The 56,045-nt window shown below is 73.2% G+C and carries 51 protein-coding genes, 2 tRNA genes and 1 riboswitch (2 of these 54 cut by a window edge); of the genes, 27 read left to right on the plus strand and 26 right to left on the minus strand.

Translation table 11 applies throughout. The features are described 5' to 3' along the window. Positions 1 to 1,368, plus strand: partial view of a DoxX family protein gene (locus CP977_RS19145; RefSeq protein ID WP_152370540.1) — the 3' portion only. It extends 258 nt beyond the left edge of the window; only the last 1,368 of its 1,626 coding nucleotides appear in the window; its start codon lies beyond the left edge, outside the window; it ends in the stop codon at positions 1,366 to 1,368. Between the two features lie 74 nt (positions 1,369 to 1,442). On the opposite strand, the gene CP977_RS19150 is transcribed toward CP977_RS19145, so the two are convergent. From CP977_RS19150 to CP977_RS19160, 3 genes are all read right to left on the minus strand, one after another. Continuing rightward, complete coding sequence (locus tag CP977_RS19150) at positions 1,443 to 2,159, minus strand: nucleotidyltransferase family protein (RefSeq protein ID WP_062753316.1); 717 nt, start codon at positions 2,157 to 2,159, stop codon at positions 1,443 to 1,445. Positions 2,160 to 2,328: 169 nt separating this feature from the next. Then, positions 2,329 to 2,739, minus strand: a complete 411-nt coding sequence (locus tag CP977_RS19155; protein WP_062753313.1) for a hypothetical protein — start codon at positions 2,737 to 2,739, stop codon at positions 2,329 to 2,331. A gap of 226 nt (positions 2,740 to 2,965) precedes the next feature. After that, positions 2,966 to 4,063 (minus strand): ABC transporter ATP-binding protein, encoded by a 1,098-nt coding sequence (locus tag CP977_RS19160; RefSeq protein WP_062753310.1) that lies wholly within the window; start codon positions 4,061 to 4,063, stop codon positions 2,966 to 2,968. 182 nt (positions 4,064 to 4,245) lie between these two features. Here CP977_RS19160 and CP977_RS19165 point away from each other — a divergent pair. Further along, positions 4,246 to 4,319 (plus strand) — tRNA-Thr (locus CP977_RS19165). 161 nt (positions 4,320 to 4,480) lie between these two features. On the opposite strand, the gene CP977_RS19170 is transcribed toward CP977_RS19165, so the two are convergent. Beyond that, positions 4,481 to 4,999 (minus strand): SMI1/KNR4 family protein, encoded by a 519-nt coding sequence (locus CP977_RS19170; protein WP_229991420.1) that lies wholly within the window; start codon positions 4,997 to 4,999, stop codon positions 4,481 to 4,483. A gap of 141 nt (positions 5,000 to 5,140) precedes the next feature. On the opposite strand from CP977_RS19170, the gene CP977_RS34145 reads away from it, so the two are divergent. From CP977_RS34145 to CP977_RS19180, 3 genes are all read left to right on the plus strand, one after another. Next, positions 5,141 to 5,311: a hypothetical protein gene (locus CP977_RS34145; RefSeq protein WP_167308905.1), complete on the plus strand. Its 171-nt coding sequence runs from the start codon at positions 5,141 to 5,143 to the stop codon at positions 5,309 to 5,311. A gap of 84 nt (positions 5,312 to 5,395) precedes the next feature. Next, entirely contained in the window at positions 5,396 to 5,815 is a 420-nt protein-coding gene (locus CP977_RS19175) for a DUF6578 domain-containing protein (RefSeq protein ID WP_062753257.1), read from the plus strand. A gap of 510 nt (positions 5,816 to 6,325) precedes the next feature. Then, positions 6,326 to 8,362, plus strand: coding sequence for a restriction endonuclease (locus CP977_RS19180; protein WP_183953213.1), 2,037 nt, complete (start codon positions 6,326 to 6,328; stop codon positions 8,360 to 8,362). Positions 8,363 to 8,448: 86 nt separating this feature from the next. Here CP977_RS19180 and CP977_RS19185 read toward each other — a convergent pair whose 3' ends face one another. Continuing rightward, complete coding sequence (locus tag CP977_RS19185; protein ID WP_062756947.1) at positions 8,449 to 9,837, minus strand: NAD(P)/FAD-dependent oxidoreductase; 1,389 nt, start codon at positions 9,835 to 9,837, stop codon at positions 8,449 to 8,451. A gap of 138 nt (positions 9,838 to 9,975) precedes the next feature. On the opposite strand from CP977_RS19185, the gene CP977_RS19190 reads away from it, so the two are divergent. From CP977_RS19190 to CP977_RS19200, 3 genes are all read left to right on the plus strand, one after another. Continuing rightward, a complete protein-coding gene (locus tag CP977_RS19190; RefSeq protein WP_152370542.1) occupies positions 9,976 to 10,869 on the plus strand; it encodes an aminoglycoside phosphotransferase family protein in 894 nt (297 codons plus the stop codon). 124 nt (positions 10,870 to 10,993) lie between these two features. Next, positions 10,994 to 11,473 carry a GNAT family N-acetyltransferase gene (locus CP977_RS19195; RefSeq protein ID WP_062753251.1) on the plus strand — a complete coding sequence of 160 codons (480 nt, stop codon included), beginning with the start codon at positions 10,994 to 10,996 and terminating at the stop codon, positions 11,471 to 11,473. Between the two features lie 9 nt (positions 11,474 to 11,482). Further along, a complete protein-coding gene (locus CP977_RS19200; RefSeq protein ID WP_062753248.1) occupies positions 11,483 to 11,827 on the plus strand; it encodes a hypothetical protein in 345 nt (114 codons plus the stop codon). A gap of 19 nt (positions 11,828 to 11,846) precedes the next feature. Here CP977_RS19200 and CP977_RS19205 read toward each other — a convergent pair whose 3' ends face one another. Both CP977_RS19205 and CP977_RS19210 read right to left on the minus strand, forming a co-directional pair. Next, a complete protein-coding gene (locus CP977_RS19205) occupies positions 11,847 to 12,857 on the minus strand; it encodes a zinc-binding dehydrogenase (RefSeq protein ID WP_109185045.1) in 1,011 nt (336 codons plus the stop codon). A 103-nt stretch (positions 12,858 to 12,960) separates the two neighbouring features. Continuing rightward, positions 12,961 to 14,124 (minus strand): NAD(P)-binding protein, encoded by a 1,164-nt coding sequence (locus CP977_RS19210; protein ID WP_152370543.1) that lies wholly within the window; start codon positions 14,122 to 14,124, stop codon positions 12,961 to 12,963. Between the two features lie 102 nt (positions 14,125 to 14,226). Between CP977_RS19210 and CP977_RS19215 the strand changes: the two genes are divergently transcribed. Next, entirely contained in the window at positions 14,227 to 14,916 is a 690-nt protein-coding gene (locus CP977_RS19215) for a pentapeptide repeat-containing protein (protein ID WP_152370544.1), read from the plus strand. Here CP977_RS19215 and CP977_RS19220 read toward each other — a convergent pair. The 4 genes from CP977_RS19220 to CP977_RS19235 form a co-directional block, all read right to left on the minus strand. Then, positions 14,913 to 15,413, minus strand: a complete 501-nt coding sequence (locus CP977_RS19220; RefSeq protein WP_152370545.1) for a hypothetical protein — start codon at positions 15,411 to 15,413, stop codon at positions 14,913 to 14,915. The genes CP977_RS19215 and CP977_RS19220 overlap by 4 nt on opposite strands. A gap of 111 nt (positions 15,414 to 15,524) precedes the next feature. Next, positions 15,525 to 16,736 (minus strand): FAD-dependent monooxygenase, encoded by a 1,212-nt coding sequence (locus CP977_RS19225; protein WP_152370546.1) that lies wholly within the window; start codon positions 16,734 to 16,736, stop codon positions 15,525 to 15,527. A 116-nt stretch (positions 16,737 to 16,852) separates the two neighbouring features. Further along, positions 16,853 to 17,476 carry a response regulator gene (locus tag CP977_RS19230; RefSeq protein WP_152371596.1) on the minus strand — a complete coding sequence of 208 codons (624 nt, stop codon included), beginning with the start codon at positions 17,474 to 17,476 and terminating at the stop codon, positions 16,853 to 16,855. A 44-nt stretch (positions 17,477 to 17,520) separates the two neighbouring features. Further along, a complete protein-coding gene (locus CP977_RS19235; RefSeq protein WP_229991419.1) occupies positions 17,521 to 18,672 on the minus strand; it encodes a sensor histidine kinase in 1,152 nt (383 codons plus the stop codon). A 285-nt stretch (positions 18,673 to 18,957) separates the two neighbouring features. On the opposite strand from CP977_RS19235, the gene CP977_RS19240 reads away from it, so the two are divergent. Further along, positions 18,958 to 19,494 (plus strand): GlcG/HbpS family heme-binding protein, encoded by a 537-nt coding sequence (locus CP977_RS19240; RefSeq protein ID WP_062753230.1) that lies wholly within the window; start codon positions 18,958 to 18,960, stop codon positions 19,492 to 19,494. Positions 19,495 to 19,596: 102 nt separating this feature from the next. Further along, positions 19,597 to 21,009, plus strand: coding sequence for a M1 family metallopeptidase (locus tag CP977_RS19245; protein ID WP_152370548.1), 1,413 nt, complete (start codon positions 19,597 to 19,599; stop codon positions 21,007 to 21,009). A gap of 92 nt (positions 21,010 to 21,101) precedes the next feature. Here the strand turns inward: CP977_RS19245 and CP977_RS19250 are convergent, their stop codons facing one another. Together CP977_RS19250 and CP977_RS19255 are read right to left on the minus strand one after the other, a co-directional pair. After that, positions 21,102 to 21,668 (minus strand): hypothetical protein, encoded by a 567-nt coding sequence (locus tag CP977_RS19250; protein WP_152370549.1) that lies wholly within the window; start codon positions 21,666 to 21,668, stop codon positions 21,102 to 21,104. A 239-nt stretch (positions 21,669 to 21,907) separates the two neighbouring features. Beyond that, positions 21,908 to 22,483, minus strand: coding sequence for a TerD family protein (locus CP977_RS19255; RefSeq protein ID WP_062753223.1), 576 nt, complete (start codon positions 22,481 to 22,483; stop codon positions 21,908 to 21,910). 126 nt (positions 22,484 to 22,609) lie between these two features. On the opposite strand from CP977_RS19255, the gene arfB reads away from it, so the two are divergent. After that, the gene (gene arfB, locus CP977_RS19260; protein WP_109185051.1) at positions 22,610 to 23,047 is read left to right on the plus strand and encodes an alternative ribosome rescue aminoacyl-tRNA hydrolase ArfB; all 438 of its coding nucleotides are present in this window, start codon (positions 22,610 to 22,612) and stop codon (positions 23,045 to 23,047) included. Positions 23,048 to 23,093: 46 nt separating this feature from the next. On the opposite strand, the gene CP977_RS19265 is transcribed toward arfB, so the two are convergent. Then, entirely contained in the window at positions 23,094 to 23,660 is a 567-nt protein-coding gene (locus CP977_RS19265; protein WP_062753218.1) for a flavin reductase family protein, read from the minus strand. Between the two features lie 323 nt (positions 23,661 to 23,983). On the opposite strand from CP977_RS19265, the gene cdgB reads away from it, so the two are divergent. Together cdgB and CP977_RS19275 are read left to right on the plus strand one after the other, a co-directional pair. Then, entirely contained in the window at positions 23,984 to 25,651 is a 1,668-nt protein-coding gene (gene cdgB / locus CP977_RS19270; RefSeq protein ID WP_062753216.1) for a diguanylate cyclase CdgB, read from the plus strand. 108 nt (positions 25,652 to 25,759) lie between these two features. Further along, positions 25,760 to 26,743: a carbohydrate-binding protein gene (locus tag CP977_RS19275; protein WP_062756946.1), complete on the plus strand. Its 984-nt coding sequence runs from the start codon at positions 25,760 to 25,762 to the stop codon at positions 26,741 to 26,743. Between the two features lie 34 nt (positions 26,744 to 26,777). On the opposite strand, the gene CP977_RS19280 is transcribed toward CP977_RS19275, so the two are convergent. The 3 genes from CP977_RS19280 to CP977_RS19290 all read right to left on the minus strand — a co-directional run bounded on the left by CP977_RS19280 (position 26,778) and on the right by CP977_RS19290 (position 29,926). Then, positions 26,778 to 27,698, minus strand: a complete 921-nt coding sequence (locus tag CP977_RS19280; protein ID WP_062753213.1) for a 1-phosphofructokinase family hexose kinase — start codon at positions 27,696 to 27,698, stop codon at positions 26,778 to 26,780. A gap of 123 nt (positions 27,699 to 27,821) precedes the next feature. After that, on the minus strand, positions 27,822 to 28,976 hold the full coding sequence (nagA, locus tag CP977_RS19285; protein WP_062753211.1) for an N-acetylglucosamine-6-phosphate deacetylase: 1,155 nt from the start codon (positions 28,974 to 28,976) through the stop codon (positions 27,822 to 27,824). Beyond that, positions 28,976 to 29,926 carry an ROK family protein gene (locus tag CP977_RS19290; RefSeq protein WP_062753208.1) on the minus strand — a complete coding sequence of 317 codons (951 nt, stop codon included), beginning with the start codon at positions 29,924 to 29,926 and terminating at the stop codon, positions 28,976 to 28,978. The genes nagA and CP977_RS19290 overlap by 1 nt, the downstream gene beginning before the upstream one ends. Positions 29,927 to 30,180: 254 nt before the next feature. On the opposite strand from CP977_RS19290, the gene CP977_RS19295 reads away from it, so the two are divergent. The 5 genes from CP977_RS19295 (at position 30,181) to CP977_RS34150 (ending at position 33,067) form a co-directional block, all read left to right on the plus strand. Then, entirely contained in the window at positions 30,181 to 31,464 is a 1,284-nt protein-coding gene (locus CP977_RS19295) for an ABC transporter substrate-binding protein (protein WP_062753206.1), read from the plus strand. Positions 31,465 to 31,476: 12 nt separating this feature from the next. Further along, positions 31,477 to 31,764 (plus strand): DUF3263 domain-containing protein, encoded by a 288-nt coding sequence (locus CP977_RS19300; protein WP_152370550.1) that lies wholly within the window; start codon positions 31,477 to 31,479, stop codon positions 31,762 to 31,764. Between the two features lie 63 nt (positions 31,765 to 31,827). After that, entirely contained in the window at positions 31,828 to 32,679 is an 852-nt protein-coding gene (otsB, locus tag CP977_RS19305) for a trehalose-phosphatase (protein ID WP_062753202.1), read from the plus strand. A 60-nt stretch (positions 32,680 to 32,739) separates the two neighbouring features. Next, positions 32,740 to 32,813: transfer RNA gene (locus CP977_RS19310), tRNA-Met, on the plus strand. Positions 32,814 to 32,896: 83 nt separating this feature from the next. After that, on the plus strand, positions 32,897 to 33,067 hold the full coding sequence (locus tag CP977_RS34150; protein ID WP_159057767.1) for a hypothetical protein: 171 nt from the start codon (positions 32,897 to 32,899) through the stop codon (positions 33,065 to 33,067). A 329-nt stretch (positions 33,068 to 33,396) separates the two neighbouring features. Here the strand turns inward: CP977_RS34150 and CP977_RS19315 are convergent, their stop codons facing one another. From CP977_RS19315 to CP977_RS19325, 3 genes are all read right to left on the minus strand, one after another. Further along, positions 33,397 to 34,845: an alpha,alpha-trehalose-phosphate synthase (UDP-forming) gene (locus CP977_RS19315; RefSeq protein WP_152370551.1), complete on the minus strand. Its 1,449-nt coding sequence runs from the start codon at positions 34,843 to 34,845 to the stop codon at positions 33,397 to 33,399. A gap of 113 nt (positions 34,846 to 34,958) precedes the next feature. After that, positions 34,959 to 35,285, minus strand: coding sequence for a hypothetical protein (locus CP977_RS19320; protein WP_152370552.1), 327 nt, complete (start codon positions 35,283 to 35,285; stop codon positions 34,959 to 34,961). A 38-nt stretch (positions 35,286 to 35,323) separates the two neighbouring features. After that, on the minus strand, positions 35,324 to 36,265 hold the full coding sequence (locus CP977_RS19325; RefSeq protein ID WP_062753197.1) for a glucosyl-3-phosphoglycerate synthase: 942 nt from the start codon (positions 36,263 to 36,265) through the stop codon (positions 35,324 to 35,326). A 150-nt stretch (positions 36,266 to 36,415) separates the two neighbouring features. Beyond that, positions 36,416 to 36,561, plus strand: a riboswitch (SAM riboswitch). A gap of 17 nt (positions 36,562 to 36,578) precedes the next feature. Here CP977_RS19325 and thrC point away from each other — a divergent pair. The 4 genes from thrC to groL all read left to right on the plus strand — a co-directional run bounded on the left by thrC (position 36,579) and on the right by groL (position 40,784). Then, positions 36,579 to 37,865 (plus strand): threonine synthase, encoded by a 1,287-nt coding sequence (gene thrC / locus CP977_RS19330; RefSeq protein ID WP_062753195.1) that lies wholly within the window; start codon positions 36,579 to 36,581, stop codon positions 37,863 to 37,865. 32 nt (positions 37,866 to 37,897) lie between these two features. Then, positions 37,898 to 38,176: a MoaD/ThiS family protein gene (locus tag CP977_RS19335; RefSeq protein ID WP_030221840.1), complete on the plus strand. Its 279-nt coding sequence runs from the start codon at positions 37,898 to 37,900 to the stop codon at positions 38,174 to 38,176. A 422-nt stretch (positions 38,177 to 38,598) separates the two neighbouring features. Then, positions 38,599 to 38,802, plus strand: coding sequence for a cold-shock protein (locus CP977_RS19340; RefSeq protein WP_015035246.1), 204 nt, complete (start codon positions 38,599 to 38,601; stop codon positions 38,800 to 38,802). A gap of 353 nt (positions 38,803 to 39,155) precedes the next feature. Next, positions 39,156 to 40,784, plus strand: coding sequence for a chaperonin GroEL (groL, locus tag CP977_RS19345; protein ID WP_062753193.1), 1,629 nt, complete (start codon positions 39,156 to 39,158; stop codon positions 40,782 to 40,784). A gap of 106 nt (positions 40,785 to 40,890) precedes the next feature. On the opposite strand, the gene CP977_RS19350 is transcribed toward groL, so the two are convergent. Beyond that, complete coding sequence (locus CP977_RS19350) at positions 40,891 to 41,637, minus strand: class I SAM-dependent methyltransferase (RefSeq protein WP_152370553.1); 747 nt, start codon at positions 41,635 to 41,637, stop codon at positions 40,891 to 40,893. Positions 41,638 to 42,003: 366 nt separating this feature from the next. Between CP977_RS19350 and CP977_RS19355 the strand changes: the two genes are divergently transcribed. After that, positions 42,004 to 45,207: an FG-GAP-like repeat-containing protein gene (locus CP977_RS19355; RefSeq protein ID WP_229991418.1), complete on the plus strand. Its 3,204-nt coding sequence runs from the start codon at positions 42,004 to 42,006 to the stop codon at positions 45,205 to 45,207. 64 nt (positions 45,208 to 45,271) lie between these two features. Here the strand turns inward: CP977_RS19355 and CP977_RS19360 are convergent, their stop codons facing one another. The 4 genes from CP977_RS19360 to CP977_RS19375 all read right to left on the minus strand — a co-directional run bounded on the left by CP977_RS19360 (position 45,272) and on the right by CP977_RS19375 (position 49,556). Next, positions 45,272 to 45,985, minus strand: coding sequence for a transporter substrate-binding domain-containing protein (locus CP977_RS19360; RefSeq protein ID WP_109185067.1), 714 nt, complete (start codon positions 45,983 to 45,985; stop codon positions 45,272 to 45,274). An 83-nt stretch (positions 45,986 to 46,068) separates the two neighbouring features. Beyond that, a complete protein-coding gene (locus tag CP977_RS19365; RefSeq protein WP_062753189.1) occupies positions 46,069 to 47,592 on the minus strand; it encodes a PTS transporter subunit EIIC in 1,524 nt (507 codons plus the stop codon). Positions 47,593 to 47,634: 42 nt separating this feature from the next. Continuing rightward, positions 47,635 to 48,573, minus strand: coding sequence for an N-acetylmuramic acid 6-phosphate etherase (gene murQ / locus CP977_RS19370; RefSeq protein WP_062753187.1), 939 nt, complete (start codon positions 48,571 to 48,573; stop codon positions 47,635 to 47,637). 65 nt (positions 48,574 to 48,638) lie between these two features. Next, positions 48,639 to 49,556 carry a MurR/RpiR family transcriptional regulator gene (locus CP977_RS19375; protein WP_062753185.1) on the minus strand — a complete coding sequence of 306 codons (918 nt, stop codon included), beginning with the start codon at positions 49,554 to 49,556 and terminating at the stop codon, positions 48,639 to 48,641. Between the two features lie 110 nt (positions 49,557 to 49,666). Here CP977_RS19375 and CP977_RS19380 point away from each other — a divergent pair, with 110 nt between their 5' ends. Then, positions 49,667 to 50,023, plus strand: coding sequence for a hypothetical protein (locus CP977_RS19380; RefSeq protein ID WP_062753183.1), 357 nt, complete (start codon positions 49,667 to 49,669; stop codon positions 50,021 to 50,023). Positions 50,024 to 50,111: 88 nt separating this feature from the next. Further along, the gene (locus tag CP977_RS19385) at positions 50,112 to 50,411 is read left to right on the plus strand and encodes a DUF4031 domain-containing protein (RefSeq protein WP_062753181.1); all 300 of its coding nucleotides are present in this window, start codon (positions 50,112 to 50,114) and stop codon (positions 50,409 to 50,411) included. A gap of 79 nt (positions 50,412 to 50,490) precedes the next feature. Here the strand turns inward: CP977_RS19385 and CP977_RS19390 are convergent, their stop codons facing one another. Continuing rightward, complete coding sequence (locus CP977_RS19390) at positions 50,491 to 51,717, minus strand: Cmx/CmrA family chloramphenicol efflux MFS transporter (RefSeq protein ID WP_109185582.1); 1,227 nt, start codon at positions 51,715 to 51,717, stop codon at positions 50,491 to 50,493. A 456-nt stretch (positions 51,718 to 52,173) separates the two neighbouring features. Between CP977_RS19390 and CP977_RS19395 the strand changes: the two genes are divergently transcribed. Next, on the plus strand, positions 52,174 to 56,045 hold the 5' portion of the coding sequence (locus CP977_RS19395; RefSeq protein ID WP_152370554.1) for a hypothetical protein. Its footprint extends 3,181 nt past the window's final position; 3,872 of the gene's 7,053 nt are visible here — the first part of the coding sequence; the start codon lies at positions 52,174 to 52,176; its stop codon lies beyond the right edge, outside the window.

The following is a 56,045-nucleotide window of genomic DNA, read 5'->3' on the forward strand; positions in this document are numbered from 1 at the left end:
TCGCCGGGCGCGACCGGCCTCCTCCAGGCCGTGCGCGAGTCCTCCGTCGCCACGCTCGAACCGGTCGGCGGCCACGGGGGCCAGGACACCGGCGCCACACAGGCGATTCCGCGCGTCGGCGACACCATGCCCACCCCCGTGGTGCCCGCCGGACCGCTGCTGCCCCCGATGCGGCGCGCCGAGGGCGCCTACGACGACCTGTACGAGATGCGGCCCGAGCCGGAGGCGTACGGCGACGGGGGCACGTACGGAGGCGAGGACGGCGGCGAGGGGGCGCGGCCCGGCCGGGCCGACCGGCGGCACGGGCAGGACTCCGTCCGGCACGCCTACTACCCCGGCCGCCGGATGAACCTCGGCGTCGTCCTCCTCCCGCTCCGCGTCTTCCTCGGCCTCATCTCGGTCTACGCGGGCATGGGCAAGCTCTGCGACCCCGTCTACTTCGACGGCGGCGAGCGCGGCTCCATGGTGAAGTGGCTCAACTCCCTCCACCCGTGGGCCCTCGCCGAACCGCTCCGCGACTTCGCCCTCCAGCACCCCGTCGGCGCCGGACTCACCGTCGCGTTCCTCCAGGTCGTCGTCGGCGTCCTCACGATCCTCGGCCTCTGGCAGCGGGTCGCCGCCGTCGTCGGCGCCCTGCTCTCCGCCGCGCTGTTGCTCACCGTCAGCTGGAAGAGCGTCCCGGTCTACGACTCCGCCGACATCATCTACCTGGCCGCCTGGACGCCGCTGATCATGGCGGGCGCCCCCGTCTACTCGGTCGACGGGCGCCTCGCCGGGGAGGCCTGGCGGACCCTCGGTCCCCGCGCCGACCTGCTCGACCTGCGGCGCCGCGTGACGCGCCGCGGCTCCCTCCTCGCCGCCGTCGTCGTCGGCCTCACCCTGCTCATCGGCTCCGTCCTCGGCGGCGCGGTCCGCTCCACCGAGATGGTCACCGTCCCGGGCCCCAACGACGACCCGGTCAACCACCTCCCCGGCCGTCCGCTCCAGGAGCCGCGCGGCGAGACCTCCTCCAAGCCGGCGACGACCACGCCCCGGCCCGCCGCGACCGCCGAGAAGACGACCGAGGCCCCGGCGAAGAGCGAGCGGACCCGGGAGGCGGAGCGCACGTCCGAGCCGACCCGCGAGTCCACCCGCACCCAGGAGCAGCGCCCGACCGCCACGCAGGGCGTCGGCACCGGGGCCGGCGACCGTACGCCCACGCGCTCGAACCCCGAGCCCCCGCCGTCCACCAGCGACACCCCGAGCAGCACGGGCGGCACGTCGGGAGACGGCTCCACGGGCTCGACCGGCACCCCGTCCGAGAGCGGCCCGACGTCGGGCGGCGGGGACGGGGGCGCGCGGAACCCGATCGGCGGCCTGCTGGGCTGAGGCCGCGTCCGTACGCACAGGAGAAGGGCGGCACCGCTTCCGGCGGCGCCGCCCTTCTCGTGCGTACCGAGGGGTCAGGCCCTCTGCGCGGCCAGCTCCTTGGCGGCCTCGGTGAGGTCCTTGGCGGTGTCGATGGCCCGCCAGTACGCCCCCTGGGGCAGCGGGAAGCCGGCCAGGCGCCGCTCGCGGGCGAGGTGGGGGAAGGTGGTCCGTTCGTGGTCGCCGAGGTCGGGCAGGAACGCGGTGAAGTCGGCGGAGAAGACGTACACGCCGGCGTTGATGAGGAACGGCGACGGCGGCGCCTCGATGAAGTCGGTGACGTGCCCGAAGGTGTCGGTCTCGACGGCGCCCCACGGGATGCGGGGGCGGGCCAGGGCGAGGGTGGCGAGGGCGTCGCGCTCGGCGTGGAAGGCGGCCATCTCGCGCAGCGAGAAGCGGGTCCAGATGTCGCCGTTGGTGGCGTACCAGGGCTCGTCGGGCGAGGGGAGGCGCCGGGCGGCGTACTTGAGGCCGCCGCCGCGGCCCAGGGGCTCGGTCTCGACGACCGTGGTCACCTCCAGGGGGAGGTCGGCGGTCCTGAGCCACTCCTGGAGGACCTCGGCGAGGTGACCGCAGGAGACGACGGCGTGGGTGACGCCCTCGGCGGCCAGCCAGGAAAGCTGATGGCCGATGATCGGGGTCCCGGTGCCCGGGATCTCGACCATCGGCTTGGGGCGGTCGTCGGTGTAGGGGCGCAGCCGCGAGCCCTGGCCGCCCGCCAGGACCACGGCCTGCGTCGGAGTGGAGTGCATACGGGCACGATAGGCGCCCGGCGCGCGATCTCGACGGTACGGGCTCCGTTCGCGCGGTGCTGGGGCCGGCGCGGTCCGCCTGGTGACGGGCGCGGTTCGGCTCGTACGCCAGCGGGCCCGCCTTGGCTCGTACGGCGACGGGCCCGGCTCGGCTCGTGCGGCGACGGGCTCAGCTGGCGCGCATGACGCCGGTCGCGTACGAGGTGTCGCAGACCGGGCGGGAGAAGGACTGGGCGCGGGTGGGGCCGTAGCGCTGGACGGCGGCGCGGCCGAGGTCGCGGGCGATCGACATGCAGTGCTGGGCGAGGGAGGGGCGGTTCTCGACCTCGCGCTGGAGGCGCGTGAGGGCGACGCCGGGGTCCTTCGCCTGGAGCTCGGCGAGGAGCTGGTCGCGCAGGACGTCCTGCGGGGCGCGGGACTTGGCCGGGACGGAGACGTCCTTGGCGGACGCGGTCAGCTGGGTCGCGGAGTCCTGGCCGGCCCACGGAACGGCGGACACCGCGAGCGTTCCCGAGAGCACCAGGACGACGGGCAGGACGAGGGCGAGGGAGCGGCCGATTCGGCGGGCAGAGTGGGTCACGCAGGCGAGCGTAGCGGGAGGTAGTGATATGGCGACATTTAGTCACCCTCGCGAGGGATGGTTCGAGGTGGCTTTTCGAATTCCGTGTTGACGCGGGGAGTGGCTTCCGGGGCGGCGGGGGCCCGGAATGCCGGGGTTTCCCGCCGTAAACCCCTCTATGGAGTCCGAATGGCCGAACGGCCCCGCGTCCGGGGGGACGCGGGGCCGCCGGGTGGTTCTTCCCGGGTCAGTCGCTGAGGCGGGCGCCCGTGGAGGTGGAGAAGACGTGCAGCTCGCCGGCGCGGGGCACGACGTGGAGGGTGGAGCCCTTGGCGGGGACGTCGCGGCCGCCGACGCGGACGACCAGGTCCTTGTCCTCGCCGCCGACGCGGGTGGAGCCGTACACGAAGCCGTCGGAGCCGAGCTCCTCGACGACGTTGACGGTGACGGCGAGGCCGTCCTTGCTCGTCGGGCCCGAGACGTCGAAGTGCTCGGGGCGGACGCCGACGGTGACGGTGGTGTCGCCGTTGGCGGAGGCGGCGGCGATGGCGTCGCGGGAGACCGGGACGACGCTGTTGCCGAACTTCACGCCGCCGTCGGTGATCGGGACCTCGACGAGGTTCATGGCGGGGGAGCCGATGAAGCCGGCGACGAAGAGGTTCGCGGGCCTGTCGTACATGTTGCGCGGGGAGTCGACCTGCTGGAGCAGACCGTCCTTGAGGACGGCGACGCGGTCGCCCATGGTGAGAGCCTCGGTCTGGTCGTGGGTGACGTAGACCGTGGTGATGCCCAGGCGGCGCTGGAGGCTCGCGATCTGGGTGCGGGTCGAGACGCGGAGCTTGGCGTCGAGGTTCGACAGCGGCTCGTCCATGAGGAAGACCTGCGGCTCGCGGACGATGGCGCGGCCCATGGCGACGCGCTGGCGCTGACCGCCGGAGAGCGCCTTCGGCTTGCGGTCGAGGTACTCGGTGAGGTCGAGGATCTTCGCGGCCTCCTCGACCTTGGCGCGGATGTCGGCCTTGTTGACGCCGGCGATCTTGAGCGCGAAGCCCATGTTGTCGGCGACGGTCATGTGCGGGTAGAGCGCGTAGTTCTGGAACACCATGGCGATGTCCCGGTCCTTGGGCGGCAGGTGCGTGACGTCGCGGTCACCGATGCGGATGGAGCCGGCGTTGACGTCCTCGAGACCCGCGAGCATGCGCAGGGAGGTCGACTTGCCGCAGCCGGAGGGCCCGACGAGGACGAGGAACTCGCCGTCGGCGATCTCGATGTCGAGCTGGTCGACGGAGGGCTTGGTGGCACCGGGGTACACCCGGGTCGCCTTGTCGAACGTGACGGAAGCCATGGTGATGTGTCCCTTCACCGGCAGGAACGTGCCGGACGATCCGAGTAAAGGAAGGATTGAGGTCTAGTCCACCTGGGTGAACCAGAGGTGACGCTACCTGGCGCGGCCCGTTCTGTCAGCACTCCCCGCCCCGTGAGATTCCCGACCACCGCGGGACCGTCGTTGGATACACTGCACGGGCTGCCTCCTTAGCTCAGCTGGCCAGAGCACCGCTCTTGTAAAGCGGGGGTCGTCGGTTCGAACCCGACAGGGGGCTCTGTGGATGGGAAACGCGAAGACCCCCGACCGATCGTGGTCGGGGGTCTTCGACATCTGCGGGTGGCATCAACGGCTGCGGTCGGGGACGGTCGGTCCTTGGACGCGGTCCTGTGAGTAGCCGCGGCGTCGAGCGGGCTCAGTGGTCGTCCCGTGGTTCGTTCACTCCGCGATCCGGGCGGCGGCCGTTTCCCACGGGGTCGGCTCTGCCACGTCTTCGTGCTCGTCGGCGTCCTCCCGGTACCACCCCGTTCCGGCGAGCCAGGTTTCGAGCCATTCGGTCAGGCTTTCGGCGTCGAGGAACCAGGCCTCGGCTCCGTCGTCCGTCATGGGGTTCGGGTCGAAGAGGAGGACCGTGGCGGTTTCGCTGCGGCAGTCCACCGCGGCGTACATGCCGCAGCCCCAGTCGAGGATCGGCAGCACGTCCGCCGGCCAGTACGGTGTCTCTTCCTCGGCCGAGGCGGATCGTTCGGACCGGTACTCGCTCAGTATCGTGTGTCCCTCACCGATCAGCGGGAGAAGTTGGTAATCGGGGCCGTAGCCGCCGTTGGCCACCTCCCGGTACAGGCTCGCCAGCAGGGGCGGGAGGGTGAAGCCGAGGATCGCCTCCGCCTCGGCGACCTCCTCGGCGGTGGCGGCGGGAGGCAAGGTCGTGGAAGTGGCCTTGGCCTTCGCCGCCACACGGCGAACGAGTTCTTCGATGTCTGTCACGGTCGTGATCGTGCCAGTCGGGTGTGCCAGGCAGCGCCGTCGTGGGGTGTTGTGGGGGTGCCCGGAGGTGCTCCACGGCTTCTTGTACGGGGCCGGCCAAAGGGGGTTGTCATGCGTGATCAGGAATGGGACGACGACAGCGCGTACCGGGCGGCCGTGAGGCGTACGCAGATCATGATGGCGATCGCGGTGGTCGTGTCCCTGCTGGTCGTCGGGCTCATCGCCCTCGCCGTCTTCGGCACCGTGCTGTTCGCCGGCCTTGTCGAGTCCTTCGCTCGGTAGATCTGTTCCTCTCGTGTCCCGAAGAGCGGGGGGCGTCGGGCAGGGGGGCGGACGTCGTCGGGGTCCTCGGCTGACAATGGCGGTATGACATGGACGATCTGGGTCGATGGTTGGCAGATCCAGTGCTGTGGGCAGGACTTCGCGCCGGGTGACGTCGTCTCGTGGACGCTGTTGGAGGCCGATCCGGCGGACTACGACGACATCGTCGGCAGCGAGCGTGCGGAGGGGATCGACTTTCGCGAGGAGCACCACGGTCAGGAGGAGGGGTGCGCGTCCACCTTGGTGGAGGTGGTGTCGATCGTTGAAGTGCACTGCCGTTACGGGGCGCTCCCGGGCTCCACGGGCAACGTGAACCATCCCGTTCCGGGCACGGCCGTACTGGTCCCGGTCGAGAAGGCGGACGGGTGGGCGAAGGCCGTGCCGGGTGTCGGCTTCTCGGGTTATCTGGTGATCGTTCGGCGCGTCACGGGTCTGCCGGAGGGCTTGGTTCCCCGGGGTCGGTGAGGGGCGACGCTGGGTCGGTTTCCCGTCCGGTCGTCGTGCAGCGGCTTTACGCTGTGCTTTCGGAGGTCGGTCCGTTCGCGGTCGGCCCGTTCGTAGACGGCTCGTTCTTAGTCAGCCGGGAAGCGTTCCACCTGCGGGTCGGCCAAGTCAGGGCTCGTACCAGGTCGTTGGTCATCACGAAGTAGCCCGGGTGTACCCAGCCCTCCTCCTTGGAGTACGGGCCCGGGCCTCCGTCCCGGTACAGGTGTCGTACGAGGCGGTCGTACGCGAAGCCGCCCGCCAGGAGTAGCAGTGGGGCGGTGAGTACGGCGCCGAGCGTGATGCCGGCTCGGAGGGGGAGGTGGGAACGTCCGTCTGTGCGCACGGACGCAGTATGGCCCGGGGCGCGGGCCGGGCGGACTTCCGGAATGGGTGTGGAGTTTCTGTGTGCAAGCGCTTCGGCGTCCGGGACAATCTGGCGTTACGGGGGTGTTCACGTGACGCGGGGTGTTTTCGGGGAGGGGTGCGCGCATGGGGCGGCGTTCCGGGGGGCTGATCGGGATCTGGGCCGAGCAGCAGAGGGTGGCGCAGCGGCAGCGGGAGGGGCAGCAGCAGGCCGTGTTGCGGCAGCAGCGGGAGGCCGAGCGGCAGCAGCGGGCGTACGAGCGGGACGTGTCCCGGATGCAGCGGGAGCAGCGGGCCGCCTATCGGCGGCACCGGGACGCCGACGCCTTGAGGAAGACTCGTGAGATTGACGAGCGGGTCGCCGTGCTCGAAGGGCTGCTCGCCGCCGGGTGTCGTGCGCCCGCCTTCCGCGTGGAGTCGTTGCGGCGGGCCGAGGAGGTCGAGCCGTTCGCGCCCGGGGCCCTCGCGCAGCCCGTACCCATGCCCGACCAGCGGCACTACTCCGGGCGCGACGGGCGGGCCCGGTTCGAGCGGGACTGGTACGCCGCACAGGCCGCCGAGGCGCGGCGCCTGGAGTCGCTCGCCGCGTACCGGAGGGAGTACGACGCCTGGGCCGCCGCCCGGATCGATGAAATCCGGGAGCACAACCGGGGAGTTGCCGGGACCGCCGACGCCCTGGCCCGCGGTGACGTCGAGACCGTCGTCGATTACTTCTCCGCCGTGCTCTTCGCCTCCGGCGGCTGGCCCGACGGCTTCCCCCGTGAGGTCTCCGCCGCCTACGACCGGGGCGGGCGCGGGTTCGTCCTCGACTGGGACCTGCCCGGTTACGAGGTCGTCCCCGAGACCAAGGGCGTCAAGTACCTGCCCAGTACCGACCAGGAGAAGGAGGTCGCGCGGCCCGTCACGCAGCGGCGGGCGCTCTACCGCAGCGTGCTCGCCCAGAGCGTGCTGCTCGCCGTGCGCGAGCTGTTCGCCGCCGACCGGTTCGGGGCCCTGGAGTCCGTCGCCCTCAACGGGTACGTGAGCGGCGTCGATCCGGCCACCGGGCTCGCCTCCCGGGTGTGCGTCGCCTCCGTCGTCGTGGGCCGGCAGGACTTCGACCGGCTCAACCTGGAACTCGTCGCCGCCGTGGACTGCCTGACCGGCGCGCTCGCCGGGCGGCTCGCCAGCAAGCCCGAGGAGCGGGTCGCCGTCGCCCCGTTCCGTACGCCCGACCAGGTCGGGGGCGACGTGGTCGTGCAGGGGGACGGCGAGGAGCCCGATCTGCTGTCCATGGACCCCATCGCCTTCGAAGGGCTCGTCGCCGAGTTGTTCCGGGCCCGTGGGCTCCAGGCGGTCACCACCCGCCGCTCCAACGACGGTGGGGTCGACGTCGACGCCCTCGACCCCGACCCCATCAGCGGCGGCTCGATCGTCGTCCAGGTGAAGCGGTACCGGAACACCGTGCCGCCGTCCGCCGTGCGCGACCTCTACGGGACCGTGCAGGGCGCCGGCGCCAACAAGGGCGTCCTCGTCACGACGTCGAAGTTCGGGCCCGGATCCTACGCCTTCGCCGAGGGCAAGCCGCTGACGCTGATCTCCGGGAACGAGCTCGTCGATCTGCTGCGGCAGCACGGGTTGCGGGGGAGGCTGGGCGCCCCTGGGGCCGCCCCCGCCCCCGCCCCGTCCTCTCCCCCCGGGGACTTCAACCTGCTCGGGATGGTGTGGCGCGGGTCCGTCGCCCTCGACGTCTGCGCGCTCGTCTGCGAGGGCGGCCGGGTCCTCGGCGACGAGTGGTTCGTCTTCTACAACAACCCCTCCACACCCGACGGTTCCGTCGCCGCGGTGACCGCCGCCCCCGGCGACCGCGCCGCCGTCCGCGTCGGGTTCGACGCGCTTCCCGCCCGCGCCGACCGGCTCGTCCTCGTCGCCGCCGTCGACCCCGAGGTCAACCCGGACGCCGACCTCCGCGGGTTCACGGAGGCCGGGATACGGCTCCGGGACGCGTCCGGCGGCGAGCTCGACCGGCTGGAGGTGTCCGACGGGCGGCCCGGGGAGACCGCCCTCGTCCTCGGCTCGTTCCGGCGGCGGGCCGGCGGTGACTGGGACTTCGTGGTCGGCGGGAAGGGGTACGGCGGGGGGCTCGGGGAGCTGGTCGGGGACTTCGGCGTCGAGGTGGGGTGAGGGACGCGCCCCTGTTCGTTCCCGCCCGTCTCCGTCCGTTCCCGTCCGTTCCCGCCCGTCTCCGTCCGTCCCCGCCCGTCTCCGGCCTACCTCCCGCTCAGCCTGTTCGCCAGGACCGCCACCCGGTCCGTCCGCGCCGAACGGCCCAGCGCCTCGCGGCGGTCCGCGCCCCGGAACGCCGCGTACATGGTCTGCACGCCGAGCCAGCGCAGCGGCTCCGGTTCCCACTTGCGGACCTTGTGGCCGACCCAGGGGAGGGCCGTCAGGTCGGTCGGGCCAGACTGGCCGGAGTCCTGCTGGATCAGGTCGCGCAGGGTGCGGGCGGCGAGGTTGGCGGTGGCGACGCCCGAGCCGACGTAGCCGCCCGCCCAGCCCAGGCCCGTGGAGCGGTCGAGGGTGACCGTCGCGCACCAGTCGCGCGGGACGCCGAGCACGCCGGACCAGGCGTGGTCGATCCGTACCCCCGCCAGCTGCGGGAAGAAGCGGACCAGGATCTCGCGCAGGGCCTCGACCGTCTGTGGCTGGGTGCGCCCGTCGTTGTCGGTCTTCGAGCCGAAGCGGTACGGGACGCCCCGGCCGCCGAGCGCGATCCGGCCGTCGGCGGTGCGCTGGGCGTACATGTACGCGTGCGCCATGTCGCCCAGGGTCTCGCGTCCCTCCCAGCCGATCGACTCCCACTGCGCGTCGGTGAGCGGCTCGGTGGCGATCATCGAGGAGTTCATGGGGAGCCAGGTGCGGCGCTGGCCGGCGAGGGAGGCGGTGAAGCCCTCGGTGCAGCGCAGCACGTACGGGGCGCGGACCGTGCCGTACGGGGTGACCGCGTGCTTCGGTCTGATCTCCGTGACCGGGGTCGACTCGTGGATCGTGACCCCCAGCGCCTCGACCGCCGCTGCGAGGCCCTTCACCAGCTTCACCGGGTGCAGGCGGGCGCCGTGCGGGGTCCAGGAGGAGCCGACGGCGCCGGTGACGCGGACGCGTTCGGCGGTCTCGCGGGCCCCGTACATCACGCGGTCGGTCTCGCCGAACGCGATCTCGACCGCGTGGAAGTCCCTGAGGCGGACGAGCTGCGCGGGGGAGAGGGCGACTTCGAGGACGCCGCCGCGGTGCACGTCGGCGTCGATCTTCTCCCGCTCGCAGACGTCCACGACCTCGGCGACCGTGGCGTTCATGGCCTGCTGGAGGCGGACGGCGGCCTCGTGGCCGTGCAGCCTGGCGTAGCGGTCGCGGCCGGCGATGCCGTTGTAGAGCCAGCCGCCGTTGCGGCCGGAGGCGCCGTACCCGCAGAACTTCGCCTCCAGGACGGTGATGTTGAGGAAGGGCACGGCCTTCTTCAGGTAGTACGCGGTCCACAGGCCGGTGTAGCCGCCGCCCACGATGCAGACGTCGGCGGCGGTGTCGCCGGGAAGCGGCTCGCGGGGGGCGGAGGCGCCCTCCTGCGCGTACCAGAACGAGATGCCGCCGTTGACCGTGCTCATGTCCACCTCTGGATTCCGAATGTGTGGGCGGGACGTTACCCGGCCCCCCTGGCCTGTGGGTACGGGTGTTGTGACGGGGGATTCCGCGCGGGGCCCGGCACTGTGTCCAGGCCCGGCACCGTGTCTAGGCTCGTCCGCATGATCCACGTACCGGAGGAACTCGCGCGGTCGCAGGCGAAGTACAACGGGGAGGCGGGACGGGCGTTCGTCGCCGGACTGCCCCGGACGGCCGCGGAGTTCCTCGACCGGTGGGGGCTGCGGGTCACCGGGCCGTCGATGTACGGGGTGGCCTCGCTGGTCCTGCCGGTGGAGCGGCGCGCGGACGGGACGCCCGCCGCCCTGAAGATGCAGCTCCTCGACGAGGAGAGCGAGGGCGAGCCGGTCGGGCTTCGCGCCTGGTACGGGGCGGGCGCCGTACGGCTCCTCGACCACGATCCCGCCACCGGGACCATGCTCCTGGAGCGCCTGGACGAGGCCCGGCCGCTGTCGTCCCTCGCGGACACCCGGGAGGCGCTGCGGATCGTCGCCGGTCTCCTCGCCCGGCTCACGGCCGTCCCCGCGCCGCCCGGCCTGCGCACGCTCGGCGACATCGCGGCCGGGATGCTCGCGGAGGTCCCCGGGGCCGCCGCCCGGCTCGGCCCGGAGGACGCGGCGGTCCTGCGGGACTGCGCGGCGGCGGTACGGGAGGTCGCGGGCGAACCGGGCGACCGGCTGCTCCACTGGGACCTGCACCTCGGGAACGTCCTGGCCGCCGGGCGCGAGCCCTGGCTGTCGATCGACCCCAAGCCGCTCGCCGGCGACCCCGGCTTCGACCTCCTGCCGGCCCTCGTGGACCGCTTCGACCCGGACCCGGACGAGGTGCTGTGGCGGTTCGACCTGCTCGCCGAGGTCGTCGGGGACCGGCGGCGCGCGGTGGCGTGGACGCTGGGCCGGGTCCTCCAGAACGGGCTGTGGGACGTCGAGGACGGGGAGCCGTCGCTGGACGCGGGGCAGGTCGTGGTGGCGCGGATCCTGCGGGAGCGGCGGGGGTGATCTTCGGTGGGACAGGAGCGGCGGGCCTGAGCTTCCGTGTGACGGGATCGGCGGGGGTGAGGGGCCCGTTCCAGGACGTGGAATCCGCTGGCCCGGAAGCCACGGCCCGAGGCACCCTGACCCCATGATCCGTACCGCAACCCCCGCCGACGTCCCCGTCGTCCACGCCATGATCCGCGACCTCGCGGAGTACGAGAAGGCCCTCGACGAGGTCCGCACCACCCCCGAACAGCTTCACGAGGCCCTCTTCGGCGAGCGGCCCGCCGCCTTCGCGCACATCGCGGAGGACGCGGCCGGCGAGCCGGTCGGCTTCGCGCTCTGGTTCCTCAACTTCTCGACCTGGCGCGGGGTGCACGGCATCTATCTGGAGGACCTGTACGTACGCCCGGAGGCGCGCGGCGGCGGCCACGGCAAGGCGCTGCTGCGCGAGCTGGCCCGGATCTGCGTCGAGCGCGGCTACGAGCGCCTGGAGTGGTCCGTCCTGAACTGGAACAAGCCCTCGATCGACTTCTACGAGTCCCTGGGCGCCCGCCCGCAGGACGAGTGGACGGTCTACCGGCTGACGGACGGGGCCCTGGCGGAACTCGGCGGCGCGGGAGTGTAGGAAAGGACCATGAACAACGACCACGACATCGAGCAGCGCTTCCGGCGGATCACCGACTTCATCGAGGCCCGCCTGACGCCGCTCTTCGACCCCGCGAACGGCAGCGACCACGGCTTCGGCATGGACGACACCTCCCGGGCGCTGCGGGCCGCCCGCTACACCGTGCAGGCCGCGTCGGCAGTCTCCGGCCTCGTGGAGAAGCGGGCGACGGCCCCGGAGCTGCGGCAGGTCGTGGACCAGGCCCTCGAACACAACTGGGACGTGCTGCGGTCCGTCGCCCGCATGTGGGAGGACCACCCCGACTTCCTGAAGGAGTTCAAGGCGCACTCCTGGGACGTCGTCGGGGCCGTCTGACACCCGCTGAGGAGAGTCTCTACGGGATCAGGACCACCTTGCCCGTCGTGCCCCGGTTCTCCAGGGCGCGGTGGGCCTCCGCCGCCTCCGCGAGGGGGAAGCGGTGGACCGCCGGGCGGAGGGTGCCGGCGGACGCGGCGGCGAGGGCGGCGAGTTCGAGGTTCCGGACGTCGCCGCCCGCCTTCTCGATCATCACCGGGCCGAGGACCGACTCCGAGGTGATGCCGCGCTCCGCCAGCTCCTCCGGCGTGAAGGCGAGCGGTTCGCCGTCGTGGAGGCCGGCCCCCGACCAGCCGAAGACGACGTGCTGCCCGCCCTTGCCGAGGAGGTCCACGGCGGCGCGGCCGGCGTCGCCGCCGACCGAGTCGAAGACGACCGTGGCCGCGCGTCCGCCGAGGGGCCCGTCCAGGTACGCGCGGACCCGCTCCGGCCAGTCCGGCTCCAGGTAGTCGACGGCCAGGTCGGCGCCGTTCTCCCGGACCAGGGCCGTCTTCGCGGGCCCGCCCGCGAGGCCGACGACGGTGGCGCCGGCGTTCTTGGCGTACTGGACGAGCAGGGTCCCGATGCCGCCGGCCGCCGCCGGGACGATCGCGACCGACTCGGGTCCCAGCTCCGTGAACCGGAGGATGCCCAGGGTCGTGCGCCCGGTGCCGATCATGGCGACGGCCTCCGCCTCGCCGAGGTGGTCGGGCAGGGCGTGGAGCCGGGCGGCGTCGGTGACGGCCAGCTCCGCGTACCCTCCGGGGGCCGTGCCGAGGTGGGCGACGACCCGTCGGCCGAGCCAGGACGGGTCGGTGTCCTCCCCGAGCGCGTCGACCGTGCCGGCGACCTCGCGGCCCGGGACCGTGGGCAGCTCGGCGGGGGCCGGGAAGGGGCCCGGCGCGCCCTCCCGGAGCGCGGTGTCGAGGAGGTGCACCCCGGCCGCCGCGACCCGGACGCGGACCTGGCCGGGGCCCGGGACGGGGTCGGGGACCTCCTCGTACGTGAGGTTCTCGGCGGGCCCGAAGGCGTGGAGGCGGACGGCGTGCATGACGGTTCCCCTGTCGTCGTACGGAACGAGGTCGTGGTGGCGACGGGGAAAGCCTCCGACCTCAAGCGCGCTTGAGGTCAAGGCGTGCCGTGAACTCCCCGGATCACCGCGTCCCGTACGCGACCCGCCCCGCCCGCAGCGCCAGCGACACCGCCTCGACCGCGCTCGTGAACGACACCTCCGAGAGCACGCCCGGCGCCGCGACCTGGTCGCCCGCCAGGTACACCCCGTCGCCCCGGTCGACGGCCGGCCGGTCGCGCCAGGTGGTGCCGGGGCGGTCCACCGCTCCCGTACGTCCCCCGGACAGCGACTCGCGCCGCCACACCGTCCGCTCGCGCCAGCCGGGGAAGCCGAGGTCGAGGAGCCGTTCCGCGTGGGCGACCCCGTCCGCCTTCGTCGCGTCCGGGCCGACGGGCAGCTGCGCCTGGAGGAGCTGCTGCCCGGCGGGGGCGAGCGAGGGGTCCTGCGCGGTGAACCGCTCGATCCAGCCGGGCGCGTCCAGGTCGGAGACGACGAACGGGTCCCCCTTCCGGGTCCGCAGCGCCAGGTCCACCAGGACCGTACGGCCGCTCTCCCAGGTCAGCGAGGGGTCGTCGAGGAGCCGGGCGGCGGCGGGCAGGGCGGTGGCGACGATCACCGGGCCCCCGCCGGTCGGCAGCGCGTCGACACGGGCCGAGGTCTCGATCCGTACGCCGAGCTCCCGCGCCCGGTCCGCCATCCGCCCGATCAGCGCGCCCCAGCCGCCCCGCACGTAGTGCGCCTCGGGCGGCAGGGCGGCGGCCCGGTGCAGCCGCTCCTGCACGAAGCGGGCGGAGAGCGCGCCGGGGTCGTGGTGGAAGAGCGCGACCCCGCTGTACGCGGCGGCGACGCGGGCGGTCCGCGCGCCCGCGAGCCCGGTGGCCCAGGTGCGGAAATCGGTGTCGACGGGGGCCGTCCGGGCGGTACGGAGGGACTGGCGGAGCAGGCCGGGCGGCGGGACGCGGCGGAGGGCGCCGCCGCGGTGGAAGCGGAACCGGAGCCCTTCGGCGGGCGGCAGCGGGGCGAGCGGTCCGAGGAGGCCGCGCTGCTTGAGCCAGGTCCAGTGCGGGCCGCCGCTGTAGAGGGCGTGCGGGCCGTCGTTCGTGCGGTACGGGCCGTCGGCGGTGCGCGCCCGGCCGCCGAGGGTCCGGTGGGCCTCGTACAGGGTCACGGCGGTGCCGGCCTCGGCGGCGGTGACGGCCGCGGTCAGTCCGGCGAAGCCGCCGCCGACGATCGTGAGCTTCCGCATGGCGCTCTCCCTCGTTCGTTCTCGGGTTCCGTACGGGGACGGGGCGAGGGTCCGTGTTCGTGACACGGGGGCGTTGTCAGTGTCGTACCTCACCATGGGGGGATGGCGAACGACGGTACGAGGGCGACGACGCGGAAGAGGAAGGTGCCGGGGGCGCGGCGGCCGGAGCTGCGGCTGCCGCCCCTGGAGCCGTACGGGGGCGGTCTGGAGGCGGACGGGGACTACGACGGCCTGGAGCTGTCCGGGCTCGACCTGACCGGGCAGTCGGGGGAGGGGTCCCGGTTCCTCGACTGCGCGCTGCGGGAGTGCGTCCTCGACGGGGCGCGGCTGACGAACGCGCGGCTCCTCGACTCGCTGCTGAGCGGGGTGCGGGGCGTGGGGACGGACCTGGCGGGGGCGCAACTGCGGGACGTGGAGGTCGTGGAGGCGCGGCTCGGCGGGACGCAGCTGCACGGCGCCGTCCTGGAGCGGGTGGTGGTCCGGGGCGGCAAGATCGACTACCTGAACCTGCGGTCCGCGAAGCTGAAGGACGTCGTCTTCGAGGGGTGCGTGCTGAGCGAGCCGGACTTCGGGGGCGCGGCCCTCGAACGGGTCGAGTTCGTGGACTGCGCCCTGACCGGGGCCGACTTCACGGGCGCCCGGCTGCGGGACGTGGACCTGAGGGGCGCCCAGCGCCTGGAGATCGCGCGCGGGGTGGAGTCCCTGGCGGGCGCCGTGATCTCGTCGCCCCAGCTCTTCGACCTGGCGCCGGTGCTCGCGGCGCAGCTGGGGGTGAGAGTGGAGGAAAGCTAGGGCAGCCGGGGGAAGCGGGCTTGGAGGGACCAGACGGCCGGGTTGTCGGCCAGGCCCTCGTGCATGTCGGTGAGGTCCGCGATCAGGTCGTGCAGGAAGTCGCGGGCCTCGCGGCGCAGTGTGGCGTGGCCGAAGGTCACCGGCGGTTCGTCGCCCGGCATCCAGTCGGCCTCGACGTCCACCCAGCCGAACCGGCGCTCGAACAGCATCCGGTCCGTGGACTCGGTGAAGTCCAGCTCCGCGTACTGCGGCTGCGCGGCCCGGCTCCCGCGCGGGTCCCGGTCGAGCTGTTCGACGATGTCGCAGAGCGCCCACGCGAAGTCCAGCACCGGCACCCATCCCCAGGCCGTGGACACCTCCCGGTCGGTCTCGGTGTCCGCGAGGTACACGTCCCCGCAGAACAGGTCGTGCCGCAGCGCGTGGACGTCCGCGCGGCGGTAGTCGGTCTGCGGGGGGTCGGGGAAGCGACGCGAGAGGGAGTAGCCGATGTCGAGCACGGGGTCGATGGTGTCACGGTCCCGGGACCGGTTCGTACGTCTCCGGACCTCCCGGCCCCGGGACCGGTTCGTACGGCCCCGGCCCCGGGCCCGGCCCGTACGCGCCCCGGCTCACCGATCGCGTCCGTGCACCGCCCTCGCCACCCGGGGCCCCAGCCAGCGCTTGAGGCGGCGGAGGGGTTCCAGGCTGTCGGCGGCGCGGTCGAGGCGGTAGTAGAGCTGGGGCGGCACGTGCGGGAGGAGGGGGGAGTGGCGCTGGCCGAGGAGGGCGAACATCCGGGCCGGTTCCAGGCGCATGTAGCGGGGCAGGTTCTCGTACCAGCGGGCGCTGTAGCGGGCGGCGCTCTGGGCGGAGACGAGTTCGGCGCGGCGCCGCTTCCCGTACAGGGTCAGGGCCGTGTCGAGGTCCGGCGCGGGGGAGTGCAGCGCGTCCGCGAGGGCGAGCGCGTCCTCCAGGGCCAGGGTCGTGCCCGCGCCGATCGAGTAGTGCGTGGTGTGGGCGGCGTCGCCGAGGAGGACCAGGTTGCCCCGGCGCCAGACGCGGTTGGTGAGGGTGCGGAAGGCGAGCCACTGGGCGGGCTCCCCGGCCCGGTCCCGGCCGATCAGCTCGTGCCCGTCGAGCAGGTCGTGGAAGAGCTTCTCCAGGAGGCGCAGGCTGTCGGCCTCCCCGAGCGCGTCCAGGCCCAGGCCGGTCCAGGTCTCCGGGGAGCACTCCACGACGCAGGTGGAGCGCTCGCCGCTGAAGCCGTAGGCGTAGCACCAGATCCAGCCGTGCTCCGTCTCCTTGAAGGCGAAGCTGAACGAGTCGAAGACCTTGGTCGTGCCGAGCCAGACGTACCGGTTGCGGCCGCTCGTCACCTCGCTGCCGAAGTGGTCCGCGTACGCCTCGCGGAGCGCGCTGTTCACCCCGTCGGCGGCGACGACCAGGTCCGCGTCCGCCAGCTCGGGCGCGTCGGGGCCGGTCACGTCGTGCTCGTACGCGATCCGCACCCCCAGCTCGCGGGCGCGGTCCGCGAGCAGCGCCAGCATCCGCCGGCGCCCGATGCCGAAGCCCGCGTCGCCCCGGTGGACGGTCCGCTCGTCGCGGACGATCGCGACCCCGTCGGTCCAGGTCACGGAGGCGTCCGCGACGGCCCGCGCCGACTCCGGGTCGCCCGCGCGCAGCTTGTCGAGCAGCCCGGCCCAGTACGTGACGCCCCAGCCGTACGTGGAGCCCTCCGGGTTCCGCTCGTACACCGTGATCTCGTGCGACGGGTCCCGCCGCTTCAGCAGGACCGAGAGGTAGAGGCCGGCGGGGCCGCCGCCGACGATCGCGAGCTTCACGTGCGCTCCACTGGGACTGGGGTCATGACACCGTGCTGTCGGGAAGTAACGCACGGTAGCAGTGGAGGGGGAGGTGTGAGGCGAATGCCCCGCGAAGGCGTGCGGAAGGGGAGTCCCTACGGCAGCAGTCGGCGCTCCTTCGCCACCGCCACCGCGCCCGCCCTCGTGTCCACGCCGAGCTTGGCGTAGATCCGGCCCAGGTGGGTCTTCACCGTCGCCTCGCTGATGAACAGGGCCCGCGCGATCTCCCGGTTGCCGAGGCCGCGCCCGAGCTGCCCGAGGATGTCCCGCTCCCGGTCGGTGAGGCTCGGGCCCGCCGCGCCCCGCATCCGGTCCATGACCCGGCTGGCGACCGGCGGCGAGAGGGCGGTGCGGCCCTGCGCGGCCGCGTGGATGGCCGCGAACAGCTCCTCCGGCCGCTCGGCCTTCAGGAGGTAGCCGGTCGCGCCCGCCTCGATCGCCCGGGTGATGTCGGCGTCCGTGTCGTACGTGGTGAGGACGAGGACGTGGACGCCGGTCGGCGCGATCCGGCGGGTCGCCTCCACGCCGTCGATGCCGGAGCCCAGCTGGAGGTCCATGAGGACGACGTCCGGCTTCAGCTTCGCCGCCATCGCGACCGCCTCCTCGCCGCTGCCCGCCTCGCCGACGACGTCGATGTCGGGGGTGCTGCCGAGGAGGGCGAGCAGCCCGGCGCGGACCACCACGTGGTCGTCGCAGAGCAGGATCCGTACGGAGGACATCACGACTCCAGGGAGGGCGGGGCGGGCGGGATCGGGCAGGGGCGTCACGAATCGGACGAGAGCGGGATCGCGGCCGAGAGCACCGTGCCCTCGCCCGGGGCGGACTCGACGGTCAGGGTGCCACCGAGCTGTTCGGCCCGCACCCGCATCGCGGGCAGCCCGTGGCCGCGCACCCCGCCCGGCCGCTCCGCCGGGTCGAAGCCGCGTCCGTCGTCGGCGACGTCCAGGACCACCTGGTCGTCGAGGTACGTCAGGGTCACGGCGGCCGAGTCCGCGCCCGCGTGCTCCCGGATGTTCGCGAGGGCGCCCTGCGCGATCCGCAGCAGCGCCGACTGCGCCCGGTCCGGCAGCGGCACCGGCGCCCCGTCCACCCGGAACGCCGCCGACTCCCGTGCGGCCAGGCCCCGCAGCGCCTCCTCCAGGCCGCCGCCCCCGGCCAGGTCGGCCGGGGCGAGGTCGTGGACGAAGCGGCGGGCCTCCGCGAGGTTGCGCTCGGCGATGGACTCGGCCGTACGGACGTGCCGGCGGGCGGTCTCCGGATCGCCGTCCCAGGTGCGGTCCGCCGCCTGGAGCAGCATCTGCTGGCTGGACAGGCCCTGCGCCAGGGTGTCGTGGATCTCCATGGAGAGCCGCTGCCGCTCGGCCAGGGTCCCCTCGCGGCGCTCGATCGCGGCCAGCTCGCGGCGGGTGCGGATCAGGTCGTCGATCAGGGCCCGCTGGCGCGCCGCCTGCCGGTCCGCGTACACGAACACCCCGGTGGCCAGGGCGGCGACGGCCGGCGGGGCGACGATCAGGTTCGGGTCCCAGCCGCCGTGCGCGAGCCGGACCTGCGCGAAGACCACGAAGGCGGTGAGCAGGGCGACCAGGCCGAGCGCGGCGCGCGCCGGGAGGGTGCGCAGGCCCGTGTAGAAGAGCGGCACCGCGCACCAGGCGAAGCTGGGCGCGAGGACGACGAGGAGCACCCAGACGGCGACGACCGTGCCCAGCCAGGCGATGCGGCGGGGGGTGGCGCGGGTGCCGAGGACCGGGCCGAGGAGGTAGAGGGAGGCGAGGGCGCCGGTGAGCGCGATGATCCAGGGGCTGCGGGCCTCCCAGTCGTGCCGCAGCAGGAAGCGGGCGAGCGAGGCGCCGAGCAGCAGGAAGAACGCGGTGTGCATGATCCGCGCCAGCCAGCGGGCGTCGGGATCCCGCTCCATGCCCCGCTCCACACCCTCCTCCATGTCCCGGCCCTTCCGCTCCGCTCACCGTTCCGACCTGCGCATGCCCCACCATCCTGGCCCGGTGGGACCAGTCCGGCATCGACCGATCGGCTGACCCGGCCGTCCACCGGTGCGCTCCCGGAGGGCAGCCGGACCGTGGACCGGGAGGCCCCGGGAGCGGCCACAGGATGGATGACAGAGCGAGACGGACGAACGGATCGCTCGGCGCCCTCACCCCACGGACCACTCGTCCCACGGACCACTCATCCCACGGAGTTCCCCATGAAGAAGATCCTCTTCGGTGCCACCGCCGCCGCCGTCATCGCCGCCGGCACCTTCGGCGTGGTCTCCGCGAACGCCTCCGCCCCGGCCGCCGCCCCCGCCGCCGTCCGCGCCGACGCCTCCGACGGCAACCTCCAGCAGTCGACGCACCTGACGATCGAGGCGGCGACGAAGGCCGCGCAGGCGACCCTGAAGGCCGCCGAGAAGGAGAACCAGCGGATCTCCGTCGCGGTCGTGGACCGCAACGGCAACACCCTCGTCACCCTGCGCGGCGACGGCGCCGGCCCGCAGTCCTACGAGTCGGCCGTGAAGAAGGCGTACACCGCCGTCTCCTGGAACGCCCCGACCTCCGAGCTGGCCAAGCGCCTCACCAACGCCCCCACCCTCAAGGACATCCCGAACACCCTCTTCCTGGCCGGCGGCGCCCCCGTCACCGCCAAGGGCGCGCCCGTCGCCGGCATCGGCGTCGCCGGCGCCCCCTCCGGCGACCTGGACGAGAAGTTCGCCCGGGCGGGCGTCGCCTCCCTCGGACGGTAACCACTCCTCCTGACCGGCCGCTCCTCCTGACCGGCCGTGGCGCCCGGACCCCCCGCCGGGCGCCACGGCCTTTCCCGCACTCCCGCTGCTTACGATCGGTCCGTGAAGCGCCGTCACCGCCACTGTCACCGGACCCGCACCGGAGCCGCCGCCCTCCTCGCCGTCCTCGCGGTGCTCGCGGGCGGCTGCGCCGGCGCCACCGGTGTCCGGGGCGCCCCCGGGGCCGCCGGGCTCCGCGACCCGTACTTCCCGAAGCTCGGGAACGGCGGCTACGACGTGCGGCACTACGCCCTCTCCCTCGCCTACGACCCGGACACCGGGCGGCTCGACGGCACCGCCGAGATCACCGCCCGCGCCACCCAGGACCTCAGCGCCTTCAACCTCGACCTGTCCGGGCTCGCGGTCGGCGCCGCGCGCGTGGACGGTGCGCCCGCCGCGCACAACCGGGCCGGGAACGAGCTGACGGTCCGCCCGCGCGAGGAGATCCGGAAGGGCGCCGAGTTCCGCGCCACCGTCACGTACGCGGGCGTGCCCGAGCGGATCACGGACGCGGACGGCTCCGAGGAGGGCTGGCTGCGCGACGCCGACGGCGGGGTCGTCGCGGTCGGCGAACCGGCCGGCTCCGCGACCTGGTTCCCCGGCAACCACCACCCCTCCGACAAGGCCGCGTACGACATCTCCCTCACCGTCCCCGCCGGGACCGACGCCTTCTCCAACGGCGTCAGGACCGAGCGGCGCACGGAGCCGGACGGGCGCGTCACCACCGTCTGGCACACCCCCGAGCCGATGGCGAGCTACCTCGCGACGGTCATGATCGGGCGGTACGAGACGGGGACGGCGACCGCCCTCGGCACCGTGCCCGTGCTGACCGCCGCCGAGCCGGAGGTCGCGGCGCGGACCGCCGCGCTGCGGGCCGAGATCCCCGAACTCCTCGCCCGGCAGGAGCGGCGCTTCGGCCCGTACCCCTTCTCGGCCGCCGGGGCGGTCGTCACCGAGGACGGGACCCTGGGATACGCCCTGGAGACCCAGACCCGGCCCGTCTTCCCGGCCTCCTCCTTCGACCGGACGACCCTCGCCCACGAGCTGGCCCACCAGTGGTTCGGCAACTCGGTGTCCCCCGCGACCTGGCGGGACCTGTGGCTGAACGAGGGCTTCGCGACGTACGCGGAGTGGCTGTACGCGGAGGAGTACGGAGGCGTCCCGGCCCGCACCGCCTTCGAGCGGGCCTTCGCGCAGGAGGCCAACTGGGCCTTCCCGCCGGCCGCCCCGCCCACCGCCGCGAACCTCTTCGCCCCGCCCGTCTACCAGCGCGGCGCGATGGTCCTGCACAAGCTGCGCGAGACGGTCGGCGACGGGACCTTCGACTCGATCCTGCGCGGCTGGCCCGAGAAGTACCGCCACGCCAACGCCTCCACCGCCGACTTCACCGCCTACGCGGAGGAGATCGCGGGGAAGGACCTCGACGGGCTGTGGGACGTGTGGCTGTACGGGGACGGGCGGCCGGAACGGCCCTGACGAGCCGTGCGCGGGCGGGGTGAAGGCCTCGCCCGGACAAGGCGAAGGGGCCCGCCGGAGACACCGGCGGGCCCCTTCACCGCGTCAGCGGTTCAGTACTTCCAGCGGGCGCGGTCGCCGTCCATCACGCAGTGGATCATGCGCCGGTTGGCCGCGTGCGTGGACCTGCCCAGGTCGGCCTTCCGGCAGAACTGGCCCGCGCTGTAGCAGTTTCCGGCGTTGGAGACGATCTCGCAGGTGGCCTCGGCCGCCGCCGTCGGGGCCGCCGTGGTGCGCTTCGGCGCGGGCGCCTCGGTGGTGGGCTTCGGGGCCCGGGTCGCCTTCGGCGTCGCCGGCGGCGGGGTCGTGGGCTTCGCCTTCGGCGGCGCGGGGGCCTCGGTGGTGGGCGGGGGAGTCGTGGCGCTGGGCGTGGACTCCGCGGTGGACGGGCTCGGCGTGGGAGTCGGGGTCGGCGTCGGTGCCGCCGAGGTGGGGACCGGGGTCGGGGAGGCGGGGGAGTCGCCGGTCGTGACGGGCCCGCAGGCGACGGTGACGCCGACGAGCGCCAGGCCCGCCAGCGTCTGCCGTACCAGTCGGGCCGCCCGGGCCCCCCGCCCGCGCCGCCGTCCGTCTCCGCTCCGGACTCCGGATTCTCCGCCGTCTTCGCCGTTGTCGTACATCGATCCCCCCACAGGGTCGTTCAGCTGGTCGAAGAGGCGCACGTTAGAGGGGGAAACGCCTCCTCGGGGAGGGTTCGCGGGAAACTTGTTCAAAACGAAACGACGACGCCGGTCTCCGGAACCACACGTGTGGTTCCGGAGACCGGCGTCGGAGTGCCGGCCCGCGGGCCGGTCTGACGTCAGAAGTCCCGACCGGACGTCAGAGGGTCCGGTCGGACGTCAGGAGATCCGGCCGGACGTCAGAGGTTGACGCCGAAGTCGCGGGCGATGCCCTCCAGGCCCGAGGCGTAGCCCTGGCCGACCGCGCGGAACTTCCACTCGGCGCCGTTGCGGTACAGCTCGCCGAAGACCATGGCCGTCTCGGTGGCCGCGTCCTCGGAGAGGTCGTAGCGGGCGAGCTCGGCGCCGCCGGCCTGGTTCACGATGCGGATGTACGCGTTGCGGACCTGGCCGAAGTTCTGCGAGCGGGAGACCGCGTCGTAGATGGAGACCGGGAAGACGATCTTGTCGACGTTCGGCGGGAGGGCCGCGAGGTTGACGTTGATCTGCTCGTCGTCGCCGCCGCCCTCGCCGGTGCGGTTGTCACCGGTGTGGACGATGGTCTGGTCCGGCGTGGACTTGTTGTTGAAGAAGACGAAGTGGGCGTCGGAGGCGACCTTCCCGGCGGCGTCCACGCCGATCGCGGAGGCGTCGAGGTCGAAGTCCGTGCCGGTGGTGGTGCGGACGTCCCAGCCGAGGCCCACGGTGACGGCGGTGAGGCCGGGGGCCTCCTTGGTCAGGGAGACGTTGCCGCCCTTGGACAGGCTCACAGCCATGGAAAGTCCCTTTCATCGTGGTGTCGTCGCCTGGAGAAACGCGCGTGGCCCCCCGACGGTTCCCGTTCCGCCCCGGACCGTCCCGGACGGAAATCAGGATGACTCCGACGGCCCAGTGCGGGGAACATGGGGGGCATGTCCGGTCCCTATCCCATCCGCGGCTCCGTCTCGCTCCCCGAGGCCGAGCTCCAGTGGCGTTTCTCGCGCTCGTCGGGGCCGGGCGGACAGCACGTCAACACCAGCGACTCGCGGGTGGAGCTCCGCTTCGACCTCGCGGCCACCGACGCGCTCCCCGAGGTGTGGAAGGCCCGCGCCCTGGAGCGGCTCGCCTCCCGCCTGGTCGACGGCGTCGTGACCGTACGGGCCTCGGAGCACCGCTCGCAGTGGCGCAACCGCGAGACGGCGGCGGTCCGCCTGGCCGCCCTCCTCGCCGAGGCGACGGCCCCGCCGCCGAAGCCCCGCCGGCCGACGAAGATCCCGCGCGGCATCAACGAGCGGCGGCTGCGGGAGAAGAAGCAGCGCTCGGAGACCAAGCGCATCCGGCGGTCCCGCGACTGGGGCTGAGCCCCCGAGGGGCGCCGGCCCGGCCCCCGTAAGTGCGTCAGGGCCCTCAGCCCAGCTGCCGGTACTTCCCCTGGAAGTACGTCAGCGGCCCGCTGCCGTCCGCCGGGGACACGCCCGCCGTCAGGACCCGGCCCACCACGAGCGTGTGGTCGCCGGCCACGACGCGGTTCTCGGTGCGGCACTCCAGGACCGAGAGCGCGCCGCCCATGAGGGGAGCGCCGCTCGCCTCGCCCCGGACGTACGGCACGTCGGCGAAGAGGAGCCGGTCGCTGACGCGGTTCTTCATCGAGAAGCGCCCGGCGACGTGCCGCTGGTTCTCGGAGAGCACCGAGACCGCCCAGACGGGGACCTCGGAGAGCAGGTCGTCCATGCGGGAGCCGTTGCGGAGGCTGATCAGGACCAGGGGCGGGTCGAGCGAGACCGACGTGAAGGCGGTGGCCGTCATGCCGACGTCCTCGCCGCGCGGACCGTCGTCGGGGTCGTGCGCGGTCACCAGGACCACGCCCGACGCGAGGCGGGACATCGCCGCCCGGAACTCTTCGTTGCTCACCCCCTCAGCATGGGGGATCGCCAGGTCGGTCACGGGAGGCGGGGAGACGGTCTTCTGCAGCACCCTCCCGACGCTAGGACGGCGGCCCGGCGGCCGCATCGGGCGGGGGGACCAGGTCCCCACCCCCGCCGGTCCTAGGACCCCCGGGGGAGGCCCGGCGGAAGGCCCCGCCGGAAGCCCGGCCGAGGGCCCCGCCGGACCCCGTGCGACCCGCCGTGACCTGCTGTGACTTGAGTCACAGCGGCCAGTATTTGTTGACCCTGTGTACCGGCTGCGCAGCTCACTGTGATTCAGTGGCAATCGCAGTACATATCGAAACGCCAACGTGCAACAGGAAGCCGATCAGAACCCTGGAGTTGCTGTCGAGGTCTCGGGGAGGGCGAGCGATGGAGACCGAGTCGGAGCCGTACGTCCGTCTCTCGACCCTGCGGCAGCTGCATCAGGTCGTGACGGACCTCAACACCGCCCGCAGCCTGGCGGACACCCTGCAGACCGTCGCGGACGGCGTGGTCGCCGGGCTCAACTACGAGCTGGCCTGCGTCAACCTCGTGCGCCCCGACGGTGACCTCGTCGTCGCCGCCTTCGCCGGAAGCTCCGCCGCCGAGGCCCTGATCACCGGCCGGGTCGGCTCCCGCGAGGCCTGGGAGCGCCGCCTCTCCATGGGCGTCGCCTGGGGCGACCTGCGGTTCATACCGCACACCGAGGGCTGGGTCCTGCTGGACGACGACGTCCCCCAGTGGCACACCGACGGCCCCGCCCCCCGCTTCGAGGACGAGTGGCACCCCCACGACCGGCTCTACGCCCCGATGTACGCCTCCGGCTCCGGCCGCGAGCTCCTCGGGGTCATATCCGTCGACCGCCCGCGCAACGGCCGGCACCCCGGCCCCTGGGGCCAGGAAGCGCTCCAGATGTACGCCTCGCAGTCCGCCATCGCCATCAGCAACGCCCGCCTCCGCTCCAACATGCAGCGGGCCCTGGTCCGGCTCGAACGGGAGCAGCAGGCCCTCCGTGCCAGTGAGGAATCCTTCCGCCAGGCCTTCGAATACGCCCCCTCCGGCATGGCCATCGCCGAGATGGGCGGCGACCAGCACGGCCGGCTCCTGCGCACCAACGACGCCCTGTGCCGGCTCCTCGGCCGGCCCGCCTCCGTGATGCGCCGCTACTCCTTCGCCGACCTCGTCCACCCCGAGGACATCGGCACCCTGCTGCGGACCTCCGCCGAGGGCGGCCGGGCCGAGCTGCGGCTCGCCCGCCGCGACGGCACCTACGTCTGGGTCTCCCTGCGGAACTCGGTCGTCGCCGACACCGCCGACGGCCCCCGCTTCCTCCTCACCCACGTCGAGGACATCGAGGAGCGCAAGCGCCACGAGCTCCAGCTCGCCCACCGCGCCTCGCACGACGCCCTCACCGGCCTCCCCAACAGCGCCGAGCTGCGCTCCCGGCTCTCCGCCCGGCTCTGCGAACGCCCGGCGGACGCCCCCGGCGCGTACGGCGACGGCTACGGGTACGGACACGGCCCCGGGCCGGTCCCCGGCTACGAGCCGTACGAGCACGAACACGAGCACGGCTTCGGCTTCGAGCCGGCGGGCGGCGCGGGCCCGTACGACCACCACGTCCACATGACGGCCCCCTCCGGCGGCGAGACCGACGACGGCACCAAGGGGCTCGCGGTCCTCTTCTGCGACCTCGACGGCTTCAAGTCGATCAACGACCGCTTCGGGCACCACACCGGCGACGCCGTCCTCATCGAGGTGGCCCGGCGGCTCACCACCGGCGTCCGGGACGGGGACACCGTCGCCCGGCTCGGCGGCGACGAGTTCGTCGTCCTCGCCGACGGCCTCGGCGCGGCCGACGCCGCCGACCTGGCCGTACGCCTCCGGAACGCGATCATCCCGCCCATCCGGGTGGACGGGCGCGCGGTCCGCGTCGGGGCCAGTTTCGGCATCGGCTGGGCCGAGTGCGGGATGTCCGTGGAGGAGGTCCTGAACTCCGCCGACCAGCGCATGTACGTGGAGAAACGCTCCCGCGCCAAGGTCCACCGCCGGGCCGGCTGACGTGCACGTCACCCCCTTCCGGGTCAAGGGTCCGAGTCGGGGAATGGTCCGTTCGGGGTAGGCTCGCCCGGTCGGCGACGGCTGGCGAGCATGGAGAGGATGACCCGGATGGCTGCCGGTAACGACGGCTCGAACAAGCCCGAGGACGACGATCCGTTCGGCTACCTGTACGAGGACGGGCGGGCGGCGGGCGCGCAGCCCCCGCAGGGCGGCGGCTACGGCTACCCCGGCCCCGGCCAGGCTCAGCCGGGCGTGCCCCGCACCTCGTACAACCAGGTCAGAACGGTCGGCGACCGCCGCCAGTACGGCGGCGGCCAGCAGCACGCGCAGCCGTACGTGCCGCCGCAGCAGCAGGCGCCGTACGGGCAGCCGCACGCGCAGTACGCCGCGCCCGAGACCTACGGCGGCCAGCCGCCCCGCCAGACCCCGCCGCCCCCGCAGCGCGGCGGCTCGGGCCGGGGCCCCAACACGCGGGGCCTGCTGATCGGCGCGGTCGCGGTCGTCGCGGTCGTGGTGCTCGGCATCGCGGCGGCGGTGATCACCAACATGAACAAGGACCCCGAGGACGACAAGGCGGGCGGCACCACGCCCACGCCGACGGCGTCCTCCCAGCCGTCGGAGACCCCGAGCGGCGAACCCAGCTCGCCCACGCCGACCCCGACCGACCTGCCGAGGCAGGACGCGGCCACCCTCCAGCTGGGCGGCCCGGCCAAGCTCGACACGGCCGTGAAGGGCGCGAAGGGCCCGGGCGGCGCCTACGTGGTCTTCAACGGCCAGGGCGGCTCCGCGAGCTGGACCGTGGAGGTCCCCGAGAGCGGCGACTACACGCTCCGGATCGTGTACAGCGTGCCCGGCAAGGACGCGAAGACCTCGCTGACGGTCAACGGCGAGCAGCCCCGCGAGATCCGGATGAACAACTGGGCGCAGGCTCCCGAGGGCGACTGGGAGAAGGGGTGGACCTACACCTACTCCTACGTGAAGCTCAAGAAGGGGACGAGCAACTCGCTCAAGATCTCCTGCGAGCCGGGCGACTCCTGCGACGCGATCCTGGACCAGGTCTACCTGGAGGCCGGACAGACCGGCAAGCGCTGACGCGCGCGCTCACGAGGTTCTGACGGAGGAGGCCCTACGGGGTCTCCTCCGTCGTTTTCACCCGTCCCAGCAGCTCCTCGTACGCCCCCGCGTCGAACTCCCCGGCCACCGGCGAGAGGACCGTCGCCGCCGAGAGGGCGACCGCGCGGACCAGGCGGTCCGGCCAGGGGACGCCGTCGACCAGGCCGGAGAGCAGGCCGGCGACGGCCGAGTCGCCCGCGCCCGTCGGGTTGCCCTTGACGGGGGCCGGCGGGGCCGCGCGCCACAGGCCCTCGGGGGTGGCGGCGAGCAGGCCCTCGGGGCCGAGCGAGGAGACCACCGCGTGGGCGCCCCGGCGCCGCGCGTCCAGGGTGGCCCGGCGGGGTTCGCGGGCGCCGGTCAGCTGGGCCAGCTCGTCCGCGTTGGGCTTGACCAGGTCGGGGCGGGCGGCGATGCCCCGCCGCAGCGGCTCGCCGCTGGTGTCGAGGAGGACGGGCACGGCGGCGGCGCGCGCCAGCCGGACGAGCTCCGCGTACGCGCCGACGTGGATGCCCGGCGGGAGGCTGCCGCAGAGGGCGACGGCGGCGGCGCCGTCGAGGAGCGCGGTGAAGCGGGTCCGGAAGGCGTCCCACTCGGCGGCGGTGACGGTCGGCCCCGGCTCGTTGAGCTGGGTGGTGTCCCCGTCGGCGGCGTCGACGACCGCGACCGTGCGGCGGGTGGATCCGGCCGTCTCGACCAGCTCGTCCCGGACCGGGGTCGCCGCGAGCCCGTCCCGCAGGACGGCCCCGGTGGCGCCGCCCGCGAAGCCGGTGGCGACGGTCTCGTACCCGAGGGCGGCGAGGACCCGGGCCACGTTGAGCCCCTTGCCGCCGGGGCGCTCGATCACCTGGGTGACCCGGTGGGAGGCGCGCGGGGTGAGCGCGGGGACCCGGTAGGTGAGGTCCAGCGCCGTGTTGAGGGTGACCGTCACGATCACCTGTCCACCCCCCGTACTCCCTGTGAAGACCTGTGGAACGTACGTTCCGACGGCCCCTGATCATGCCAAAGGAAAGGCGGCAGGCCCAGACCCCGGCCCGCCGCCCTTCCGCATGACTCCTGATCAGACGGTCGCGGGAACCGCCGGTTCCACGATCCAGGCGCCCTTGCGCATGACGCCCCGGAGGTTGAACTCCGCGTCGAGGACGACGATGTCGGCGTCCTTGCCGGGCTCCAGGGAGCCGACGCGGTCGTACGCGCCGAGGAGGCGGGCCGGGTTGGCGGAGATGGCCTGGACGACCGACTCGACGGGCAGGCCGTCGACGGTGACGGAGCGTTTGAAGGCGCGGTCCAGGGTGAGGGTGGAGCCGGCGATGGAGCCGCCCTCCACGAGCCGGGCGACGCTGTCCTTCACCTCGACCTCCAGGGTGCCGAGCATGTAGCGGCCGTCGCCGAAGCCGGCGGCGTCCATGGCGTCGGTGATGAGCGCGACGCGCTCGGGGCCCGCGTGGTGGAAGGCCAGCTCCAGGGCGGCGGGGTGCAGGTGGGTGCCGTCGTTGATGAGCTCGACGGTGATCCGCTCGTCCTCCAGGAGGGCGGCGATCGGGCCGGGGGCGCGGTGGCCGAGGGCGGGCATCGCGTTGTAGAGGTGGGTGGCGACGGTGGCGCCCGCGTCGATGGCGGCGACGGTCTGCTCGTACGTGGCGTCGGTGTGGCCGATGGCGGCGATCACGCCGTGGTCGGCGAGGAGGCGCACGGAGTCGAGGCCGCCGGGCAGTTCGGTGGCGAGGGTGACCATCGTGGCCCGGCCGCGGGCGGCGTCGACCAGCTTGCGGACCTCGGCCGGGTCCGGGTAGCGCAGCAGCGTCTCGTCGTGGGCGCCCTTGCGGCAGGGGGAGATGAACGGGCCCTCGAAGTGGATGCCGGCGATCTCGCCCTGCTCGGCCAGCTCGGAGAGGAGGCCGGCCCGTTCGGTGAGGAAGTCCATGTCGCCGGTGACGAGCGAGGCGGCGGTGGTGGTGGTGCCGTGCAGACGGTGGGTGTGGACGCCCTTGAGGACCTCTTCGGCGGTGCCGGAGGTGAAGGACGCGCCGCCGCCGCCGTGGTTGTGCGTGTCCACGAAGCCGGGGACGAGCCAGTGGCCGGTCAGATCGATGCGCTCGGCGCCCTCGGGGGCGCTGCCCGCGATGCGGCCGCCGTCGACGATCACGCGTCCGTTCTCGACGATCCCGGTGGGCAGCACGACGTGTGCGCCGGCGAGAACCTTGTGATCGGCCATCAGGCGGAAACCTCCGAGTCGGTGGGGCGCTGGGCGGCGAGCAGGTCCCAGGCGAGGAGGCCCGCGCCCAGGCAACCGGCGGTGTCCCCGAGGGCCGCCGGGACGATGGCGGGCAGCTTCTGGAACGTGACTCGCTCCTCCACCGCGGCCCGAAGTGGTGTGAACAAGGTTTCCCCGGCCTCGGCGAGACCGCCACCGATGATGAGCGTGCGGGGGTCCAGCAGGGTGAGCGCGGTGACCAGGCCGTCCGCGAGGGCGTCGACGGCGTCCTGCCAGATCCGTACGGCAATGGGGTCGCCGGACTCGACGGCCTTCGCGCAGTCGGCGGCGTCGGCCTCCGGGTCGCCGCCGGCCTCGGCCCAGGCGAGGGAGACGGCGGAGGCGGAGGCGTACCGCTCCAGGCAGCCGCGCTGGCCGCAGCCGCAGGCGGTGCCGCCGGGGCGCACGACGATGTGGCCGATCTCGCCGGCGTAGCCGTGGGCGCCGGCCTCGATGCGGTCGCCGATGCCGATGGCGCCGGCGATGCCGGTGCCGAGGGGCACGAAGAGGAAGCGGTCGGCGCCGTTGCCCGCGCCGATGCGCCCCTCGGCGAGGCCGCCGGTGCGCACGTCGTGGCCGAGGGCGACGGGGATGCCGTCGAGGCGGTGGCTGAGGAGTTCGCGCATGGGAACGTCGCGCCAGCCGAGGTTGGCGGCGTAGACGGCGATGCCGTTGTCGGCGTCGACGATTCCGGGGACGGCGACTCCGGCGGCCGCGGCGGGCTCGCCGTACCGCTCCTGGCCGAGGAGGCGGAGGTCCTCCGCGAAGCCGAGGATCGTCTCGACCACGGCCTCGGGGCCCCTGTCGCGCCCGGTGGCGCGGCGGGCCTCGTGGAGCAGGGTGCCGTCCGCCCCGACGAGGGCGGCCTTCATGCCGGTGCCGCCCACATCCAGGGCGATGACGTGTTTCACGTGGAACAGTCTGGCGCGCGGAGGGGCAAAAGGTCTAGTCCACTGCCGAGGATTGTTGCGAGCGGATACAAATTCGATTCCCGGCGCGGGGGTCCGCTCCCCGTCTCCCTCGCGCGTCCGATCCGCGGCATTTCGGAAAGGGTGTTGCGGAAGTGATATCCGAGTGGTGTAGACCTTATGGCGCGCGCGGGGCAGACTTGCGGCCCTGACGAGAGCGAACGTGCAGTTCAGTGCAGCTCAACGACGAGCAAAGGGTGGATGAAGCCGTGGAGCGGCGACGATTTCTTGGACTGACCGCGGCCGTCGCGGCCCTCGGACTGACCGCCACGGTCTCCGGCTGCGGCTCCCTGGGCGGCGACTCCGGCGACGTGACCCTGAAGCTGGTCGCCGCCGAGTACGACCTGACCGGCGGCGACTCCACCAAGAAGTACTGGACCGAACTCGCCGCCGCCTTCGAGGCGAAGCACCCCGGGATCAAGGTCCAGGTCCAGGTCGAGTCCTGGGACGACGTCGACCGCAAGGTCGCCGAGATGGTCAAGGCCGGCGAGGCCCCCGACATCGCGCAGATCGGCGCCTACGCCGACTACGCCGCCGCCGGCCGGCTCTACGCCGCCGACGAACTCCTCTCCATACCCGTCCAGGCCAACTTCCTCCCCCGGCTCGCCGCCGCGGGCGAGCACAAGAAGACCCAGTACGGCCTGCCCTTCGTCGCCTCCACGCGCCCCCTCTTCTACAACAAGGCCCTCTTCGAGAAGGCCGGCGTCGAGCCGCCCACCACCTGGGACGAGCTGGCCGCGGCCGCCGGGAAGCTCAAGAAGGAGGGCGTCCGCACCCCCTTCGCGCTGCCGCTGGGCCCCGAGGAGGCCCAGGCCGAGGCCATGATGTGGCTGCTCGCGGGCGAGGGCGGCTGGACCGACGCCAGCGACCACTACGCGGTCGACTCCGAGACCAACGTGCGCACCTTCGAGTGGCTGCGGACCAACCTCGTCGGCAAGGACCTCACCGGCCCCGTCGCCCCCGGCAAGCTCAACCGCAAGGCCGCCTTCACCGCCTTCGCGAACGGCGAGGTCGGCATGCTCAACGGCCACCCCTCGCTCCTCAAGGAGGCCGCGAAGAAGGGCGTCGAGGTCGGACAGGTCCCGCTCCCCGGCGCCGACGGCCCCTCCAAGACCTCCATGGGCGTCGCCGACTGGATCATGGGCTTCAAGCAGAACGGCCACCGCAAGGAGATCGGCGACTTCCTGAACTTCGCCTTCAACGACGAGAACGTCCTGAAGTTCGCCGGGGACAACGACCTGCTGCCGGTCACCGTCAGCGCCTCCACCCGCATGGAGACCGACCCCGAGCACGCCAACCTGCACGTCTTCCTCAAGGTCCTCCCCGACGCGCAGCTCCCGCCGGTCGGCAAGACCTCGTGGGCCCAGGTCAGCGAGAACGTCAAGCAGAACATCGGCAAGGCCGTCACCCCGAACGGGCGCCCCGCCGAGGTCCTGGGCTCGATCGGACGCGTGGCGACGGCGGCGGAGGCGGCCGAGTAATAAGTTGGTCCTATGGGCGAGAACCGGGAAGCGACGCAGGGTGAGGACGGCGGGGCCGGGACCGCCGGGGGCCCCGCCGCCCTCACCGAGCAGGAGCAGGCCCTCCTCGCCGTCGAGCGCCGCTCCTGGCCGGGTCCCGGAGCCAAGGAGCGGGCCGTCCGCGAGGGGCTGGGCCTCTCCCCGACCCGCTACTACCAGCTCCTCAACGCCCTCCTCGACGACCCGCGCGCCCTGGCCCACGACCCGGTGACGGTCAACCGCCTGCGCCGGATCCGCGAGGAGCGGCAGCGCAGGAGGTAGGCGGGCGCGGGAGGCGGGAGATCCGGAAGGTAGGGGACGCCCCGCGTGGGTAGTGTCGGAAGCATGGTCAACAGCCTTCCGCACCCGACCACGTCCGCCGGCCGTGACGGCCTGGCCGCGATCCTCGCGCGGCCGCAGGAGACCGTCGTCGCCCTCGACTTCGACGGCACGCTCGCCGGCATCGTGCCCGACCCCGAGTCGGCCCGCGCCCACCCCGGCGCCGTGGCCGCCCTCGCGGCCCTCGCCCCCCGGGTCGCCTCCGTCGCGGTGGTGACCGGCCGGCCCGCCGGGGTCGCCGTCCGTCACGGCGGCTTCGCCGGCGTCCCCGGCCTGGAGAGCCTGGTCGTCCTCGGCCACTACGGCGCCGAGCGCTGGGACGCCGCCACCGGCACGGTCCGGGCCGCCCCCGTCCCCCCGGGCGTGGCCGCCGTCCGCGCCGAGCTGCCCGGCTTCCTCGACCGGGCCGGGGCCTGGCAGGGCGTCTGGATCGAGGAGAAGGGCCGCGCGGTCGCGGTCCACACCCGCAGGGCAGCCGACCCGGAGGGTGCCTTCGAAGCGCTCAAGGGCCCCCTCGCCGACCTGGCCACCGGCCACGGCCTCGTCCTTGAGCCCGGCCGGATGGTCCTGGAGCTGCGGCCCCCGGGCGTGGACAAGGGCGTGGCGCTCGCCTCGTACGTACGGGAGACGGGCGCCGGTTCCGTGCTGTACGCGGGCGACGACCTGGGCGACCTGCCGGCCTTCGCCGCCGTGGAGAAGCTCCGCGCCGACGGCACGCCCGGTCTGCTGGTCTGCAGCGACTCCGGCGAGGTCCCGGAACTCTCCGACCGCGCCGACCTCTCGGTCCCGGGCCCGGCGGGCGTGGTGGACTTCCTGACGGCACTGGCGGAGGCGGTGGAGGAGGTACGGGGGGACTGACCGGGCCCGCATATCCGGAGGCGACGGGACGCGGGCTTCTCGTACGATCACGGGCGGGACGGGGCTCGTAGCGCAGTGGTCGTCGCGCCTTCACCTCATGTGGGAAGACGCCGGTTCGAATCCGGCCGGCCCCGTCCCGTTCTTCCCGATCCCTCCGCGCCCCGAGGACGATTCCTCCCTCCCGGTCCACGTCTTTCTCGGCGGCTCCGAACGGGCGATGTCGCCGGGGGACCGGGCCGTGCGCTTCCACGGCACGCACGTGCGCGGCGGCAAGGCCGCGGACCCGTTCTTCGACCTCGGCCCGTACGCAGGGCGCGACCCCTTCCGGGCGGCCGGGACGGTGGAGGAGCCGGCCGAGCGGTGCGCGGCCTGGTTCGGGACGTCCTGAGCCGACCGGTCGGGGGCGACCCCCGAGCCCGCCACGACCGCCGCGTCCTGCTCCGCGGAGCCACCGGACCGCAGGAGGGCCCCACTCGCCGCTGTGCCCGTACGGACGGGAACGCGCCGGCCGCTTCTCGGCGTCGAACGCGAGCACCGCTTCGAATCCCGGCTCTCCGCCGTGACGTTCCAGGCGTGCGGCGAAGGCCGGCACCGCGTAGTTCGACAGGTGCAGCAGGGGCTCGCGCACCACCGCGCAGACCGCGATCAGGGGAGCGGTGACCTCAGGGGCGTTCGTGTGGCGGTGCGGTCCGGCGGTCGCCTGGACTCCTCCGAGACCTACGCCGGGCCCCTCAGCGACTCCAGCTGGTTCAGGAACCAGCGCTGCGGCGGCAGGGCCGTGGACGCCGTCGCCAGGCGTTTCGTGCGGTCGGTGCGTTCGGGGTGGGGCATCGTGAGGGCCGTGTGGAGGGCCTCGGCGGTCTCCGAGACGTCGAAGGGGTTCACCGTGAGCGCGTCCTCGCGCAGCTCCTCGTACGCGCCCGCCTCCCGGGAGAGGACCAGCGCGCAGCCCTGCTCCGAGACCACCGGTATCTCCTTGGCCACCAGGTTCATGCCGTCGCGGACCGGGTTCACCAGGGCCACGTCCGCCAGGCGGTAGGCCGCCAGGGAGCGCGTGAAGTCGTCCTTCACCGAGACCAGGACCGGCGTCCAGTCCTCCGTGCCGAACTCCGCGTTGATCTCCTCCGCCAGGGCCGCCACCGAGGCCGTGTACGAGCGGTACACCTCCAGGTCCTGGCGCGAGGGGTACGCCGACGCCAGGTGCACCACCCGGCCGCGCCACTCCGGGCGGGTGGTCAGGAGCTCCCGGTAGGCCAGCAGGCCGCGCAGGATGTTCTTCGACAGCTCGGTGCGGTCCACGCGGACGATCGTCTTCCGGTCGCCGGCCTCGGCCCGCAGCTCCGCCAGCCGCTCGTCCACCGCCGGCCGGTACGCGAGCGCCCGCAGCTCCTCCGCGTCGACGCCGAGCGGGTACACCTTGACCTCGGTGGTGCGGTTCGCGCCGGGTCCGGCCCACCGCCGGTGGTTCACCGTGCGCCGGCGGTCGCCCGCCGGGAAGCTCGGCTCCGCGACGCCCGTCGCGCTGTCGATGTGCGCGCCGGACATGAAGGCCGAGGCCCAGGCCCAGGTGTGGAATCCGACCTCGTCCGCGCCGAGCATGCCCCACAGCAGCTCCTCGCGGATGTCGTCCGGCAGCATCCGCAGGTACGCGGGGGACGCCCACGGGGTGTGCGTGAAGTGCGCGATCCGCAGGTCCGGGCGCAGCTCCCGGAGCTGCCCGGGGACCAGGGCCAGGTGGTAGTCCTGCACCAGGACCGCCGCCCCCTCGTCCGCCGCCCCGGCCAGCGCCTCCGCGAAGGCGCGGTTGTACGCGCGGTACGACTCCCAGCGGCGCCGGAACTCCGCGTCGTACACGGGCTCGCGCGGGATGTCGTACAGGTGGTGGTGGAGGAACCACAGCACCGAGTTCGCGATGCCGTTGTACGCGTCCGCGTACACGTCCGGATCGATGTCCAGCATCCGGACGCCGGGCTCCCCGACCCCGCGCCGGACCGCCTCCCGGTCGCCCTCGCCGAGGGCCGCGCACACCCACACGCTGTCCTGCGAGGAGACGGCGCTCAGGCCGGAGACCAGGCCGCCGCCGCCCCTGCGGGCGTCGAGCGAGCCGTCCCCGCCGAGCGCGTACGAGACGGGACCCCGGTTGGATGCCACGAGCACAGAAGCCATGTGGCGAACCTAGCCCGTCCCGTAAACGCTCAAACGTACGTATACAAGACGGGGGGTTCCGGCCACCCAGGGTCACGGGCGGGACCTGGGTCACGCAAGGGGCCCGGGAGGGGTCAGAGGTCGGGGTGGGCCCGCAGGGCCGCCCTCGCCACCAGGCCCGTCGCCGCCAAGGCCGCCACCAGGCCGCCGAGCAGCCAGAGCCGTTCCTCGCCGCCCCGGGGGTGGGGTGGAGTGGTCGCCCTTCTCGCCTTTCCCGGTGCGGCCGGTGCGCCCGGCGCCGGGGACGCGTGCGCGTGGGCGGGGACGGGGCCCGGCGGCACCGGCGCCGCGTCCGCCGCCGTGGGCGCCCACGCCACCGCCGTCAGGCCCGCCGCCGCCAGCACCCTGCCCGTACGCCCCGTACGCCCCGTACGCCCTCGTCCGAAGTCCATGGAACCCATGGACAGTGAATGTATGTAAAACGGGTCATAGGGTCGCGTTACGCCACGCGGCGGCGCGCGTACTCCGCGACCTCCGCCATCGGCGGCCGCTCCTCCGTGTCCACCGCGTACGTCCGCGGCTCGAAGCCCCCCTCGCCCCGCTCGAACTGGGTCAGCCACGGCCGCACCAGGTGCCCCCGCGACAGCCTCAGCTGCGCCGTCCGGTAGATCGTCGCCGCCATCCGGCCGAGGGCGTGCCCGTCCTGGTGCCGGTGCTTGCGCACCCCCACGTCCACCTGCGCGAGCCCGTCCAGACCCACCGTGTGCAGCGCGTCCACGAGCAGGCCCAACTCCACTCCGTAACCGACCGGGAAGGGCAGCCGCTCCAGGAGCGAGCGGCGGGCCGCGTACTCGCCGCCGAGCGGCTGCACGAAGCCGGCCAGCTGCGGCCAGTGCAGGTTCAGGACCGGGCGCGCCATCAGCTCCGTCACCCGACCGCCCTGACCGGGGGAATCGCCCAGCGGACGGTCGTACATCGCCTTCACGAGGTGCACCTCGGGGTCGGTCAGGAGCGGGCCCACGATCCCCGTCACGAAGTCCGCCGAGAAGTCCCGCAGGTCCGCGTCCACGAAGCACACGACGTCCCCGCTCGTCACCATCAGTGACCGCCACAGGACCTCGCCCTTGCCGGGCACGGCCGGTATCCGGGGGAGTACGTCGTCGCGCGCGACCACCCGCGCCCCGGCCGCCGCCGCGACCTCCGCCGTGCGGTCCGTGGAGCCCGAGTCGAGCACCACCAGCTCGTCCACGAGCGGCACCGCCTCCGACATCAGCTCGCGGCGGATCACGCCCACGATGTCCCCGACGGTCGCCTCCTCGTTCAGCGCCGGCAGCACCACGCTGACCGTCGTCGAGCGCTTGGCGGCGAGGATCCGCTCCAGCGGCCGGTCCGCCACGGACCAGGACCGCCGGGACAGCCAGCGCTCCACCTCTTCCAGCACGTGATCTCCATCTCGCGGTTCGGACGGGCCGTCCAAGCGCCCGGGCCTTCGGTTACAGTCTTGAACAACGCAGCGACCCCCCGCACGTCGGGGTGGCGACCGCGTCGGAGCACGGGAACGAAAGTCCCGGGGCTCCCCACAATCGAATACCGCTCATCCAGAGGGGCAGAGGGAAACGGCCCGTTGAAGCCCCGGCAACCCTCCAGTCGGTCACTCGTCATCCAGCGAGGTCCCCGGCTAGGGAAGGTGCCAAATCCGTCTCAAGGCGAAAAATTCGTCATTGGGAAAGATGAGGAGAAAGGGCCTCGCCTCCATGGCTGTACAGACCGTCGCACCCGCCACCACCGTCGACCTCGGTCCCGCGTCCGGACTCTCCTGTCGCGAATGCGGTGAAGTCTTCGCCCTCGGCCCGATCTTCGCCTGCGAGCTGTGTTTCGGACCGCTCGAAGTCGCGTACGACCTGCCCGCCGGCGACCCCGAGGAGCTGCGGAAGCGCATCGAGGCCGGCCCCGCCAGCATCTGGCGCTACGCCCCCCTCCTGCCCGTCCCGGCCGACGTCGCCGAGAAGCCGAACCTGAACCCCGGCTGGACCCCGCTGGTCAAGGCCGACAACCTCGCCCGCGAGATCGGCGTCGCCCCCGGCAGGCTCTTCGTCAAGGACGACTCCGGGAACCCGACCCACTCCTTCAAGGACCGGGTCGTCGCCCAGGCCATCGAGGCCGCCCGCGCCTTCGGCTTCACCACCCTCTCCTGCTCCTCCACCGGCAACCTGGCCGGCGCCGTCGGCGCCGCCGCCGCCCGCGCCGGCTTCCGCTCCTGCGTGTTCATCCCGCACGACCTGGAGCAGGGCAAGGTCGTCATGGCCGGCGTCTACGGCGGCGACCTCGTCGCCATCGAGGGCAACTACGACGACGTGAACCGCTTCTGCTCGGAGCTCATCGGCGACCCGCTCGGCGAGGGCTGGGGCTTCGTGAACGTCAACCTGCGCCCGTACTACGGCGAGGGCTCCAAGACGCTCGCGTACGAGATCTGCGAGCAGCTCGGCTGGGTCATCCCCGACCAGCTCGTCATCCCGATCGCCTCCGGCTCCCAGCTCACCAAGATCGACAAGGGTCTCCAGGAGCTCATCAAGCTGGGCCTGGTCGAGGACAAGCCGTACAAGATCTTCGGCGCCCAGGCCGAGGGCTGCTCCCCGGTGTCGGCCGCCTTCAAGGCCGGCCACGACGTCGTACGGCCCCAGAAGCCGAACACGATCGCCAAGTCGCTCGCCATCGGCAACCCGGCCGACGGCCCGTACGTCCTCGACATCGCCCGCCGCACCGGCGGCGCCGTGGAGGACGTGAACGACGAGCAGGTCGTGGACGCGATCAAGCTGCTCGCGCGGACCGAGGGCATCTTCGCCGAGACCGCGGGCGGCGTGACCGTCGGCGTCACGCGCAAGCTGGTGGAGAACGGCCTCATCGACCCGGAGCTCACCACCGTCGTCCTCAACACCGGCGACGGGCTCAAGACCCTGGACGCGGTGGCCGACACCTCTCAGGCGACCGCCACCATCCGCCCGAGCCTGGACGCGTTCCGCGACGCCGGCCTGGCCCGCTGAACTCCTCCGGTCCCCCGAAAGGTCAAGAAGCCATGGCAGTGAACGTCCGCATCCCCACCATCCTCCGCACCTACACCGGCGGGCAGTCCGAGGTACAGGCCGAGGGCGCGACCCTCGCCGAGGTCATCGCGGACCTGGAGAAGAACCACGCGGGCATCGCCGCCCGAGTCCTGGACGACCAGGGCAAGCTGCGCCGCTTCGTCAACGTCTACGTGAACGACGACGACGTGCGCTTCGAGCAGGGCCTGGAGACGGCCACCCCGGCCGGCTCGGGCGTCTCGATCATCCCGGCGGTCGCCGGCGGCTGCTGAGCCGCGGGGAGCGCCGCCCTCCCCGGGCCGCCTCCTTGTCCCGTTTCATTGAATTGCCCCTTCCGCGTCCACAAGCGGAAGGGGCAATTCTGCATGGTTGAGCGCGGTAGAGTTGGGGAAGTCCCCTCCGCTGCTCATGCCGGGTGCATATGAGAACGCGCCCCGACCTGACAAGAAGCAGCCAAACTGTGCGCGCATTGTGTACCTTCTGCGTCTTTTGCCGGGCCCGACTTGCCCCGTGATTCAGGGGAATCTCCCCAATCCTCCTTTCCGCGCCGCCCAGAATTCCCGCCCGAATGGCCTGTTGCAGAGGGCAGTTGGGCAGATACATTCAGCCGCGGTCGACGCGTTCCGGCGCAGGGTCTGACCCGGGGTTCGTGAAGTGCGGCCCCGCGCAAGGGCCAGTAATAGGGGAGTTAGGCATGGCTCAGGGCACCGTCAAGTGGTTCAACGCGGAGAAGGGCTACGGCTTCATCGCGGTCGACGGTGGTGCGGATGTTTTCGTCCACTACAGCGCGATCCAGATGGATGGCTACCGCAGCCTCGAAGAGGGACAGCGGGTCGAGTTCGAGATCTCGCAGGGCCAGAAGGGTCCGCAGGCCGACATGGTCAAGCTCGCCGTCTGAGCGCGGCGCGATCGGCCACCGACGCAACGCCGTCGAGGGGCCCGCATCCCCGGGGGTACTTCCCAGGGGGGCGGGCCCCTCACGCGTTCCCGGACGTACCCCCTCCGGCGTCCGTACCGCCCCCGCACCCCCCGTGCCCCCTCCCGAAACCCGAGAGTCGCTTGCACTCTCCTAGGGCGAGTGCTAATCATTGGCGTTAGCACTCGGAAGGTGAGAGTGCTACGAGGATCGGGCAGACGAGGCCGCCGGCCGGGTGGGGCAAGGAACCACACGGACACGCGGAGGCCGTCCGTCGCGGGCGTCGGCGCGGTCCTGGAGCGTTATCCACCCCATGTCCGGGAGGACCACTTCACATGGCCAAGATCATCGCGTTCGACGAGGAGGCCCGGCGCGGTCTCGAGCGCGGCATGAACCAGCTCGCTGACGCCGTCAAGGTCACCCTCGGCCCCAAGGGCCGCAACGTCGTCCTCGAGAAGAAGTGGGGCGCCCCCACGATCACCAACGATGGTGTCTCCATCGCCAAGGAGATCGAGCTCGAGGACCCGTACGAGAAGATCGGCGCCGAGCTGGTCAAGGAAGTCGCCAAGAAGACGGACGACGTCGCCGGCGACGGCACGACCACCGCCACCGTCCTCGCCCAGGCGCTCGTCCGCGAGGGCCTCCGCAACGTCGCCGCCGGCGCCAACCCGATGGCCCTCAAGCGCGGCATCGAGAAGGCCGTCGAGGCCGTCTCCGGCGCCCTGCTCGAGCAGGCGAAGGATGTCGAGACCAAGGAGCAGATCGCCTCCACGGCCTCCATCTCCGCCGCCGACACCCAGATCGGCGAGCTCATCGCCGAGGCGATGGACAAGGTCGGCAAGGAAGGCGTCATCACCGTCGAGGAGTCCCAGACCTTCGGTCTGGAGCTGGAGCTCACCGAGGGCATGCGCTTCGACAAGGGCTACATCTCGGCGTACTTCGCCACCGACATGGAGCGCATGGAGGCGTCGCTCGACGACCCCTACCTCCTGATCGTCAACTCCAAGATCTCCTCCGTGAAGGACCTCCTCCCGCTCCTGGAGAAGGTCATGCAGTCGGGCAAGCCGCTGCTGATCATCGCCGAGGACGTCGAGGGCGAGGCCCTGTCGACCCTGGTCGTCAACAAGATCCGCGGCACCTTCAAGTCCGTCGCGGTCAAGGCCCCGGGCTTCGGCGACCGCCGCAAGGCCATGCTGAACGACATCGCCATCCTCACCGGCGGCACGGTCATCTCCGAGGAGGTCGGCCTCAAGCTGGAGAACGCGGGCCTCGACCTGCTCGGCCGCGCCCGCAAGGTCGTCATCACCAAGGACGAGACCACCATCGTCGACGGTGCCGGTGACAGCGAGCAGGTCGCCGGTCGCGTGAACCAGATCCGCGCCGAGATCGAGAACAGCGACTCGGACTACGACCGCGAGAAGCTCCAGGAGCGCCTCGCGAAGCTGGCCGGCGGCGTGGCCGTCATCAAGGCCGGTGCCGCGACCGAGGTCGAGCTCAAGGAGCGCAAGCACCGCATCGAGGACGCCGTCCGCAACGCGAAGGCGGCCGTCGAGGAGGGCATCGTCGCCGGCGGTGGCGTGGCCCTGCTCCAGGCGTCGACCGTCTTCGAGAAGCTGGAGGCCGACCTCTCCGGCGACGAGGCCACCGGTGCCGCGATCGTGAAGCTGGCCCTGGAGGCCCCGCTGAAGCAGATCGCCGTCAACGCCGGCCTCGAGGGCGGCGTCGTGGCGGAGAAGGTCCGCAACCTGCCCGTCGGCCACGGCCTGAACGCCGCGACCAACGAGTACGTCGACCTCATCGCCGAGGGCATCATCGACCCGGCGAAGGTGACGCGCTCCGCGCTGCAGAACGCCGCGTCGATCGCCGCGCTGTTCCTCACCACCGAGGCCGTCATCGCCGACAAGCCGGAGAAGGCCGCCGCGCCGGCCGGCGGCGGCATGCCGGGCGGTGACATGGACTTCTGATCCTCGGGAATCTCAGGATCCCGGGATCGGCGGTTCGTCGCTGAACGCGAACGAGGGCGGCACCCCCTGCCGGGGGTGCCGCCCTCGGGCGTTGTGTACGGACCCTTCACGCCTTCCGGAAGAGCCCCGCCCACAGGAAGGACTCGCCGAAGGCGGCCGAGTCGGCGGGTTCGTCGCGCATGCGCCGCAGCTCGACCTCCGCCAGGTCGGCGAAGATCGCGCGCAGCGAGTCGTCGGTGTACGCGAGGCCGCCGTCGAGCCGCCCGTTGCGGTAGAAGTCGGCGTCCGGCAGCTCGGACCCCATGCCGCCCTCCCCGGCGGCGAACGCGGTCAGCGAGAAGAGGCCGCCGGGCGCGAGGACCCGGTCGAGGAGCGCGAGGTGGCCGACGCGGCGGTGCGGGGGCAGGTGGTGGAAGCAGCCGGAGTCGTGCACGAGGTCGTACGGCCCCTCCAGGACGCCCGGCGCGAAGGCGTCGCCGCGCACGAACCGCACGCCCTCCGCGCCCGCCTCCCGGGCCCGCTCCTCCGCCCACCGGATCGCGGCGGGGGACAGGTCCACGGCGTCCACCTCGTACCCGAGCGAGGCGAGGTACAGGGCGTTCCGCCCGGGCCCGCAGCCGAGGTCGAGGACCCGGCCCCCGCCGCCCGGGAGCAGCCCCCGCCCGGCGTACGACACCAGGCTCTCGTCCGGCTTCGCGACGAAGAACGGCACGGGCCTGTCCCGGTCGGCGTAGAACCCGTCCCACCACCCGGAGCCCCCGCCCGACCAGCGGTCGGCGGCGGGCGGGAACAGGTCGTCGAGCAGGGTCATGACGTCGTCGAGCGTGCGGACATGGCGATGGGCGGTATCCATACGGGCTCCCCTCCGAAGTCCCCCAGTTTACCGATCCGGGCGCCAAAACCCCAGGTCAGTAAGGGTGTTGAGGGTTTCGGCGGAGGCTCCGTACGGCTGCCGGACGGGCCTTCCCGTACGGCGGGGTCCTGCGGGGCGCGGGACGCGGCGTCGCCCTCGGGAGGCCGCCCCGAGCCCCGGAGGAGGCCCTTTCCCGGGCCCGCCCGGACGGGTTTCCGCACGGATCCCGAGCCGTCGTTGAACGGGTTCGAAAATGGTGATCGGCCGGCGTCGTCCTCTGCTAGGGTCGGCCTGCTCGCGCGGGGGACGAGCGGCCGACCATGTGGCCCCTCCCCCGTGCCGTATGCCCTGGGGAGGGACTTCTTCGTGATCAGCCCGTTGGAAAGACGGCCGCGCCGGCGTGCGTCCGGCCGTGTCGCACTCGCCGTCGGCCTCGCGGTGACGGTCGGCGCGGGGGGTGCCGCCGGGGCGGCGACCCCGCCGTCCGGAGCCTCCGGCGAAGCCGTGGTCGTCGGCGCGGGCGCGCGCTACGTGCCCCGCGCCACCATCGTCCTGAACGCCGGTGACACCGGCTTCCTCACCGCGCAGGAGGGCGACGACCGGCTGCGCTGGATCGACTACGCGACCGGACGGGCGACCGTCCTCGACCACCGCCTGCCGAAGCCCCTCTCGTACGACGTCGACGAGTTCCGCTTCGCCGAGTACCCGGCGAACTTCGGCCACGGCTCCGACACCGTGGCCGTCCTCTCCGAGGGGCCGGCCCCGTACGTGACGCTCCAGCAGCGGGCCGGCGGCGGTGCGACGACCGTGGTCCCGATCCCGGAGGGGCAGACGTACGTCGGGACGTACGGCGACACCGTCCTCACCCGGACCGGCACCGAGACCGCCGTGACGGGCCTGCACCTGCTGCACCCGGAGGACGGAAAGGTCCGGGACCAGAAGCTGGAGGGGTTCCCCGAGGGCTGGAACCTCACCGTCGGCGAGGGTGACGCCCGCTCGATCGCCGTCCGCGGCATCAAGTGGGAGGGCAGCACGATGTCCCAGGGGTGGTGGGTCGTCGACCTCGCGAGCGGGAGCGTGAAGACGCTCTCCACGCACGGCGAGAGCGTCTCCTTCGACCGGGACACCGTCCTCCACTTCGGCGCCCCGTCGAGCGACCAGGCCCAGGTGTACCGTCGCGACGACCTGGACGCGGACCCGGTCACCTTCGACATGCGGGACGTGGCCTCCTACGACGACGTCGTCCGGCGCTTCGGCGACGCCTTCGTCACCGTGGCCCCGCCCAACCCCGGCAACAACGAGTACCGGGGCAACCACCTCGTCCTGCGGGACGGCACGGGAAGCTGGAAGTCCCTGCTGGCCGTGGCCTCCACGGCCGTGCACCGCACGCCCGACGGCTCGCTGCTGATCACGGGCGCGGAGGAGCGCACCGACCGCGGGCCCCTCGACTGGGGCTACCACCTCCTCACTCCGGGCCCGGACGGCACCGTCGCCCGCAAGCGCCTGGCGGACATCGAGGACATGGAGGCCAGGCCCTTCGGCATCTCCCTCGGCAGCGGCGTCCTGACCACGGCCGACGAGTCGAACCTGTACCAGCCGGGCGGCATCCTCGGCGGCTACCGGAGCACCTGGCTGAAGACCTCCGGACGGCCCGAGGAACTGCGCTCCACGACCGACGGCCTGGTGAACGGCAGGGACGCCGACTGCGGCACCTCGTGGCGCGTCCACTGCGTCACCATGTTCGCGAGCGGCGACGGCCACCACGGCCGCAAGGCGGGCACCGAGCAGGACCTGACCATGCTCTACCGGAACGGCTCCGACGCGTGGGGGCCGCGCCTGACGACCGGGCTCGGCAGCCCCCAGGTCGTCGACCTGTCGGGCCGGTTCGGCGTCGTGAACCAGGGCTGGGGAGGCGAACAGGCGGTCGTCGAGTTCCGCGGCACCGACTCCGGCGCGGTGCTCCAGAAGCGCGCACCGGTCACGTCGGCCCTCTGGGGCAACACCCTGTGGAGCGCCACGGCGGACTCGGACGTCGTCACCTCCAAGACCCTTCCGGCGGGGACGGCCGGGGAGTCGTTCACGACCACCAACCGCTGCACGCCCACCGACCTCCAGGCCGTGGGCCGCTGGGTCTACTGGAAGTGCCAGGACGAGTCGTGGGACGTCCGGGGCGGCGGTCTGTACGACCGGTCCACCAAGCGCTTCGTGTCCGTCGGTTCGGAGGACGTGCTGCTCGGCGACGGCTACTTCGTCTCCCGCTCGGACGCCGCGGGCCTCACCCTGGTCGACCTGCGCGACGGGGTCCCGGGCAGCGGAAAGGCGGCCGACCTGCCCCGGCGCGTGATCGCGACCCCGGCCGACCTCGGCGCGAACACCGTCCGCCGCGCCGGCTGGACCGTCGACCGCTTCGGCGGGCACGTCGCCTACACCGGCGACGACCGCCGGGTCCGGGTCGTCCCGTCCGGCGTCCCGGCCTCCCGGATCGCCGTCATCGACGCCGACGCGCCGACGTCCGTCGACCTCCGGTCGGCGTCCTGGAAGCCCCGCTGGTGGCTGTCCAAGCCCGCCGCGTCCTGGACCCTGACGTTCCAGGACAAGGCCACGGGCAAGGTCGTCCGCACCCTGACCGGCGGCGAGGCGCGGGGCATCGTCGACCCCGTCTGGGACGGCGAGGACGCGGCGGGCCGGCCCGTCGTGAACGGCGCCCACACCTGGACGCTGACCGCGAAGCCCGCCGACGGGCAGGGCGCCGACCTGGCGCTGTCCGGCGCGGTGTCGGTGACCGGCGGCGTCGCCGCGTGGCGCGACACGGCCGGGGACGACGGCTTCGGCGACCTGCTGGCGATGGACCCGGCGGGCCTGGTCTCGCTCTACAAGGGCAACGGCACGGGCGGGCTCTCGGCCCGGATCGCCGGTACGGGCGCGAAGTTCCCTGCGGACACGGTCCTCGTCCCGTCGGGCGACACGAACGGCGACGGCTGCAACGACGTGTACGCGCGCGTGGGCGACGAACTGCGGTCGTACCGGCCGGCCTGCGGGACGTTCGTGTCGGCCTCCTCGCCGTACGTCTCGGTGGGCAAGGGCTGGGGCCAGTACGACGTGCTGACCTCGCCGGGGGACGTGGACGGCGACGGGCACACCGACCTGATCGCCCGTCAGGCGTCGACCGGTGACGTGTACTTCTACGCCGGAACGGCCGACCAGCGGTTGCGGACCGGGGTCCGGATCGGTGTGAACTGGAAGCTGTACACGAAGATCGCGGGCGCCGGAGACCTGGACGGCGACGGGCGGGGCGACCTGCTCGGCATGGACGCCTCGGGCGTCCTGTGGCGGTACTACGGCACGGCGACCGGCGGCGTGACGGTCCGGGCGAAGGTCGGTGGCGGCTGGGGCGTCTACTCGTCCCTGGTCGGCGTCGGCGACCTGTCCGGCGACGGGCGCGGGGAGCTGGTCGCGCGCGAGAAGGCCACCGGCAAGCTGTGGCGCTACACCAACCTCGGCAACGGCCTCTACGACACCCGGGTCATGATCGGCACCGGCGGCTGGAACGGGTTCAAGGAGCTCTACTGATCCACCACCCCTGATCCACCCCCCCGTGGGCCCGGCCGTGAACGGCCGGGCCCACGGGCGTTCCCTAAGGGGCCAGGAGGCCGGTGTCCTGGCCGGCGCGGTGCAGGGCATCCGTGACGAAGCCGTTCGCCTTCAGTTCCTCGACCGTGTCGCGGAGGAAGGCCAGGGTCTCCGGGGCGCGGGAGAGCGTGGTGCCGACCGCCTGCCGGATCTCCATGAAACGGCCCTCGATCAGCCGTACGTCCGGGTTCTCCCGTACGTACGCGGTCAGGGGCTGCCGGATGCCCGCGCCCGCCTCCAGGCCCTCGGCCCGGAAGACGTCGACGCCCTCCTCGCCGCGCACGACGGTCGCGCGGGCGAGGGTCCGGGACAGGAACAGGTCGTAGGCGGACCCCTTCTTGACCCCGATCCGGACGCCGGGGGCGTCGACCTCCTCGACCGTGGTGAGCGCGGAGCCGCGCGGCACGGCGTACACCCCCTCGATGACGACGTACGGCGCGGTGAAAGCGACCTCCGCCTCGCGCGCCGGGTCCACGGCGAGGAAGCAGAGGTCGGCCCGCCCGTCCGCCATCGCCTCGAAGGACTTCCGCGCCGCGTCGAAGCAGAGCAGCTCGACCCCGACCCCGAGCCGCGCCCCGATCTCCCGGGCCAGGTCGACGGTGATCCCGGAGGGGTCCTCGGGGGTGCCCTGGGCGAGCACCGGGTTCCCGAGGTTGACGGAGGCGCGGAGGACACCGGTGGGGGCGAGGTCGGCGGCGATGCGCTGCGTGGTCGTCATGGGGGTGGAGTCTAGGGAGCGGTGGGGGGCTTCCCGTACGGGGCGGGTTCTCCCGTACGGGCTGGGGGCTTCCCGTACGGGTGTCAGAGCTTGGCCGGTTTCGGCTCCGGGCCCGGCTCCGGTGCGGGGCCCGGCGGGGGCGTCGTGCCCGCCGACGCGGCCACCACCGTCTCCGGCCCCGTGTCCGTGTCCACGTCGAACTCCTCCAGGAGCCGGGCGCCGAAGCCCCAGAAGTACGTCGCCACGAAGCCCGCCAGGTAGCCGGTGAGCAGACCGCCCGCGTAGACCGCGATCGTGCGGCCGAGGCCCTTGTCGCCGTCGAGGAGCGGGAACAGGGCCCAGCCCGACGGGCCGATCGCGGTCGAGCCGACCTTGGTGCCCAGCATGCTGAACAGGCCGACGAAGCCGCCGCCGAAGGCGCCGCCCACGCAGGCCGTGACGAAGGGGCGGCCCAGGGGCAGCGAGACGCCGTAGATCAGGGGCTCGCCGACGCCCAGGAAGCCGGCCGGGAGGGCGGACTTGATGGTGCGGCGGATCGAGCCGTTGCGCGGGAGCCGCAGGTAGACGGCCATCGCCGCGCCGACCTGGCCCGCGCCCGCCATCGCGAGGACGGGCAGCAGGACCGTGTGGCCCTGCTGCTCGATGAGCGTGGTGTGGATCGGGATGAGTGCCTGGTGCAGGCCCAGCATCACCAGCGGCAGGAACAGGCCGCCCAGGACGAACCCCGCGCCCGCGCCCGCGTGGACGAGGAGCCAGTCGGCGAACTCGCCGATCGCGTTCGAGACCTCGCCCGCGACGAACATCAGGCCGAAGATCGTGACCAGGCCGGAGACCAGCACCGTGAGCGTCGGGGTGACGAGCACGTCCAGGGACTCCGGCACCCACCGGCGGCACCACTTCTCCACGTACACCGCGAGCACTGCCGCGCCGAGCGCGCCGAGGACGCCGCCCTGGCCGGGGGAGAGCGTCTGGCCGAACGCGTCGACCTTCGCGACGCCCGGGAAGACGACGATCGCGGCGACCGCGCCGCCCAGGATCGGGGTGCCGCCGAACTCCTTCGCCGTGTTGAAGCCGACGAAGACCGCGATGAGGGCCATGAAGCCGCTCGCGATCGCGGCGAGGGCGGGGGTGACGGCGGGCAGCCAACCGAGGTTGATCAGGAGGCCGTTGAGGCCGGCGATGATGCCGCAGCCGATGAGGGCGGGGATCAGCGGCACGAAGACGTTCGCGATCCGGCGCAGGAACAGCTTGAACGGGGTCTGGTTCCTCGCTTTGCGGGCCGCCCTGATCGCCGCGCCCTGCGCCGCGAGGTCGTCGGCGGAGGGCGTCGCCGCGGGAGCGGCCGGCGCCTCGGCCACCAGGGCCTCGAACTCCGGGGTCACGCGGGCGACCGTGCCCGGCCCGAGGACGATCTGGTACGTGTCGTCCTCGACGACGCCCATCACGGCCGGCAGGGCCTTGAGCTCCTCGTCCCGGACGAGCGAGCGGTCCCGCAGGCCGAGGCGGAGGCGGGTCATGCAGTGGGCGACGGAGGTGATGTTCCCGGCGCCGCCGACGAGGGGGAGGATCGCGGCGGCGACGGCGCGGTTCTTGTCGTCTGTGCTCATGGTGCGGTGGTGCCTTGCTGTGCGTGGGGGAGGGGTGCGGTTCTACCGGGCGTGCAGCGCGGCGCGCAGGTGGCCCCGGGAGCCGGTGAGGAGTCCGGCGGCGGTGGGAGCGTCGACGTCCGCGAGGATCATGAGGATGGCGTTCTTCACCTCGCCGTCGGCGGCGGCGAGCGCGGCCTCGATCCGCTCGTCGGGCGCGCCGGTGGCGAGGGCGACGATCCGCCGCGAGCGGGCCTGGAGCTTCTCGTTGGAGGCGCGGACGTCGACCATCAGGTTCCCGTACGTCTTGCCGAGCCGGATCATCGTGATGGTCGAGATCATGTTGAGGACGAGCTTCTGGGCGGTGCCGGCCTTGAGCCGGGTGGAGCCGGTGAGCAGCTCGGGTCCGGTGACGACCTCGATGCCGTGTTCGGCGGCGGCGGCGAGCGCGCTGTCGGCGTTGCAGGAGAGGCCGACGGTGAGCGCGCCGAGGGCGCGGGCGTGCTCGACGGCGCCGATCGCGTACGGGGTGCGGCCGGAGGCGGAGATGCCGACGACGGTGTCGTCCGGGGTGAGCCCGAGCGCGGTGAGGTCCTCCACCGCGAGTTCCTTGGAGTCCTCGGCGCCCTCGACGGCCTTGACCATGGCGGAGGGGCCGCCCGCGATGAGCCCGACGACCTCGGAGGGGTCGGTGTTGAAGGTGGGCGGGCACTCGCTGGCGTCGAGGACGCCGAGCCGGCCGGCGGTCCCGGCGCCCATGTAGACGAGCCGGCCGCCGCGGGCCATCCGCTCGGCGGTGGCGTCGATGGCGGCGGCGATGGCGGGCAGCTGCCGGGCGACGGCGGCGGGGACGGACTGGTCCTCGCCGTTCATGGTCCGGGCGATCTCCAGCGTCGGGAGCCGGTCGATCTCCGCGAGCTCGGGACGGAAGGCCTCGGTGGTGAGGGTGGCGAGCTGGGCGCGGAGCTCGGAGTACGTGGAAGCGGAGGCGGAAGCGGACACGTGCGGCTCTTTCGGTACGGCGGCGTCGTCGGCGCCGGGGCTTTACGGGTGCGGGTGCGGGGGCTTCAGCGGGTGCGGGGCGCGTGGCGGTGGGCCAGGGCCTCGTACGAGGCGGCGAGGGCCGGGGCGGCCGTCTCGTACGTCCGTTGGGTGACGCAGGTGAACAGGCAGTCCACGACCAGGAGTTGGCTGGTCCGGGACGACATGGCCGCCGGGCGCAGTTCGCTCTCGCGGGCGGTGGAGGTGGTGAGGACGTGGTCGGCGTACTGGGTGACGGGCCCGTCCGGGCGGCCGGTGATCGCGACGGTGGTGGCGCCGTGGTCGAAGGCGACCCGGAGCGGTTCTATGACGTCGCCGGTCGAGCCGGAGTGGGTGATGGCGACGGCGACGTCGCCGGAGCGGAGCTGTACGGCGTTGGTGACGGCGAGGTGCGGGTCGCTGTGGGCGTGGGCGACCAGCCCGATGCGGAGGAGCTTCTGCCCGAGGTCCTGGGCGACGAGCCCGGAGGCGCCGACGCCGTAGATGTCGACGCGGCGGGCGGTGGCGAGGGCGGCGACGGCGGCGCCGAGCTGGACGGTGTCGAGTCCGGCGGCGGTGTCGGCGAGGGTCTGCTGCTCGTCGTAGGCCAGTTTGGCGACGACGTCGGCGATGGGGTCGTCCACGGCGATGTCGGCGGTCACGGCGGGCGCGCGGCCGGACTGCTGCTGGGCGGCGAGCCCGGCGAGGGCGAGGCGCAGGTCGCGGTAGCCGGGGTAGCCGAGGAGGCGGGCGGTGCGGACGACGGTCGCCTCGCTGGTGCCGGTGAGCTCGGCGAGGCCGGTGACCGTGAGGGCGGCGCAGCCGGCCGGGTCTCCGGCGACGGCCTCGGCGACCCGCTGCATGGAGCGGGTCATGGAGGGCGCCAGGGTCCGCACCTTGGCCGCGAGGGCGGCGGGGGCCGGGGGCGCGTCGCTGGTGAAACTTTCCTTCACGTCATTGGTCACGCCTGAAAGATACTTTCGGAAGGGTGGGGCGACAAGCCCCTTCCCGGCCCCGGATCCGGAAGCGGCCTTCGCCCTTCCCGCCTCCTCCCGGGCCGGGTGACAATGAGGGAATGGACGACATCGACGCGGTGGAGCAGGCGCTGCACACCGCCCGCGCGCTGGTACTGGCCGACCTGGCGGCCCGCGAGGTCGCCGCGGCCGAGGTCGTCTCGATGGTGGAGGACTCGGTCACGCACCGGCGCTGGTGGGTCGAGCAGTGGCCGGAGGGGGTCTCGTACGTGGCGGGGCTCGTCGCCCAGGACGTGCAGGACTCCCTGCTCGAACGGTACGGACGCTGGCCGCTCTGCCCCGTCTGCGCCTCGGGCGACCCGCACGCCCTGGACGTGGAACCGGAGCTGGGCCCGGACCCGCACTGGGTCTGCGGCAAGCAGGGCGTGGTGGTGGCGCCGGTGGGCGGGCTGAGGTGAGCGGCGGACAGGGGGTGCGTGGCGGGACCGAGGCGCCTGGCGGGGCCGGAGCGGGCGGGCGGTCCGGGGCCGCGGGAGGGGCCCGACCGTGACGCTGTACATCGACCCGCCGACCTGGCCGGGCCACGGCCGCATGTGGTCCCACCTGGTCAGCGACGTCTCCTTCGAGGAGCTGCACGCCTTCGCGGCCGCGATCGGCGCCCCGCGCCGCGCCTTCGAGCGCGACCACTACGACATCCCGGCCGACCACTACGCGGCGGCGGTGACCGGCGGCGCGGTCGAGGTCGGCTCGAAGGAACTCCTGCGCCGCCTCACGGCGGCGGGCCTGCGGAGGCCGAAGGGGCGGCCGACCGGGGGGCGTCCGACTGAGGGGCGGCCGGCGGGCTGAAGGGCGGGGACGGAGACGTACGCGAAGAGGCCCACGTCCTGGCCCCGCCCCCGCCGGCCCGCCCCGCCGCCCCTCCGTCTCAGCCCGGCAGGGCGCACTCCCGGTCGTCCCGCTCGGGGGTCGTGGCCGGGCTCCCGGCCACGACGTGGCCGTCGCCCGGCGTCCGCCGGGACAGCCTCAGCGCCACCGCCGCCACCCCGAGGCCCACCGCCGTCATCGCCGCGCCCGCCCACGCCGTGGAGGCGAAGCCGAGGCCCGCGTCGATGACGGTGCCGCCGAGCCAGGGGCCGCCGGTGTTGCCGAGGTTGAAGGCGGCGGTGGTGGTGGCGCCGGCGAGGGTGGGGGCGGCGCCGGCGACGTTGAACATGCGGGCGTTGAGCGCCGGGGCCGTGTAGAACGCGGAGACGCCGAGGAGGAAGGCCAGCAGGACGGTGACGACCGGGCTGGAGGCGAAGAGGGCCAGGGCGACCAGGAAGACGGTCGAGGCGGTGATGCCGCTGAGCATCACCCCGAAGAGGTGCGCGTCCGCGACCCGGCCGCCGATGGTCGTACCGACCAGGGCGCCGATGCCGAAGAGCCCGAGGACGATCGAGACCCAGCTCTTGTCGAGCCCGGAGACGTCGGTGAGGAGCGGGGCGAGGTACGAGAAGGCGCAGAAGACGCCGCCCGCCGCGAGGGCGGTGACGACGATCGAGAGCAGGACCTGGCGGTCGCGGTAGATCGTCAGCTCCCGCTTGAGCCGGGGCCGGGTCTCGGGGACCGGAATGTGCGGGATGCGGGTGAGGACGCCGACGAGGGCGATCGCGGAGGCGAGGCCGACCGCCCAGAAGGCGGAGCGCCAGCCCAGGTGCTCGCCGAGGAAGGCGCCGGCGGGGACGCCGAGGACGTTGGCTATGGAGAGCCCGCCGATCATGACGGCCATGGCCCGGGCCCGGGTGTTCACCGGCACCATCGCGATGGCGACGGCCGCGCCGACCGCCCAGAACCCGGCGCAGGCGAGCGCGCTCACGACCCGGGAGGCGAAGAGCACCCCGTAGTTCGGCGCGAGGGCGCCCGCGACCTGCCCGAGGCCGAAGACGGTGATCAGGGCGACCAGGGTCGTCTTGCGGGGGAGCCGCAGGGTCGCCACGGCGAGGAGCGGGGCGCCCACCACCATGCCGATGGCGAAGGCCGAGATGAGCAGCCCGGCGCTCGGGATGGAGACGTCCATGTCCTCCGCGATGGGCGGCAGCAGCCCGGAGAGCATGAACTCGCTCGTCCCGAGCGCGAATACGGAGAGGCCGAGGATGTAGACGGCCGTCGGCATGCGGGTGGGTGCGGGTGCGGGGGCGGGTGTCGCGTGCTCGGCGGAGGGAGAGGGCATGACATGCGTCAACCGGTGATTGATTGCTGTCATTCCTCGGTGCCGGAGCGTCTTGGGATGCGAGACGGCCGTGTGCGCCACGGGTGGCCGAAAACCTGTTTACGGCCGGTAACAAGATGATCAACAAGGGAAGCGCTTTATCCCGAGCTAAGTCGCGTGCGGCATTGGTGAAGATTATTTGATCTTCACGTGCGGGGTCGTGCGTGGCATCGTCACAGGGCAAGCGGCAGCGCCGGTTCGTGGGGAGGCGAGCACGCCGGCGGGTGTCGTGTCGAAGGGGTCGCGGGCCGTGCGGTGGGCGCTGTCTGTCATGCCCATGTAAAGAGTGCTGCCGGACGATCGAGAGATTGCAAGGCGGACATGTCATTGTTCAGAGACGTCGGCAGACGCCGGCGTCGCATGCGCTCCACCCTGGCCAGAGCCACCGGCGCGACGGCGCTCGCCACCGCCGCGGCCGTACTGGCCGGTGTGTTCCAGGCCCCTCCGGCCTTCGCCGACCCGGTGCCCGAGGAGGACACCGGGGTCACCCGCAACAGCATCGGCCAGGACCCGCGGCGCGACCGCTGCCTCACCGGTACGGCGCTGCACACCGGCGGCCCGCAGCTGAAGGCCAAGGCCATCGAGGGGCTGACCGGGACCAACGAGCAGCTTCGAGAGATCGTCGGCAGCGTCGGCTGGATCGGCTACGGGCCCCTCGGGCAGGCCCAGGACGCCGACAAAGAGGCGGGGCAGACCTACTACCAGGCCAGCGCGAAGCGCACCGAAGAGCTCAACAAGGCCAACGAGCCCTACGTCCGGTCCGCCTGGGACAACGACGACATGGAGTGGCACGCGCCCGTCTTCGGCGCGGACGTGGACTACTTCACCGCGCTCGCACAGGTTCAGTTGGCCGTTCCGCTCACCTACGACGGTCACAGCGAGGCCAGCGACGAAGCGATCGCCCGCGCCCACGCGATCGCCGAGGAGAACAAGGGCAAGGACGACTGGCACGACGCCGCGGCCGACTGGATGCTGCGGGACGTCGGGCAGGACCGCTACTCGGGCGGCACCACGTCGAGCGACATCGCCTCCTACCTGCGGCGCGGCGGATTCGCGTCCGAGGCGCCCGCCAAGGACTCCGCCGAGTACCGCGTGGAGGTCGAGGACCTCAAGCAGGCCTGGGCGGCCTGCGACCACCAGAACCCGGTGGACCCGCGGCGCATGCTCAACGCCCCGGTCATGACCGCGATGGTCGAATGGGAGCTGGAGTACGCCGCACAGGCCCCCCAGCGCGCCACGATCATCCAGGCGGAGGCGGACGCCGCCGCGGCGACCCAGGCCGCCACCACCGCCATGGTCGGAGCCATCGAAGAGGCCTGGCTCGCCGAGCAGATCCTGACCTGGCGCAAGCACTGGCAGGACACGCTCGCCAACGACCCCGACACCATCTTCGAGAAGCCCGACCAGGCCTTCTACGACAAGGCCACGGCCGACCTGGCCGCCGCCCGCACCAAGGCGACCGCCCTGACCGCCACGGCCAAGGCGCAGGCCGCCAAGGCCGCCACGGCGGCACAGAGGGCCGCCACCGCGCAGCAGGAGGCGTGGGCCGTCGCCGACACCACCCACGTGCCGCGCGGCCGGGGCCTGATGTACGCCCAGCAGTCGGTCCAGGTCGCCCGCGCCTCCGCCGCCGCCGCGGCCGCCGCCGCGAAGGCCACCGAGACCGCGAAGTCCGCCACCGACGCGACGGTCGCGGACGCGGACGCCCTGCTGGCCAAGGCGCAGACCGACTCGCACGCCATCAGCACCGAGTTCCGCCGCGTCGCCGCCGAGGAGGCCGCCGCCCAGGCGAAGGCCGCCGCCGACAGCGCCGAGGCCAACGCCAGGGCCGCCGCCGACAGCGCGAAGACGGCGAAGGACGCCCGGACGACGGCCGAGCAGAAGCGCGACAAGGCCAAGACCGCCGCCGCCACCGCCACCGCCGAGCGTGCCAAGGCGCAGGCCGAGAAGGCCACCGCCGTCGCCTCCCGCGCCAAGGCCGCCACCGAGCGCGCCAAGGCCCAGGAGGCCGAGCAGCGGGCCGTGACCCAGCAGACCGCGGCCAAGAACGCCGACACGACCGCCGGGACCGCGACCGCCGACGCCAAGGCGAAGCGCAAGCTCGCCGACGAGAAGGCGAAGGCCGCGCAGACCGCCCGCGAGAAGGCCGTCGCCGCGCTCCGGGCGAAGCAGGCCGCCGCGGCCCACGCCGCCGCCCTCGAAGCCGCGGCGGCAGCCGCCGAGGGCACCGCCGCCGCCACCGAGACCCGTGCGGCGGCCACCACCGCCCGTACGGCCGCGAACCAGGCCGCCCAGGCCGCCACCGCCGCCCAGACCGCGGCCGATCAGGCGACCACCGCCGCCGTCGGCGCGCGGACCGCCGCGACCACCGCGGAGGGCGCCGCCGAGCGGGCCGAGGCCAACGCGAGCAACGCGTGGGCGGCGTACCACGCCTCCCTCGGTGCGGCTTCCGCGGCACACACCGCCGCGGCCGTCGCCCTGGACGCGTCGCAGGACGCGTCGATCCGTGCCGACAACGCCGCCACGGCGTCGGAGAACGCCACCGAGCTGGCCGAGAAGGCCGAGCAGGAGGCCGTGGCCGCCGGGACGAGCGCGGTCGAGGCCGTGAAGTCGGCCGCGACCGTGACCGGCCGCGCCTACGCGGCCGGACAGGCGGCGCTCGCCGCGCGCGACAGCGCCAAGGAGGCGGTCGCCGCCTCCAACGAGGCCGTCGCGGGAGGCGCTCCGTACCAGGAGAAGGACAGCTCGGCCGCGTTCGCCGTGCTCGTCGGCCAGTCGTCGAAGACGATCGCCGAGCAGCAGGCCGCCGCGGCCGAGGCCAAGGCCACCGAGGCGGCGGCCGCCGCCGAGTCCGCGCAGCAGGCCGCCGCACAGGCGACCGGCGACGCGAAGCTCGCCGCCGAGGCCGCCGCCCGCGCCGCGAGCGATTCGGTGCGCGCCGTCGAGGCCGTCACCCGCGCCCAGGCGTCCGCCGCCGACGCGGCCGAGGACCGGAAGGGCGCGAAGAGCGCCTCCGACGCCGCCGCCGACCACTCCCGGCAGGCCGGTGAGGAAGCGGTCGGCGCCCGCCTCGTCGCGGACGAGGTGAACGAGGTCGCCGCGGAGGCCGACCGCGAGGCGACCGACGCCGAGCGGCATGCCGCCGAGGCGAACGAGAAGGCCGGCCGGGCCGCCGACGCCGCCAAGGGAGCCCAGGACAAGGCGACCAAGGCGGAGAAGGACGCCAAGGCCGCCGAGGACAGGGCGTCCGACGCGACGGGCGACAGCACCGCCGCCGAGGAGGCCGCCAAGAAGGCCGAGCAGGAACAGCGCGAGAAGAACGAGGCCGCCCACAAGGAGGCGCTCGCCGAGGGCGTCACGCCCATCAAGGGCGGCGCCGCCAACTGGCCGGTACTCGGTGAGCGCGAGGAGAAGATCCTCCTCGACGCCTGCGGCCAGACCTGCGTCGACGACTACCGCGAGGGCCTCGCGGCCGTCTCGGTGGACATCGTCGCCTGGGCCACGGCCAACGGCGGGAAGATCCTCTTCGAGCAGCTCGACGGGGCCGAGGTCAAGAAGTGCCTGGCCGGCTACGACGTCGAGGACTGCCTCTGGGACCTCGTCGACATCAGCGCGTCCGCGGTGATCGTGGGCCGCATGCCCGCGCTCGCCCAGGCGGTCGAGAAGGTCTCCGACGGCGTACGGAAGATCTTCGTCGACGCCGACGACGCCCTGCGCCGGCTCCACGAGCTGACGGCCGTCATCAAGGACGTCCGCTCCACCCCGCGCCTCAACAGGTGCCTCGCCGGAGTCGCCCTGCACGCGGGCGGCGCCAAGATGAAGGCCAAGGCCATCGAGGGCCTGACCGGCACGAACGCCCAGCTCGACGCCGTCATCGGCGACGTCGGCTGGATCGGGTTCATGCCCCTCGGACAGGCCCGGGACCAGGACGAGAAGGCGGGTTACGCCTTCATGGACGCCATCGCGGCCCGCGAGGCCGTCCTGGAGGACGCCAACCGCCCGTACGCGATGAGCTCGTTCGACGACGGGATCACGCTCCACGCGCCCGAGTTCGGCGCGGACATCCTCGGCTTCACCCTGGCCTCCCAGGCCAAGCTGTCCCACCGCCTCGGCTGGGACGACCACACCAACCCCAGCGCCGAGGCGGTGGCGAAGGCCCGGCAGCTCACCGAGCAGAACCGCGGCAAGGACACCTGGCACGACGCCGCGGCCGACTTCATGCTGCTGTACGC

It is taken from the genome of Streptomyces cinereoruber (assembly GCF_009299385.1).
GTDB classification, from domain to species: domain Bacteria; phylum Actinomycetota; class Actinomycetes; order Streptomycetales; family Streptomycetaceae; genus Streptomyces; species Streptomyces bikiniensis.

Bases quoted from the DNA above. Each gene is read 5' to 3' on its own strand.
- CP977_RS19365 (WP_062753189.1), bottom strand. From the start codon at position 47,592: ATGAGCACAGACGACAAGAACCGCGCCGTCGCCGCCGCGATCCTCCCC.
- otsB (WP_062753202.1), top strand. From the start codon at position 31,828: ATGGTCAACAGCCTTCCGCACCCGACCACGTCCGCCGGCCGTGACGGC.
- CP977_RS19200 (WP_062753248.1), top strand. From the start codon at position 11,483: ATGAACAACGACCACGACATCGAGCAGCGCTTCCGGCGGATCACCGAC.
- cdgB (WP_062753216.1), top strand. From the start codon at position 23,984: ATGGAGACCGAGTCGGAGCCGTACGTCCGTCTCTCGACCCTGCGGCAG.
- CP977_RS19275 (WP_062756946.1), top strand. From the start codon at position 25,760: ATGGCTGCCGGTAACGACGGCTCGAACAAGCCCGAGGACGACGATCCG.
- nagA (WP_062753211.1), bottom strand. From the start codon at position 28,976: ATGGCCGATCACAAGGTTCTCGCCGGCGCACACGTCGTGCTGCCCACC.
- CP977_RS19315 (WP_152370551.1), bottom strand. From the start codon at position 34,845: ATGGCTTCTGTGCTCGTGGCATCCAACCGGGGTCCCGTCTCGTACGCG.
- CP977_RS19175 (WP_062753257.1), top strand. From the start codon at position 5,396: ATGACATGGACGATCTGGGTCGATGGTTGGCAGATCCAGTGCTGTGGG.
- CP977_RS19380 (WP_062753183.1), top strand. From the start codon at position 49,667: ATGGACGACATCGACGCGGTGGAGCAGGCGCTGCACACCGCCCGCGCG.
- CP977_RS19195 (WP_062753251.1), top strand. From the start codon at position 10,994: ATGATCCGTACCGCAACCCCCGCCGACGTCCCCGTCGTCCACGCCATG.
- thrC (WP_062753195.1), top strand. From the start codon at position 36,579: ATGGCTGTACAGACCGTCGCACCCGCCACCACCGTCGACCTCGGTCCC.
- CP977_RS19215 (WP_152370544.1), top strand. From the start codon at position 14,227: ATGGCGAACGACGGTACGAGGGCGACGACGCGGAAGAGGAAGGTGCCG.
- CP977_RS19300 (WP_152370550.1), top strand. From the start codon at position 31,477: ATGGGCGAGAACCGGGAAGCGACGCAGGGTGAGGACGGCGGGGCCGGG.
- CP977_RS34145 (WP_167308905.1), top strand. From the start codon at position 5,141: ATGCGTGATCAGGAATGGGACGACGACAGCGCGTACCGGGCGGCCGTG.
- CP977_RS19160 (WP_062753310.1), bottom strand. From the start codon at position 4,063: ATGGCTTCCGTCACGTTCGACAAGGCGACCCGGGTGTACCCCGGTGCC.
- CP977_RS19180 (WP_183953213.1), top strand. From the start codon at position 6,326: ATGGGGCGGCGTTCCGGGGGGCTGATCGGGATCTGGGCCGAGCAGCAG.
- groL (WP_062753193.1), top strand. From the start codon at position 39,156: ATGGCCAAGATCATCGCGTTCGACGAGGAGGCCCGGCGCGGTCTCGAG.
- CP977_RS19335 (WP_030221840.1), top strand. From the start codon at position 37,898: ATGGCAGTGAACGTCCGCATCCCCACCATCCTCCGCACCTACACCGGC.
- CP977_RS19320 (WP_152370552.1), bottom strand. From the start codon at position 35,285: ATGGGTTCCATGGACTTCGGACGAGGGCGTACGGGGCGTACGGGGCGT.
- CP977_RS19240 (WP_062753230.1), top strand. From the start codon at position 18,958: ATGAAGAAGATCCTCTTCGGTGCCACCGCCGCCGCCGTCATCGCCGCC.
- CP977_RS19250 (WP_152370549.1), bottom strand. From the start codon at position 21,668: ATGTACGACAACGGCGAAGACGGCGGAGAATCCGGAGTCCGGAGCGGA.
- CP977_RS19340 (WP_015035246.1), top strand. From the start codon at position 38,599: ATGGCTCAGGGCACCGTCAAGTGGTTCAACGCGGAGAAGGGCTACGGC.
- CP977_RS19350 (WP_152370553.1), bottom strand. From the start codon at position 41,637: ATGGATACCGCCCATCGCCATGTCCGCACGCTCGACGACGTCATGACC.
- arfB (WP_109185051.1), top strand. From the start codon at position 22,610: ATGGGGGGCATGTCCGGTCCCTATCCCATCCGCGGCTCCGTCTCGCTC.
- CP977_RS19360 (WP_109185067.1), bottom strand. From the start codon at position 45,985: ATGACGACCACGCAGCGCATCGCCGCCGACCTCGCCCCCACCGGTGTC.
- CP977_RS19185 (WP_062756947.1), bottom strand. From the start codon at position 9,837: ATGAGCACGGTCAACGGCGGCATCTCGTTCTGGTACGCGCAGGAGGGC.
- CP977_RS19390 (WP_109185582.1), bottom strand. From the start codon at position 51,717: ATGCCGACGGCCGTCTACATCCTCGGCCTCTCCGTATTCGCGCTCGGG.
- CP977_RS19150 (WP_062753316.1), bottom strand. From the start codon at position 2,159: ATGCACTCCACTCCGACGCAGGCCGTGGTCCTGGCGGGCGGCCAGGGC.
- CP977_RS19230 (WP_152371596.1), bottom strand. From the start codon at position 17,476: ATGTCCTCCGTACGGATCCTGCTCTGCGACGACCACGTGGTGGTCCGC.
- CP977_RS19190 (WP_152370542.1), top strand. From the start codon at position 9,976: ATGATCCACGTACCGGAGGAACTCGCGCGGTCGCAGGCGAAGTACAAC.
- CP977_RS19205 (WP_109185045.1), bottom strand. From the start codon at position 12,857: ATGCACGCCGTCCGCCTCCACGCCTTCGGGCCCGCCGAGAACCTCACG.
- CP977_RS19235 (WP_229991419.1), bottom strand. From the start codon at position 18,672: ATGGAGCGGGATCCCGACGCCCGCTGGCTGGCGCGGATCATGCACACC.
- CP977_RS19255 (WP_062753223.1), bottom strand. From the start codon at position 22,483: ATGGCTGTGAGCCTGTCCAAGGGCGGCAACGTCTCCCTGACCAAGGAG.
- CP977_RS19210 (WP_152370543.1), bottom strand. From the start codon at position 14,124: ATGCGGAAGCTCACGATCGTCGGCGGCGGCTTCGCCGGACTGACCGCG.
- CP977_RS34150 (WP_159057767.1), top strand. From the start codon at position 32,897: ATGTCGCCGGGGGACCGGGCCGTGCGCTTCCACGGCACGCACGTGCGC.